Origin of the sequence: Janthinobacterium sp. PSRC1-1, from assembly GCF_049897525.1 — a bacterium.
In the GTDB taxonomy this organism is placed as follows: Bacteria; Pseudomonadota; Gammaproteobacteria; order Burkholderiales; family Burkholderiaceae_D; genus Janthinobacterium; species Janthinobacterium tructae.
The window spans coordinates 1-57,671 of the sequence record NZ_JAFCWK010000010.1 but is presented as its reverse complement, the minus strand read 5'-3'; the positions used below and the strand labels follow the sequence as shown (position 1 = coordinate 57,671).

The 57,671-nt window shown below is 63.8% G+C and carries 36 protein-coding genes and 1 rRNA gene (1 of these 37 running past the window's edge); 13 read left to right on the top strand and 24 right to left on the bottom strand.

Features of this window, described 5'->3' with window-relative positions; translation table 11 throughout:
- From ACP7DW_RS20620 to ACP7DW_RS20535, 18 genes are all read right to left on the bottom strand, one after another.
- Positions 1-4,470, bottom strand: the 5' portion of a protein-coding gene (locus ACP7DW_RS20620; RefSeq protein WP_426056492.1) for a glutamate synthase-related protein. 231 nt of this gene lie to the left of the window's left edge; the window shows 4,470 of its 4,701 coding nt (coding positions 1-4,470); its start codon is at positions 4,468-4,470; its stop codon lies beyond the left edge, outside the window.
- A gap of 177 nt (positions 4,471-4,647) precedes the next feature.
- Positions 4,648-5,370 (bottom strand): transposase, encoded by a 723-nt coding sequence (locus ACP7DW_RS20615; RefSeq protein WP_426056493.1) that lies wholly within the window; start codon positions 5,368-5,370, stop codon positions 4,648-4,650.
- 155 nt (positions 5,371-5,525) lie between these two features.
- Complete coding sequence (locus ACP7DW_RS20610; protein ID WP_034753797.1) at positions 5,526-6,206, bottom strand: response regulator transcription factor; 681 nt, start codon at positions 6,204-6,206, stop codon at positions 5,526-5,528.
- A gap of 137 nt (positions 6,207-6,343) precedes the next feature.
- Positions 6,344-7,480 (bottom strand): ATP-binding protein, encoded by a 1,137-nt coding sequence (locus ACP7DW_RS20605; protein ID WP_426056495.1) that lies wholly within the window; start codon positions 7,478-7,480, stop codon positions 6,344-6,346.
- 50 nt (positions 7,481-7,530) lie between these two features.
- Positions 7,531-10,635, bottom strand: coding sequence for a DEAD/DEAH box helicase (locus ACP7DW_RS20600; RefSeq protein WP_426056496.1), 3,105 nt, complete (start codon positions 10,633-10,635; stop codon positions 7,531-7,533).
- 210 nt (positions 10,636-10,845) lie between these two features.
- Positions 10,846-11,124: a hypothetical protein gene (locus ACP7DW_RS20595; RefSeq protein ID WP_426056497.1), complete on the bottom strand. Its 279-nt coding sequence runs from the start codon at positions 11,122-11,124 to the stop codon at positions 10,846-10,848.
- A 14-nt stretch (positions 11,125-11,138) separates the two neighbouring features.
- Positions 11,139-11,336: a hypothetical protein gene (locus tag ACP7DW_RS20590; protein ID WP_426056498.1), complete on the bottom strand. Its 198-nt coding sequence runs from the start codon at positions 11,334-11,336 to the stop codon at positions 11,139-11,141.
- A 26-nt stretch (positions 11,337-11,362) separates the two neighbouring features.
- Entirely contained in the window at positions 11,363-12,055 is a 693-nt protein-coding gene (locus ACP7DW_RS20585; RefSeq protein ID WP_426056499.1) for a hypothetical protein, read from the bottom strand.
- A 9-nt stretch (positions 12,056-12,064) separates the two neighbouring features.
- Complete coding sequence (locus ACP7DW_RS20580) at positions 12,065-13,798, bottom strand: putative porin (RefSeq protein WP_426056500.1); 1,734 nt, start codon at positions 13,796-13,798, stop codon at positions 12,065-12,067.
- A 37-nt stretch (positions 13,799-13,835) separates the two neighbouring features.
- On the bottom strand, positions 13,836-14,552 hold the full coding sequence (locus ACP7DW_RS20575; RefSeq protein ID WP_426056501.1) for an energy transducer TonB family protein: 717 nt from the start codon (positions 14,550-14,552) through the stop codon (positions 13,836-13,838).
- A gap of 10 nt (positions 14,553-14,562) precedes the next feature.
- A complete protein-coding gene (locus tag ACP7DW_RS20570; protein WP_034753784.1) occupies positions 14,563-14,973 on the bottom strand; it encodes an ExbD/TolR family protein in 411 nt (136 codons plus the stop codon).
- 13 nt (positions 14,974-14,986) lie between these two features.
- Positions 14,987-16,768, bottom strand: a complete 1,782-nt coding sequence (locus ACP7DW_RS20565; RefSeq protein WP_426056502.1) for a DUF2341 domain-containing protein — start codon at positions 16,766-16,768, stop codon at positions 14,987-14,989.
- Positions 16,769-16,824: 56 nt separating this feature from the next.
- Entirely contained in the window at positions 16,825-18,132 is a 1,308-nt protein-coding gene (locus tag ACP7DW_RS20560) for a ShlB/FhaC/HecB family hemolysin secretion/activation protein (protein WP_426056503.1), read from the bottom strand.
- A gap of 30 nt (positions 18,133-18,162) precedes the next feature.
- A complete protein-coding gene (locus tag ACP7DW_RS20555) occupies positions 18,163-18,447 on the bottom strand; it encodes a hypothetical protein (protein WP_426056504.1) in 285 nt (94 codons plus the stop codon).
- 155 nt (positions 18,448-18,602) lie between these two features.
- The gene (locus tag ACP7DW_RS20550) at positions 18,603-32,249 is read right to left on the bottom strand and encodes a filamentous haemagglutinin family protein (protein ID WP_426056505.1); all 13,647 of its coding nucleotides are present in this window, start codon (positions 32,247-32,249) and stop codon (positions 18,603-18,605) included.
- 180 nt (positions 32,250-32,429) lie between these two features.
- Positions 32,430-33,377 carry a FecR family protein gene (locus tag ACP7DW_RS20545; RefSeq protein WP_426085228.1) on the bottom strand — a complete coding sequence of 316 codons (948 nt, stop codon included), beginning with the start codon at positions 33,375-33,377 and terminating at the stop codon, positions 32,430-32,432.
- On the bottom strand, positions 33,370-33,927 hold the full coding sequence (locus ACP7DW_RS20540; RefSeq protein ID WP_426056507.1) for an RNA polymerase sigma factor: 558 nt from the start codon (positions 33,925-33,927) through the stop codon (positions 33,370-33,372). The genes ACP7DW_RS20545 and ACP7DW_RS20540 overlap by 8 nt, the downstream gene beginning before the upstream one ends.
- A gap of 2 nt (positions 33,928-33,929) precedes the next feature.
- Positions 33,930-34,658: a secretin and TonB N-terminal domain-containing protein gene (locus ACP7DW_RS20535; RefSeq protein ID WP_426056508.1), complete on the bottom strand. Its 729-nt coding sequence runs from the start codon at positions 34,656-34,658 to the stop codon at positions 33,930-33,932.
- A 192-nt stretch (positions 34,659-34,850) separates the two neighbouring features.
- Between ACP7DW_RS20535 and ACP7DW_RS20530 the strand changes: the two genes are divergently transcribed.
- The 5 genes from ACP7DW_RS20530 (at position 34,851) to ACP7DW_RS20510 (ending at position 39,135) form a co-directional block, all read left to right on the top strand.
- Entirely contained in the window at positions 34,851-35,216 is a 366-nt protein-coding gene (locus ACP7DW_RS20530; RefSeq protein ID WP_426056509.1) for a hypothetical protein, read from the top strand.
- A gap of 94 nt (positions 35,217-35,310) precedes the next feature.
- Positions 35,311-37,659, top strand: coding sequence for a Tex family protein (locus ACP7DW_RS20525; RefSeq protein ID WP_426056510.1), 2,349 nt, complete (start codon positions 35,311-35,313; stop codon positions 37,657-37,659).
- Positions 37,660-37,777: 118 nt separating this feature from the next.
- On the top strand, positions 37,778-38,089 hold the full coding sequence (grxD, locus tag ACP7DW_RS20520) for a Grx4 family monothiol glutaredoxin (protein ID WP_116742780.1): 312 nt from the start codon (positions 37,778-37,780) through the stop codon (positions 38,087-38,089).
- A complete protein-coding gene (locus ACP7DW_RS20515) occupies positions 38,082-38,696 on the top strand; it encodes a UbiX family flavin prenyltransferase (protein ID WP_426056511.1) in 615 nt (204 codons plus the stop codon). The genes grxD and ACP7DW_RS20515 overlap by 8 nt, the downstream gene beginning before the upstream one ends.
- Positions 38,697-38,742: 46 nt before the next feature.
- On the top strand, positions 38,743-39,135 hold the full coding sequence (locus ACP7DW_RS20510; RefSeq protein WP_426056524.1) for a hypothetical protein: 393 nt from the start codon (positions 38,743-38,745) through the stop codon (positions 39,133-39,135).
- 71 nt (positions 39,136-39,206) lie between these two features.
- Here ACP7DW_RS20510 and ACP7DW_RS20505 read toward each other — a convergent pair whose 3' ends face one another.
- A complete protein-coding gene (locus tag ACP7DW_RS20505; RefSeq protein ID WP_034753756.1) occupies positions 39,207-39,614 on the bottom strand; it encodes a hypothetical protein in 408 nt (135 codons plus the stop codon).
- A 701-nt stretch (positions 39,615-40,315) separates the two neighbouring features.
- Between ACP7DW_RS20505 and ACP7DW_RS20500 the strand changes: the two genes are divergently transcribed.
- From ACP7DW_RS20500 to ACP7DW_RS20475, 6 genes are all read left to right on the top strand, one after another.
- Positions 40,316-40,720 (top strand): MerR family transcriptional regulator, encoded by a 405-nt coding sequence (locus ACP7DW_RS20500; RefSeq protein WP_071074963.1) that lies wholly within the window; start codon positions 40,316-40,318, stop codon positions 40,718-40,720.
- A 122-nt stretch (positions 40,721-40,842) separates the two neighbouring features.
- The gene (locus tag ACP7DW_RS20495; RefSeq protein ID WP_298414128.1) at positions 40,843-42,027 is read left to right on the top strand and encodes an isovaleryl-CoA dehydrogenase; all 1,185 of its coding nucleotides are present in this window, start codon (positions 40,843-40,845) and stop codon (positions 42,025-42,027) included.
- Between the two features lie 53 nt (positions 42,028-42,080).
- Positions 42,081-43,883 (top strand): bifunctional isocitrate dehydrogenase kinase/phosphatase, encoded by a 1,803-nt coding sequence (gene aceK, locus ACP7DW_RS20490; RefSeq protein ID WP_426056512.1) that lies wholly within the window; start codon positions 42,081-42,083, stop codon positions 43,881-43,883.
- Entirely contained in the window at positions 43,876-45,072 is a 1,197-nt protein-coding gene (locus ACP7DW_RS20485) for an acetyl-CoA C-acyltransferase (RefSeq protein ID WP_298414132.1), read from the top strand. Before aceK ends, ACP7DW_RS20485 begins: the two co-directional genes overlap by 8 nt.
- A gap of 75 nt (positions 45,073-45,147) precedes the next feature.
- Positions 45,148-45,816: an SDR family oxidoreductase gene (locus ACP7DW_RS20480; RefSeq protein WP_426056513.1), complete on the top strand. Its 669-nt coding sequence runs from the start codon at positions 45,148-45,150 to the stop codon at positions 45,814-45,816.
- 38 nt (positions 45,817-45,854) lie between these two features.
- Positions 45,855-46,982 (top strand): acyl-CoA dehydrogenase family protein, encoded by a 1,128-nt coding sequence (locus tag ACP7DW_RS20475; protein ID WP_141171135.1) that lies wholly within the window; start codon positions 45,855-45,857, stop codon positions 46,980-46,982.
- A gap of 457 nt (positions 46,983-47,439) precedes the next feature.
- Here the strand turns inward: ACP7DW_RS20475 and ACP7DW_RS20470 are convergent, their stop codons facing one another.
- The 4 genes from ACP7DW_RS20470 to ACP7DW_RS20455 form a co-directional block, all read right to left on the bottom strand.
- The gene (locus ACP7DW_RS20470) at positions 47,440-48,333 is read right to left on the bottom strand and encodes a YihY/virulence factor BrkB family protein (RefSeq protein WP_071074951.1); all 894 of its coding nucleotides are present in this window, start codon (positions 48,331-48,333) and stop codon (positions 47,440-47,442) included.
- Positions 48,334-48,418: 85 nt separating this feature from the next.
- Positions 48,419-49,498: a S66 peptidase family protein gene (locus tag ACP7DW_RS20465; RefSeq protein WP_426056514.1), complete on the bottom strand. Its 1,080-nt coding sequence runs from the start codon at positions 49,496-49,498 to the stop codon at positions 48,419-48,421.
- Positions 49,499-49,586: 88 nt separating this feature from the next.
- The gene (locus tag ACP7DW_RS20460; protein ID WP_426056515.1) at positions 49,587-52,337 is read right to left on the bottom strand and encodes a TonB-dependent receptor; all 2,751 of its coding nucleotides are present in this window, start codon (positions 52,335-52,337) and stop codon (positions 49,587-49,589) included.
- Positions 52,338-52,555: 218 nt separating this feature from the next.
- A complete protein-coding gene (locus ACP7DW_RS20455) occupies positions 52,556-54,358 on the bottom strand; it encodes an ABC transporter substrate-binding protein (protein ID WP_426056521.1) in 1,803 nt (600 codons plus the stop codon).
- A gap of 217 nt (positions 54,359-54,575) precedes the next feature.
- On the opposite strand from ACP7DW_RS20455, the gene ACP7DW_RS20450 reads away from it, so the two are divergent.
- Complete coding sequence (locus ACP7DW_RS20450; RefSeq protein ID WP_298414144.1) at positions 54,576-55,814, top strand: nucleoside recognition domain-containing protein; 1,239 nt, start codon at positions 54,576-54,578, stop codon at positions 55,812-55,814.
- 8 nt (positions 55,815-55,822) lie between these two features.
- Positions 55,823-57,325 (top strand): D-alanyl-D-alanine carboxypeptidase/D-alanyl-D-alanine endopeptidase, encoded by a 1,503-nt coding sequence (gene dacB, locus ACP7DW_RS20445; RefSeq protein WP_426056516.1) that lies wholly within the window; start codon positions 55,823-55,825, stop codon positions 57,323-57,325.
- A 237-nt stretch (positions 57,326-57,562) separates the two neighbouring features.
- Here the strand turns inward: dacB and rrf are convergent.
- Positions 57,563-57,671 (bottom strand): 5S ribosomal RNA (gene rrf, locus ACP7DW_RS20440); the annotation flags it as partial.

Below are 57,671 nucleotides of genomic sequence, written 5' to 3'. Positions count from 1 at the left end.
GTCGCGGTCGAGATGCTGTTCCGCTGCCGACACGACCTTGTCCAGGCTGACCATGGCCGTGTTGCATTTGCTGGCAAAGTCACCCAGCGGGTCATAGACATAGGCGATGCCGCCCGACATGCCGGCCGCGAAGTTGCGTCCCGTGTTGCCCAGCACCACGACCGTGCCGCCCGTCATGTATTCGCAGCCATGGTCGCCCAGGCCCTCGACCACCGTGGTGGCGCCCGAGTTGCGCACGGCAAAGCGTTCGCCGGCCACGCCATTGAAGAACGCTTCGCCGGCAATGGCGCCGTACAGCACCGTGTTGCCGATGATGATGTTGTCCACGGCCCAGCCACGGAATTCCGTATTCGGCCGCACGATGATGCGCCCGCCGGACAAGCCCTTGCCGACGTAATCGTTGCCCTCGCCCACCAGGTCGATCGTGATGCCGTGCGCCAGGAAGGCGCAGGCCGACTGGCCCGCCGTGCCTTGCAGCTGGATATGGATGGTGTCGTCCGGCAAGCCGGCGTGGCCATATTTCTTCGCCACTTCGCCGGACAGCATGGTGCCCACCGTGCGGTTGACGTTGCGCACGGGCGAGATGAAGGAGACGCGTTCGCCCTTCTCCAGCGCCGCGCGCGCTTGCGCGATCAGCTTGTGGTCGAGCGCCTTTTCCAGCGCATGGTCCTGGAATTCCACATGGCGGCAGGCTTGGCCGCTTGGTGTTTCCGGCTTGTAGAAGATGGCCGAGAAGTCCAGGCCTTGCGCCTTCCAGTGCGAAATCGCCTTCGATTTATCGAGCAAATCGACGCGGCCGATCAATTCGTCATACGTGCGGATACCCAGTTGCGCCATCAATTGACGGGCCTCTTCGGCAACGAAGAAGAAGTAATTGACGACATACTCGGGCTTGCCGGAGAACTTGGCGCGCAGCACCGGGTCTTGCGTGGCCACGCCCACCGGGCAGGTGTTCAAATGGCATTTGCGCATCATGATGCAACCTTCGACCACCAGCGGCGCCGTGGCGAAACCGATTTCGTCGGCGCCCAGCAGGGCGGCGATGACCACGTCGCGGCCCGTCTTCATCTGGCCGTCGGCCTGCACGCGGATGCGGCTGCGCAAGCCATTCAAGACCAGCGTTTGTTGTGTTTCGGCCAGACCCAGCTCCCATGGCGTCCCCGCATGCTTCACGGACGACAATGGCGAGGCGCCCGTGCCGCCGTCGTGGCCGGCGACGACCACATGGTCGGCTTTGGCCTTGGTGACGCCGGCGGCGACCGTGCCGATGCCGACTTCCGACACCAGTTTCACGGAAATCGAGGCACGCGGATTGGCGTTCTTCAAGTCATGGATCAGCTGCGCCAGATCTTCGATCGAATAGATGTCGTGATGCGGCGGCGGCGAAATCAGGCCCACGCCCGGCACGGAAAAGCGCAGGCTGGCGATGTATTCGGACACTTTATGGCCTGGCAACTGGCCGCCTTCGCCCGGTTTCGCGCCTTGCGCCATCTTGATCTGGATCTGGTCGGCCGAGTTCAGGTAGGCGGCCGTGACGCCGAAACGTCCCGACGCCACCTGCTTGATGCGCGAGCGCATGGAATCGCCTTCCTGCAGCGGAATATCGACGACGATCTGCTCGGCGCCCACGATGGATGCCATCGTGTCGCCCTGGCGGATCGGGATGCCCTTCAATTCCTGCGTGTAGCGGTTCGGATCTTCGCCGCCCTCGCCCGTGTTCGACTTGCCGCCGATGCGGTTCATGGCCACTGCCAGGGTCGCGTGCGCTTCCGTGCTGATCGAGCCGAGCGACATGGCGCCGGTAGCGAAACGCTTGACGATTTCCTTGGCCGGTTCCACTTCATCGAGCGGGATCGCCTTGGTCGGGTCGAGCTTGAACTCGAACAAGCCGCGCAGGGTCAGGTGGCGACGGCTCTGGTCGTTGATGATTTGCGCGTACTCTTTATAGCTGGAGAAATTGTTGCTGCGCGTGGAATGCTGCAACTTGGCAATCGCATCCGGCGTCCACATGTGGTCTTCGCCACGCACGCGGAACGCGTATTCGCCGCCCGCGTCGAGCTTGTCCGCCAGCACGGGATCGTTGCCGAAGGCCAGCGCGTGCAGGCGCAGCGCTTCTTCCGCCACTTCAAACACGCCGATACCTTCCACGTTCGAGGCCGTGCCCTTGAAGTATTTATCGACCAGCGACTTGTTCAGGCCGATGGCTTCGAAGATTTGCGCGCCGCAGTACGACATGTACGTCGAAATGCCCATCTTCGACATGACCTTCATCAAGCCTTTGCCGACCGCCTTGGTGTAGTTATAGATGGCTTTCTCGGCCGACAGGTCGCCCGGCAAGCCGTGCGCCATCTCGGCCAGGGTTTCCATGGCCAGATACGGGTGGACGGCTTCCGCGCCATAGCCGGCCAGCAAGGCGAAGTGGTGCGTTTCGCGGGCCGAGCCCGTTTCCACGACGAGGCCGGTGGACGCGCGCAAGCCCTTGCTCACCAGGTGCTGGTGCACGGTGGACGTGGCCAGCAGCGCGGGGATCGCCACCTGGTCGGCGCAGATGGCGCGGTCCGACACGATCAGGATGTTGTGGCCGGACTTGACGGCATCGACGGCTTCCGCGCACAGCGAGGCCAGGCATGCTTCCACGCCTTCCTTGCCCCAGGCCAGCGGGTAGCAGATGTCCAGTTCGTACGACTTGAACTTGCCGCCCGTGTGGGCGCTGATGTTGCGCAGACGCGCCATGTCGTCAAAGCCCAGCACGGGCTGCGCCACTTCCAGGCGCATCGGCGGGTTGACGTTGTTGGTATCTAACAAGTTCGGTTTCGGGCCGATGAACGACACCAGCGACATCACCATCGCTTCGCGGATCGGGTCGATCGGCGGGTTCGTCACTTGCGCGAACAGTTGCTTGAAGTAGTTATACAGCGGTTTCAATTTGTTCGACATGACGGCCAGCGGCGAGTCATTGCCCATCGAGCCCGTCGCCTCTTCGCCGGCCACGGCCATCGGCGCCATGAGGAATTTCAAGTCTTCCTGCGTGTAGCCGAACGCCTGCTGGCGGTCGAGCAGCGATGGCTGCTCTTTTTCGCCCTGGGCACGGTCTTGCTTGGCTTGGCCTTCGGCCAGCTTGATCTCGTCGAGCTTGATGCGCACCGAGTTGATCCACGCTTTATACGGCTTGGCGTTGGCGTAGGTGTTTTTCAGTTCCTGGTCGTCGATGATGCGGCCCGCTTCCAGGTCGATCAGGAACATTTTGCCAGGCTGCAAGCGCCATTTCTGGATGATTTTCGATTCCGGGATCGGCAGCACGCCCGATTCCGACGCCATCACCACCAGGTCGTCGTCCGTGACGATATAACGGGCCGGACGCAAGCCATTGCGGTCCAGGGTGCCGCCGATATGGCGGCCATCCGTAAACGCCATGGCGGCGGGGCCGTCCCACGGTTCCATCATGGCCGCGTGGTATTCATAGAAGGCGCGGCGGTTGTCGTCCATCGTCGTGTGGTTTTCCCACGCTTCCGGGATCATCATCATCATCGCCTGGGCGATCGGATAGCCGGCCATCAACAGCAGTTCCAGCGCATTGTCGAAACACGCCGTGTCGGACTGGCCTTCATAGATCAACGGGAACAGCTTTTGCAGGTCGTCGCCCAGCACGGCCGACTTCATCACGCCTTCGCGCGCGCGCATCCAGTTGAAGTTGCCTTTGACGGTATTGATCTCGCCATTGTGCGCGATCAAACGGTAAGGGTGGGCCAGCGGCCATTCGGGGAAAGTATTCGTCGAGAAACGCTGGTGCACCAGGGCCAGGGCCGAGATGCAGCGCGCGTCCTGCAAGTCCTTGTAGTACACGCCCACCTGGTCGGCCAGCAGCAAGCCTTTATACACAATCGTGCGCGCCGACATCGACGGCACGAAGAATTCCTTGCCGTGCAGCAGCTTCAAGGCCTGGATGGCGTGGCCCGACGATTTGCGGATCACATACAGTTTGCGCTCGAGCGCATCGGTGACCATGATGTCCGGGCCGCGGCCGATGAAAATCTGGCGGATGACCGGTTCCTTGGCGCGCACGGTGGGCGACATCGGCATGTCCGTATCGATGGGCACGTTGCGCCAGCCCAGTACGACTTGTCCCTCGATGCGCACGGCGCGTTCGATTTCCTGTTCGCAGGCGATGCGCGACGCGTGTTCCTTCGGCAGGAAGACCATGCCCACGCCGTATTCGCCAGGCGGCGGCAATTCCACGCCCTGCTTGGCCATTTCTTCGCGGTAGTACTGGTCGGGAATCTGGATCAGGATGCCGGCGCCATCGCCCATCAGCGCATCGGCGCCCACGGCGCCCCGGTGATCGAGGTTTTTCAGAATCAGCAAACCCTGTTCGACGATCGAATGGGTCTTGTTGCCCTTGATATGGGCGACGAAACCGACGCCGCAGGCATCGTGTTCATTGGCTGGGTCGTACAGGCCTTGCGCTTTCATGGGCTTCTCCGCTGCATATGAGTATCGAAAACCTAGAGTAGTGCAACGCAACAAAAAACTCAACTAGAACAATTAGGGTCGGAGTCGAATTGAATTTGATTCTGTCTCTCTAAAAATTTAATAGGGACATAGTCGAAGCAATGTCAATAAAACGTCAGAAAGAAACCATTTTTTGTTTTAAATGCGAATCTCTTTCACGGCATCCGTTGCGGCCGCGATTTTGCGGGGACGGCCCCGCTTGGCAGGCAGCACTTGCCGCTGCATTTTCTGCTCCAGCGCCTGCTTGAAAGCGTCGGAGCCCAGCGGCCAGCCCTTCAATACAGCCGCTTCCACCACTTTCACCTGGCTGCTGCCCAGTCCCTGCTCGAACAGGCGCAGATACGCGGCCTCGCGGTCGAACGGCGTATTGCCCAGCGCCCAGTACAGCGCATGGTCGGTGATGAGGGGATCGGGGCGCACACCGGCATGGTGGGCATAGCTGGACCACGCATGGTCCAACGCCTGAGCCGCCAGGCCCGTTTGCACGGGCGCGCATTCCAGGTAGCGGCAGCAAGTCAGGAAGAAATTGTCGGCATCGATGACGGCCGTTTTGTAGCGTCCCTGCCACAAAGCACCTTCGCGGCCGTATTTTTGGTTGAAATACGGCACGTAATAGCGTCCCAGCCACTGCATCAGCTGTCCCAGCCCCGTCGCATCGCTGGGCGTGGCCAACAAATGTAGCTGATCAGGCAATAAAACGTAGGCGTGGATGGCCACCTTGAACATTTTCGCGCCCGTTTTCAGCCAGGACAGGCATTGCGCGTAGTCGGACGCGTCCTGGAACACCGGCTGGCGGTTGCTGCCGCGCTGGATCACGTAATGGGGCAGTGCGGGAATGATGAGACGGGGCAAACGGGCCATGGCAAAGTCATAAAATGAAGGCTAAGGCCTTGATTTTACACACTCTGGCGCACCGGACGCGACTCTGACCCTGTTTGATTGAAAATATCGGGAAAAACGCTGGACTCTGTCCCTTTTATGCTGCAACCCGCTTGCGGGCGGTGCAATAGGGACGATCAGGACAGATTAAAGCTGGCCGACAGGCTGTAGCCCTCGCCATACGCACTGCGCAGCGGCAAGTCCTGGCCCAGGCCCGTCTTGGCTTTCTTGCGCAGGCGGTACACGAGCATGTCGACCCTGCGGCCCGCATCGGGGTCTTCGCCGCCCATACCGGCCACGATGACGTCGCGCGGCACGGGGCGGGTGTTGATGGTGAGCAAGTGCAGGAAGTTGAACTCCTTTTCCGTCAGGGCGATGACGGCGCCCATCAGCTCAAGTTGGCGCGCGCTCACTTTCAAGGTCCACTTGCCCGGCTCGGGCACGGGGTCTTGCGGGCCGACGCGGCGGTCGAGCGCCTCGATGTGGGCGGCCAGTTCGGGAAACTTGATCGGCTTGGTCAGATAGTGGTCGGCGCCCAGGCGCAAGCCCAGGATGCGGCTGTCGAAAGCGACACGCCCCGTCAGCACCAGCACGCCAATTTGCGGATACAGCTGGCGCATGCGGGGGATGACGTTGAAGCCGTCCTCGTCAGGCAAGCCCAGGTCCAGCACCACCACGCCGACATTGCCATGGCTCAACGCCGTCCACATCCCGCCAGCGGAGCTGGTGATATGGACTTCATGTTCGAGCTCAACGAGAAACTCCGCCATGTCTTCGGCGTAGTCCAGATTGTCTTCGACGATCAGTATTTTCGTCATTGCAACGCCATTCTTCCGTTAGTGAGCTACCGTGGGCAAACCATGCCATTCACTTCTGCACCATGATGGACGGCACAATAGGTTTACGTCAAGGAATTATCACGGTTGCCTTCAGCGGAAGCAAGGCTTTTCCTTGTCTAGACAGGAAGCGGCAGCCAAATGCGGAAAAGCGCCCCGCCTTCGGGCAGATTATGCCCTTGCAAACTCCCCCCATGCACGTCCACTACGGCGCGTGCCATGTACAGGCCCAGGCCCGCACCGGGATGCGTGGCATGAGTTCCACGGCTGCCTTTTTCGAACAATTGCGCCAGTTCGTCTTCCCGCAAGCCGGGCCCCGCATCGCGCACGCACAGGGCCACACCGCCCTCGGGCACCAGCCTGGCCGACACGGTGATACTGCTCCCAGGCGGGCTGAACTTGACGGCATTGTCCAGCAGGATTTTCAGGCACAGAGCCATGCCGGGCACGTCGCAGCGCAGTCTGGCCGGCAAGTCCTCGTCCAGTTCCAGCTGCACGCGGTGGCTGGCGGGCACGGTGGCGGCCGCCTGCTGCAGCAAGGCCAGCGGCGCGATGCCGTCGGCGGCCCGCTCGCGGCCGATGGCCGCCATGCGTTCGGGCGACAAATAGTCGTCGATCATGGCCAGCAGGCGGTCGACGGCCGTCTGGATTTTCACATAGCGCTTGCGCGTAGCCTCGTCGGCGTCTTTCGACGTCGAGACGAGGCGCTGGATGGCGCCGTCGATGGTGGCCAGCGGCGTGCGGAACTCATGCGACAGCATCGAGGCGAAGCGCTTCTGCTCCTTTTCCCGCTCGGCTTCCTGCGCCTGGATGGCGCTGACATCGCGCAGCGTGCCCACGACGGTTTCGCCCCGCCCCGGTGCGGCGGGCACGATGGTCGAGCTGATTTCCAGCGCCAGCAGATGCCCGTCGGCATGCGGCAGTTCCACTTCGCGCAGCAGGGACAAACGGCTGGTGTCGCCAGCGCGCCAGCGCTGCAAGCGGGCTGGCAGATCTTGCGCCAGGCGCGCCGCGTGGCTCTGCAAGGCGGGCAAGTCATGGCCCGTCAGGCGCTGCGCGGCGGGGCTGATGTAGAGTAATTCGAGGGTAGTGGCGTCGAGCAGGAAGGCCGCGTCGCGGCCGTGTTCGGCCAGCAGGCGGAACTGCGCTTCGCCCGCCCGCGCGCGCAGCAGGGCGCGGCGCAACTGGACGAAACGCAGCGCCATGAGGATGGCGCCGGCAAGCAGCAGGAGAAGAAAGGGCAGGAAGGGCAGCATGCTTTATACCTGGCAAGAAAGAAGCGCCAAGTATAGGGCCAGCGGCCCCCTTAATCTTCCAGTGGAGCGAAAATCTGCTGCAAGTCTTCCTGCGTGAGCGCCATCTTCTGCGCTTCGCCTTCGGCCAGGATCGATTGCGCCAGCTCCGATTTCTTTTGCTGCAGCAGCTGGATTTTTTCTTCCAGCGTGCCCTTCGCGATCAATTTGTAGACGAACACGGGCTTGTCCTGGCCGATGCGCCAGGCGCGGTCCGTGGCCTGGTTTTCCGCCGCCGGATTCCACCACGGATCGTAGTGGATGACCGTGTCGGCCGCCGTCAGGTTCAGGCCCACGCCGCCCGCCTTCAGGCTGATCAGGAAGATGGGCACGGCACCCTGCTGGAAGGCCGCCACTTGCGCGCCCCGGTCCTTCGTCTCGCCCGTCAGCAAGGCGTAGGGAATGTCGCGCGATTCGAGCTCTTCCTCGATCAATTCCAGCATGCTGGTAAATTGCGAGAAAACGAGGATCTTGCGCCCTTCGTCGAGCAAGTCTTCCACCATCTGCATCAGGTCGAGCAGCTTGGCCGAACCGGCCGATTGCTTCTTCGCCGGCAAGGATTTGACGAGGCGCGGGTCACAGCAGACTTGCCGCAGTTTCAGCAGCGCTTCGAGGATGACGATCTGGCTGCGCGCCACGCCCTTCTTGTCGATTTCTTCGCGCACTTTTTGATCCATCGCCAGACGCACGGTTTCATACAGGTCGCGTTGCGGCCCCGTCAATTCCACCTTGCGCACCATTTCCGTCTTCGGCGGCAGTTCCTTGGCCACATTGTCCTTCGTGCGGCGCAGCAGGAACGGTTTGATGCGGCGGTTCAGCAGCATGCGGCGCAGCGGATCATCCTGGCGCTCGATCGGGTGGCGGAACTGGGTGTTGAACGTCTTCTCGTCGCCCAGCAAGCCCGGCAGCAGGAAGTGGAATTGCGACCACAGTTCGCCCAAATGATTTTCCAGCGGCGTGCCGGACAGGCACAGGCGGTGGCGCGCGCGCAGCAGGCCCGCGCTTTGCGCCGCCTTGCTGCGCGTATTCTTGATGTAGTGCGATTCGTCGAGGATGACCAGGTGGAAATCGTGCTCGCGCAAGGTTTCCTCGTCGCGCGGCAACAGCGCGTACGTCGTCAGCACCAGGTCGCACTGGTCGATCTGGTCGAATTGCTGCGCGCGGTCCTTGCCTTGCAGCAGCAACACTTTCAGGCTGGGCGCGAACTTGGCCGCCTCGTCCTGCCAGTTGCCCATCAAACTCGTCGGTGCAATCACGAGCGCCGGATGCGTCAAACGGCCCGCTTCCTTTTCCACCAGGATATGCGCCAGCGTTTGCACGGTCTTACCGAGACCCATGTCATCGGCCAAAATCCCCGCCAGGTCATGGTCGCGCAGGAATTGCATCCACGCCAGGCCGTCGGCCTGGTAATCGCGCAGGGTTGCCTGCAGGCCAGCTGGTGCCGCCACTTTTTGCACGGAACCGAACTGGCTCAGCTTGCGGCCCATGGCGCGCAATTGCTCGCCGCCCGTCCAGCGCAGTTCCAGGCCGCGCGCCAGCTCTTCCAGGCGCGCCGCATCGAGGGTCGACATGCGCACCGCATGTTTGATCTTGTCGCTGAAGTACAGTTCCCCCAGGGTGTTGAGGATGGGGCGCACACGGCCCCACGGCAGCGCGACGCGCGTGCCGTCCGGCAAGGTCGCCAGCATCTGGTCATCGTCGGCATGCGCCTCGATGACTTTCGGGTTGAAATCGTTGGGCGCGTTGCGGATCAGCTGCACCAGCACGGGCAGCAGCGGCACTCTTTCGTGATTCACGACGATGCCCAGTTCCAGCTCGAACCAGGCGTTGCCGCTGTCCGGGTCCTGGTCGTCGATCTCCGCGTACCAGTCGCCCACGTCGCTCACGTCGTAGCGGTACTTGGCCGTCTTTTCCACGATCCAGCCCTGCTTACGCAAGGCGTCGATGCCGGACTCGGCAAAACGCAGCCATTCCGCCTGGGAAGGCAGTTGCAAGGCGCCCTTCAAGCCGCTCAAGGGGGCCGAGCCCGGCTTCTTGAATTGCAGCTCGGCAAGGGTGGCCAGCGCGCGCGCTTCATCGAGCGTATTTCTCTGGATAATTTCCGTCACCTCGCCCACTTGCCGCACCACGCGCTGCGACGGGTCGAACGCGACGCGCTCGCCATCGTAGTCGTAGGACAGCACGGCGAAATCGCTCCAGCGCTGCGCGCTGCCATCGGCCAGCAGGGCGCTGTCAAGCAGCAAGACCGGTTGCGCCGGCACGTCCTTGCGCAAGCGCTGCGGCAACGGTTGCGGCAGCGGCATCAAATGCTGCAAACCCTGCGCCAGCAGCAGTTGCGACACGCGCACCTTGTCGTTCGCGTTCAACGGCGGCGCCTGTGCCACCAGCGCTTGCAGGTCGGCCAGGGAAATGTCGGAGCCGCCCTGGTTCAGTTCCAGCACGCCGCACGACAGATTGTCGATGTACCACGGCGGATCGGTGGGCAGCATGTAGTCGATCTGGTCGGCGCCATGGTGCTTCGCGCCTTCCGGCGGGTCCACTTGCCAGCCCAGGCGCATGGTCTTGCCTTCGTCGCGCCAGAACAGGCGCGCGGGACGCACGGGACCTTCCTTCAACGGGTACACGAGGCCATTGCCGACATCGGCCCAGGAATTGGCCCACAATAATTTATCCTGCTCGGCCAGCATTTTCAGCAGGGCCGCGCCCACCTTGCCCTTCGGCTCCGTGGCGCTGCCCGTCTGCGAGTTCTGCCCGCTGCGCATGGCCACGAAGAAACGCACGAGGTCTTCGTCGGCCGGCGTCAAGAACGTGGGCGGCGCCGACAGCAGCGAAAAGATTTCGCTGATGGGAGAAGCGGCCGCCACGTCGCCATTCGGCCGCAGCCGCGCCTTGTACAGGCACAGGGCCACGTGGCGGCCACCGCTGGTGGGCGCCAGCACGTAGATCAAGCGATGCTGGTTGAGTTTGGGGTCCGGTTCGGCAATGCTCAGCACGGCCTTCGGATGGGCGGCAGCCTCCACCCGCTGCAGCCAGGTGGCCACGGCATACGGCAAAGGCGCTCCCGGCGCGCTGGCCGGGGCAACTGGGGTTTCACTGGTTTCGTCGCGGGTAAAATCCATGGGGCGCATGTTTGTGTAAAGGTCGTATCCAAATCGGCAACAGGCAATATTATCCGCCATACAGGCGTTGCTGGCTTGATTCACACACGCTCTTTGAACAGTTTTAATGCGCGATGCCTAAAAAATAAGTATTTAATACGACACTTGGGGCCCGCAAGCGGCAAAAGTGGCCCGTCACTGGCCATCTTCGCCGCCCGTGGGCGGCTCTTGTCAGGCCGGCACAGTTTCTTCTTCCGCCACACTGGCGGCCTCGACTACCGGCGCCGTGCTCGTATCGGCTGGCGTAAAGTTGCGCAAAAACAAGAAGAACTGCCCCATCATCTGCGTCCACAGTTGCAGATTGATATTCAGGTATTCGCTGCTGACGCCGCCGGCGACCAGCACATCCATTTCCAGCACGACGAAATCGCCATGCTGGGCCACGCGGGCAAAACGCTTGCTGCGGTGCCATTCGGCCAGCAAGCCGGCCGGCAAGTCGCCGCCCTGCACGCGCAGCGGGCAGCTCAGGGCAGGTCCGCGTACTGGCCGGGCGCCGTTTCATTGCCCCACAACACTTGAAAGCCGATGCCATGGCTGGCACTGTGCAGACGCACGACGCCGTCGTGTTCGATGCTCGTCACGGCGCAGCCGGCCGCCTTGATGGCCTCGGCCGTTTGTTCCGCATTCAGGGTGGTCAGCAAGTTGGTGTTGGTGTGTTCCATCGTCATTCCATTCATTTCAAAGAAAATTATTGGGGGGCTGCTGCGGGCGCGGCCTGCGTTTCCGTCTGACGCGCATCGAAGCGGCCCTGGTACAACTGGTCGCCATATTGCTGGGCGATTTGCTCGAGTTTCACGCGGCTTTGCGCGGCGAACGGCTGGCGCGCTTGCATGACGCCCAGCACGTCAAGCCCCTCATACGCTTGCAGGATGTCCTGCCCGGCCGCATACAGCTGGGCATTCTTGCTTTCGCAGCGCGCCAGGGCGCCGCGCTGCGACGCCACTTCGCCGTCGAGGCGCGCACGCTCCGCTTCGATCTGCTTGCCCGTGGCGGCCAGCTGCTCGCTGGCCTGGCGCAATTGCGCCAGGTGGGCCGTTGCCTCTTGCGCGGCGGCGGCGCTGCGCTGTTGCTCGGCAGCCAGTTTTTCCTTCTGCGCGCGCTCCTGCGCCAGTTGCGACTGGCTGCGGGCCAGCTCCTTTTTCAAGCCGTCGCTGGCGGGCGCTGCGGCAGCAGCGGGCGCGGCCTTGGCGGCGGGCGTACCCTTGGCTTTGAGCACGTCCAGCTCGCCGCGCGTCTGCTGCAATTGCGCCGTGACATTACGCAATTCGGCACGCAGGCGCTCTTCCATGCTTTGCCCCTTCTGTCCCTGCGCCTGGGCGGCGCCACCGGCCAGCAGCATCAGCAGCAAAACCGGCAAACGCGTTTTGTTGAATATCAACATCATGGCTCCTTAAAAACGCGCGTTCAATTCGAGCTGCAGGGTGTCGATCGACAGCGCCGAACCGAACACTTCGCGGCTCGACGTCCAGCGGCCATTGAGCCAGGTATTCTTGTCGAGCGCATACGCGCCGCCCAAGTAATACCCGCGCGCATTCGTGCCGCCCAGGTGGAAGGTGGAATCGTTGTAGGCGTCAGGCAAGGCGTCCGGTTCGATGCGCTTGTAGCCAAGCAGCACGTTCCAGTCGCCGCGCGCCGCCGGGCTGGCCTTGCCCAGCGTCGCCTGCAGCATGTAGGCATTGCCGCCGCTCCTGAAATCGGCTTGCGAGACGCCGCCCGTGCCGCCGAAGTTGTTCATGATGCCGCCCTTGGCGCGCGCCCACATGGCACTCTTGTCGTAGGCCATGTTGCGCACATAATCGCCTTCGATGCGCAAGTCCTTGCCACCGGCCACCTTGCTATCCCAGCGCGCATTGATATTGGCCAGGCGGAACTTCGACGCCAGGCCGACGAATTGCGGCTGCGGCGTATTCGCCGGATCGAGCGGGTTCAGGGCGATATTGCGCAACAGCATCAAGCTATTGCCCTTTTGCATGCTCGACGGACGCGACCAGTCCGTGCTGCAGCCATCGGCGCCCGCGTACAGCGCGCACGGCTGCGAATATTCGCCGCTGATGTTGCGGAAGTTGTAGTAGGCCAGCGCGCCGCGCAATTGGTGGTCGCTATTGATCTTCCACGAGGCGCCCACCTGCGCACCGAGCAGCCATTTGTTTTCGCTCGACATTTTTGCCTGGCTGCGGTTCGGCGCATTGTCGGACGAATACTCGAGCGGAATCAGGCCCAGGGTACCGAACACGGTGACGTCCTTGCTCTCGCCCACCGGTTGCTGCAGCTTGGCGGCGATGCCGTCGAAATTGAGTTCGCTGGAAAACAGTTCGTCGCCCGACACGAAGGGGTTATCGAAGCGGCCCGCCGTCAGTTTCAACCAGGAAGCGGGCTGGTACGACAGCCAGGCCTGGTCCAGCCAGATGTTTTTCTTGCCCAGGCCGCCGCCCAGGGTTTGCGTGGTCGACACGGGGCTGTCGTCGTTGCCGCTGGCCAGGCGGATGCCCGCTTGCGTGTTGTCGGAAATGTCGGCCAGGATGCCCAGGCGGGCACGCGCGCGCAGCAAGTGCTTGCGGTCTTGGCGCGTGTTGAGCAGCGCCGGCAGGGCCAGGTTGGTGTTCGCATTGACGTCATAGCCGCTGCCGCTGTTGAGGGAGCGCCAGTCGATCTCGATATTGCTGTTGGCCATGTCGTAGTAGCGCGATTCGTAGCGCGCGCGCACGTCGCCTTCGACGCGGATGCGCTTGGTCCAGGCCGGCGTTTCATTCGGCGCCGCCCAGCCGCCCGCTTTTGCCTCGGCCAGCACTTGTCTCTTGATCTCGTCGCGGATCTGTTCGCGCACGGTGTGCGAAATGTAGGGCACGCGCACGTCGCCTGGCTGTACCTGCGCCAGGGCGGCCGGTGCCGCGGCAGGGCGCTGTGCTTGCGCCAGCGCCTCGCTCTGCGCCTGCGCCAGCAAGGCTTCGCCGGCATCCTTGTTGAGGGCGCCGCTCTGGATCAGGCCACGGATCAGTTTGACCATGGTGCTGTCGGCCGGGACGGCCTGCGCTTGCACCGCGCCGGCCGCCACGCTCAGGGCGAAGGCGGCCAGCGCCAGCGGAAGGCGGCGCAGGCGCTGTGGGGAAGAAAATATGAGGTTCATCGCTTCTTTCGGTAAAAATGAATATGAATTAAGGACGCTATGGGCGGCGGCCTTTAATGGATACGCGCGCCGGGAAACGCAGGGACGCCGGCGGACGCTCGTCGGCGCGGAAGTCGCGCACCATGGCCAGCACTTGTTCGTCCGTCTGCGCATTGCCCGTGCCTTGCACAAGCTGCACTTTCGTCGTCTTGCCTTCCGTATCGAGCCACAGATCGACGCGGATGTCGGCGAATGCCAGCTGGCGCGTGCGCGGGTCGCGGGCGAACGCCATCTGCAAGGCATTGGCCACATAGCGGCCATACGATCCCGCACCGAGGCCACCGCCACCGCCGCTGCCGCTCATGCCGCCACCGCGTCCGGCCTGGATGCCGAAGGCGTCGCTGCCGGCCTGCGCCGCACCGTCGATGGTGACGGGGTCGCCCTTGTCCGGCGACGGGCTTTCCGGCGCGTCATCCATGGGCTTGTCGGCCGGCGTCGGTTCCGGCTCCGACACTTCCGGCACCACCTTGTCGGGCGTCGGTTCCGGCAGTTTTTCCGGTTCCGGCGGCGGCGGTGGCGGCGGGGGCAGCATCAGCATCGGCGGGGCCGCCACTTCGCGCTTCGTGGCCGCCGTGTCGGACAGCAAATACCAGACCAGCGCGGCCAGCGCACCGGCCAGCAGCGCGCCGCCGGCCACGCCGCCCCAGCGGCGCCACCACTGCGCCGCGCCCGACGGTTCCGAGGCGGCCATCTTCATCATGTCGTCACGCTTCACCTTGCGCTCCTCATGCCGGCTTGCCGGTCACCAGACCCACCTGGTTCAGGTCTATGCGGCGCAGCAAGTCGAGCACTTCGACCACTTTCGCGTATTGCACGGCGGCATCGCCGCGCACAATCACGGGAAAGTCGGGCGTCAGGGCCTTTTCCGTGCGCAAGCGCTCTTCCAGCTCGGGCAGGGTGACGGGATAGGCATCGAGGAAGACCTGGCCCGCGTTGTCGATGGTGATGGCCTTGGTCTTCGGTTTTTCCAGCGCCATGGCCGAACTGGCCTTGGGCAGGTCGACCTTGATGCCGGGAATGCTGGCGTTGCTGGTCAAAATAAAGATCACCAGCACCACCAGCAGCACGTCGACGAAGGGCGTGATGTTGATGCCGCCGCTACGCTTGCGGGGGGTAAACTTGGCGGAGGTGGCCATGGTTATGTGCCCCTCACGCCTGGTGCAGCACGGGACGCATCTGGCGTCCGTCGCCCTGCTCTTCAGCCAGGCGCGTGGCGAATTCGTCGACGAAGACCGCCATATCGGCGACGATGGCGTCGGAACGCGAGGACAGCCAGTTGTAGCCAAACAGCGCGGGAATCGCCACGCCCAGGCCGGCAGCCGTACACAGCAATGCTGCGGCCATGCCCGGCGCCACCGAGTTGATGTCCACGGCGCCGGCCATGGCCGCCACGACAAACACCAGCATGATGCCGATCACGGTGCCGAACAGGCCGACATACGGCGCGCCTTCGATGGTGGTCGAGAGCCAGATCATGCGTTTCGACATGCGCTCGCTTTCGCGCACCATCACGCCATCCATGGCGGCGCGGATGGCGCCGATCGTCGCGTTCGAGACGGCGTTCAAATCGTAGCCACGGTCGTGGCGGCGGCGCATCTCGTCGATGGCCACGTCATACAGACGCCACAGCGAGGAATCGGTCTTCACGGAGGCGCTCAGCTTGCCGTTGCGCGCCAGGTGATCGAGCGGCGCGCCGGCCGCTTCGTGGAACGACTGCATGAATTGCGCATTGGCGCGCGCGATGGCGCCATAGCTGCGGCCCTTGCCGATCATGATGATCCACGACAAGGCCATCATCAGGCCCAGCAAGCCGACGACGATCCAGGCGTCGAGCGGCATGGCGGCGATGATGAAACCAAAATGGCTTTTGCCGGCCTGCTGTTCATCGGCGCCAAACACGGCCAGGCGCGATTCGGAACCTTGCGAGACGGCATCGGCCAGCAGCAGCGCATCGGGACGGGCCGTGCGCGACAGGCGCAGCTCGTCGATGGCGCCCGTGAAGTTGGCCAGGGTGGCGGCACCAGAAGCGACCGGCGGCGCATCGGCGCCCACCGAGGCGGCAGTCGTCAACGCTGGCAGGGCGGTAGCCAGCGAGACGGCTGGGCGGCCGCCCACATACAGGGCCACGTTGGCTTTGTCGGCCTTCACGGCCAGGTGCGACCATTGCGCGGCCTGGATCGGTTGGCCCGGCTTGCTGCGCTGGCCATTCACCTGCACGAACGGCACGCCCTGGTCTATACCGATCAGCAATTCATTGGCGCCGTCGCGGCGCGCATACAGCACTTGCTGCGCGCCCAGGCTGTCCGGGCGGACCCAGGCCGAGAAGGTAAATGGCGCAGCGGCGGCCAGCGCCAGCGATGGCGAGGCGGGCAGCATCAGGGGCGCCGTGCCCAGGCGGGCACCGGCACCGATGACGGAACCGTCGAGCGCCGGCACGGCCGTCTGGGCATGGTTGCCGTAGGCGGTGCTGTCGCGCGAGGGCACGCCAGGTTCGGCGAAGTGGTACACCAGGCTGTAGTCGGGATCAAAAGTGCGCTGGCCGTTGCCGGACGCGGGCGCCTTCGGATTGCCGTAGTACATCCACAATTTTTGCGGCGTACCGGCCGTCAGGGCCGGCACGTCGACCCAGATCAGGGCGATGCCCAGGAGCGGGTTGAATTGCTCGATCTGGTGGTTCAGCACCGTCTTGTCGTCGCCCGCCACGAAGCGCAGGTCGGCGCCACTGTCGCTGACGCCTTCGAAGTTGAAATTACCCGAATGCAAGCGCAGCAGCACGGGAATGCGGCCGGGATCGCCGCCCACGGCGCCCGCCTTCGGGCCGGCATCGACGGTGACGGGTTTGCGGTAAGCCCAGTCGGGCTGCCACCAGGCGTGCGCCAGGCCGGGAACGAGCGTGCCCAGGATCGTGAGCAAGAAAAGAAGACGTTGCATGACAGTAATTCTCCGAAGAAAAGTCTAAAAAAGTGCAGTGCTGGTGAGCTGGCCCGTCAGTAGCTGGCCGACAGGTTGAAATTGATGCGGCGCACGTGTTTGTGCGTGCGCGGGCCATCGCGCAGCGGATACGCAAAGTCGATGCGGCCATTCAGGTAGCGCAGGAACTGGAAGCTGCTGCCCAGGCCCACGGACGCCAGGCCGAACAGGTCTTTCTGCTCGATCATCGGATCGCGCAGGCGCAGGCGCGCGCCATCGGCAAAGGCAAACAGGCGCCAGTTTTCCAGGCGGCTGAAATACGTCAGCTGCGGCGTGCGCCATTCGAGCGTGCCCGACACGCCGTAGTCGCCCGTCGCCTCGGCCGACAGATAGCCGCGCACGGAATTGGCGCCGCCGGCGGCCATCTGTTCGCCCGACACCAGCGCCGCGTCGGCCAGCTGGCCCGCCAGCTTGCCGTACAGCTGCGCACCGCTGCCCAGCGTATAGGTGGCGTTGGCGTCGCCCTTCAGCACGAGGAAGCTGGGCGAGGCCTTGTAGCGCTTGTTGTCATAGGCCGCGCTGTCGCTGCCATAGCCGAACGAGGCGCGCGTGCCGGCCACCAGCGACAGGCCCAGGGCATACGTCGCCGCCTCCGTCTGCGCAAAGCCGTTATACGACACGCTCAGGGGCACGTATTTCAATGGAATGCTCGAGCCGGTGCCATTGAGCGTCAAGGCTTCCTGGTTATCCTTGAAATCGATGCCGCCGCTAAAGCTGTGCCACCAGATGCCGCTGTTGGGCACCGTGTAGTTGACTTTCATGCCCAGCGCGTGGCCCTTGCCCAGCACGCTGGTGCCACCCGTGCTGGCGACGTTGCTGTTCGACTGGTAGCCGGTCGCTTCCACGCTCCAGCCCTGCGTGCCGATGGGCGCCACGTACGAGGCGGACCACACCTTGGTCTGGTTCAGGTCGCCCGGCGTGCCGAAAAAGCTGATGGTGGCGCTATGCCCCAGTTGCCACAGGTTGTCGTGACCGAGCGACATGCTGGTACGCAATTTCTTCGTATCGGCGCTGTAATCGTTGTTCAGGCCGACGCTGGCGCGCCATGGGCTGCTGTCATCCACTTTCAAGTCCACGTCCATGGTGCCGGGCAGGCTGCCCTGCTTGACCAGCGGCATCACCTGTCGCTTGGGGCTGCGGTTCAGGGCCGTCAGTTCCACTTGCGCCTGGGTAAAGTCAGGCACCTTGCCCTCCGTCAGCGCCGGCACTTGCTGGCGCACGTCGAGCGGCGAGTTGTACTGCGCACCGACGACGCGCAAGCGGCCCACCTTGGTTTCGCTCACCTGCAGCACCACCACGCCCTGCTCCACCTGCTGTTCCGGCAAGTCGACGTAGACGGACTGGTAGCCGCGCGCCTAGTAGGCGGCGACCAAGGCGTCGCGCGCCCCTTCCACATCCTTCAGGGTGCGGCCCGGCCCCAGGAACGGCGTGACCGCCTCTTCGATGGCACGCGCATCGAGCACGGTATTGCCGCGCACCAGGTATTCCTCGATCGTCACCTGCCGTTCCGGCGCGGCGGCAGCGGCGGCCGAAGCGGCATCCTGGGCGCGCGCCATGCCGGGCAGCGCCAGCATGGCCAGGCACAGCAGGCTCAAGGCGGTCGCGGGCGCCTGCGGCGCGCCGTTACCTCGTTTCTTCATCTCACGCATCTTCCATTCACCTTAAAATCAAACGGTTGCCCTGTGTTGCGGCGCTGGGCCGGCGTTTTTTTGTTGCTAATGCTGATCTACTGATGCCTAGACAGCCGCCGCGCGCGGCGACTGCCGAATGTCATCAAATGTTCATAAAACTCCGCTCAAGGCTGTAAACCGCGACGCTCGTTTGGCGTGAGCGCCTGCAACTGCGGCGCCGTCAACGGCCCCGCGCCCAGCACCTGCACCACGCCGGCCGGCTGGTAGTTCGACGCCTGCGGTTCGCCGCCCTGGTGCTTGCCAACACCGGCTTCGTCCGCCTGCTCGTTGCCAAAGCCCAGCACCTTCACGGTGAACAGCGAAGGCAGCGCCTGACGCGTGGCGGCCCGTTCGCGCTGCAACACGTCCTGCGCCGCCGTCACGGCTTGCGAGGCGGCCGCGCTGGCATTGCTGAGCGCACCCACGTTCACCGCGGCAATGACCGGCATGCCCGTCGACTTACCCTGTACCTGGATGTTTTCCGCGTTGACCACCTGCAAGGCCGCCAGGTTGACGTTGCCCGAGACGCGGATGCCAGCCTCGCCCGCGTCGATGGTGCCCAGCGGGGCGATCAGGTCGATGTCGCCAGGCGGCACCTCCGGGATCGGGTTCAGGGTGGCGATGCCGGCGCCCGTCGTCGGCGTGCTCGGCGACAGGCTGACCAGGCCGATGCTGTCGTAGGTGCGGCGCTGCGGCGTGTAGACGACGGTGGACTTGGTGCCGCGGCCCGCATTGATGTCACCGGTGGCCGACCAGGCCAGGATGTTGCCGCCGAAGGTGGTGAAGATGCGGCTCTGGCCCAGCAGGATGCTGTCCCGGGCGTAGATCTGGATTTCACCGGCGCCCTGCGTCAGCACGCCCGAACCTTCGCCCGGCGCATAGCCGCCGTCGACGCCGATCAGCGCGCGCCCGCCCGGCACCGTGATGCCGATGTCGCCGCCGACATCCGTGTGGATGCCGGCATCGTTGACGATCACGTGCGGCACGTTGACGGTCGGACGCCCCGCCTCGGACCACTCCTGCGGGCTCAGGTAGCGCACGCCCGCCAGCGGCCGCTTGGTATAGATGCCGTCGTAGTCGTTGACGGTGTACAGCGCGCTGCTGAACATCGTCAGGTCGCCCTGGTAGGCGATCTTCTTGCCCGCCTTGTCCTGCGCCGGGAAGAGGGTGGCGATGGCTTCCCGGCCGCGCAGGTAGCTGCCGCGGCGCACGCCGTCCGGATCGTTGTATTCGCGCCCGGCCGCCTTCAGCTCGGCAAAGTAGATATTGCTCAGGTACACCTGCTGCTGTTCCTTCGGCAAGGCGGCAAAGAAGCTGCGCGCATCGGTGGCCGGGTCGTAGCGGATGCCCAGGCCGCTGTCGCCGCCAAAGCGCGTCGTCAGCCAGTTCACCAGGTGCAACTGGCTGACCTGCGCGTAGTCGCGCGCCAGGTCGCGCCGCACGCCGCCCGTCTGCTGGCCGGCCTTTTCCAGTTCAGCCTGCTTCGTGCCGAGGAAGGCGGCAGCGCCCGCCTCGTCGCCTTTGTAGCCGAACTGGCCGCGCAGCCAGTCGGCCAGGGTCAGCTTGCCGCCGTAGACATACACGGCGCTGCCGGCCTGGTTGGCCAGCGGCCGGCCCGGATCGGCCAGCTTGGCCGGGTCCAGGTAGCGCGCCGCGAAGGCCGCATAGTCGGGACCGTTGCGCCCCACGCCGGCGGCCACGGCGATGCCGGCGCCATTGCCCCGTTCGGCAGCGCCGACATTCACGATGGAACCGAGGCTGCGCAGCTCGCCCTTGTCGGCCATGTACAGGTCGCGTCCGGCGCTCACATTGAGCTGGCCGGGCCCCGCCACATAGAAGGTGCTGTAGCGGATATCGCGCCCGGCGCTGACGACGGAAACGTCATCGGCATGGCGGTGCACGAACAGGTTGCCGCGCGCGGAAGAGCCGCCCGAGACGACCGGCTTGTCCGGAAAATCGGGCCGGCCGACAAAGGTCTGGCTGGTCCATCCCGCCGCGCCTTCCGGCACACCCTCGACGCTGCCGAGCGGCGTACCCGAGTTGACGATATCGCGTCCGGCGCGCACGGCCACGGCGCCGCCGCCCTCGTACCACAGGCCCAGGGCGCCGCTGACGCCCTTCAGGTTGCCCCGGTACACGATACCGCCCGTGCGCAGACCGACGATGTCACCGCTGTTGGCATAGAAACGCGCGGGCAGCTGGCCTGCCGGCACATAGTCGGACACCGTCGGCGGCGTCATGCTGAACAGCGGATACAGTTGTTGCCCGGCATCGCTGGCACCGTTCGAGTTCGAGCCGAACCATTTCAGCGCACCGGGCGCCAGCGCATTCGCGCTGACGTTATGCAAGGGCAGCAGGCCGTACCAGACTTTATCCAGGGCGCCGACGAAGCCGGGATTGAACGGGTTCGGCAGCAGGCGCGGGTCGGCGCCCGATGGGGTGATCGGATAGCCGGCCGCATGGATGGAATCGGCGGCCAGCATTTCCAGCTGGCCCGTGCCCGTCTTGACAAATTGCGGCGCCACCGGCGACGGCGCCAGGATCACGCCGTTTTGCGGCATGTCAACCCTGCCGCCCTCGCCCAACCGGCCCAGGCTGGCATTGCCGTAGTACAAGCTGCCGCTGGCGGCCACGGCGCGCAGCACGGACGGCATGACGAAGCGTGCATCCGTCGGCGCGTGGTTGTCGCCGAGCGTCGAATTGATCCAGGACGAGGTGGGCGTCAAGTTGCCGCCCGCGCTGAACAGGTCGATGGCGGTGGCCGGCGTCCACAGCGAGAACCAGCTCCAGCCTTCGCCGGTGCGCTCCACGCCCTGGTAGTTGAACGGTGAACCGTTGCCCAGCTGCTTCACGCGGCCCGCATCGGCCACGCCGCCCAGCACCACGTCGCCGCGCGCGTCGATGCGCACGCCGCTGTCGCCCGGCACCAGGACAGGCCCGCCGCTGGCGATGGACGTGCCCGCCGTGTAGGTTTCGTACGGCCGCGATTCCGTCGGATCGGCGCGGTCGAAACGCAGTTCGACGCCGCCCACGGCGCCCGCCTCCATGCGCAGCGCGCCACGCAGGTTGGTGAAGGTGCTGTTGAGCGTGGGGTACTGGCGCTCGAAGCGCGTATCGACATTCGCGAAGTCGCCGTTGCGGTCGAAACTGCGCACCGCGGCGACCGGATTGAGGCCGCCGCCGATGCGGATGTCGAGGTCGCCCCCGCCCGTCAGCAGCAACTTGCCGTCCGGCGTCACCCTGCCCGTGCTGCCCACGGCCACGTTCAGGCCCTGGCTGCGCGGCGCGAATTCGCCGGCCGGATCGGCGCGCGAGGTCAGCATGCCGGCGTCGCCGCCCGCCTGCAGCAGCAGATTGCCGCCGCCCAGGGTGCCGATGCCCGTAAAGCCCGACAGCACCGGCAAACCGGCAAACAGGTCGGGACCTTCCGGGCGCGCGACGTAGGTGCCGAAATTGATCCACCACGCCGTCGGCACGCCCGCGCCCGTGCTGCCGCTGCCCTGGCGCCACAGCCAGCTGCCGATATCGCTGGTGTCCTGCTGCGCGTTGAGGAAGCCGATGGCATCCTCGCGGCGTTGCGTGGAGGTACCCAGGGTATCGCCCTTGACGTCACCCTGGGCGCGCAGCAGCAGATTGCCGCCGTGCTCGGGATACCAGGCGCGGTACAGGCTCTGACTGCCGCCATCGACAAACGCCGTCAAGTCCTTGCCCAGCGCGCCGAGCAACTGGCCCTTGGCGTTCAGGCCGCGCGGCAAGTTGAACAGATCCTTGCCATCGACCAGCGGCGAGGCCGATTGCGTGCCCGCCGTGTAGACGCCATACAGCGAACGCATGTCGAAGTCGCCCGCGGCCAGCAAGTCGAGGTCGCCCGTGCCCGTGCGCAGCACGCTGAACAGGGGCTGGCGCGCAGGCTCCACCGTGGTCACCATCTCGGGTGGCGTGCCGTCCGCCACCTTGATCACATACTGGGCAAAGTACTCCAGCATGAATTCCTCGCCGCCCCAGTCATCGACATTGACATCGCCTGGTCCGTAGCCGTCGGCGATGGCCGCTTCGCTGTAGATATATTTGGCCGGCAAGCCCGTCCCCGGCTTGACCGACGTCTTTTCCCCCATGCCGTAATGCGTATCGGCCAGCATCAGATGCGCGTCCTGCGCATGCGGCCGCAAGGCGCGCGTGTCGGCCGCCGCCGTATCGGCGCCGCCCACCAGGCGCAGCGACCACGCTTGCGAACCCTGGGCCAGCATGGGCGCCAGCGCCAGGTTGCGGCCCTGGCTGCCGCTGCCATCCTCGCTGCGCAGCGCCACCATGGTCGCGTCGCCAGGCAGCTTGACCAGCGTGCCGGCTGGCAGCACGCTGCCCTTGTCCAGCGCCAGCGCGGAGGCCAGCACCACGCCATTGATGGAATTGACGCTATCGCCCGTGTCGCGCGGTTGGCCTTCCGGGAAAGGCAAGGCCACATTCGCCGGCCACACCATGGCCGCCACCTTGGCCGCGCCAGGCAGGCGCAGGCCGGCATCGAGCTGCATGCCGCTCGACAAGGTCAGTGCCTTGGGCAAGACGGTGCCGGCCGCGTACAGCACGCTGCCATCGGCATTGCGCACGGCGCCGCCCAGCACGCTGCCGGCAGGCAAGTTCAACTCGTCCGTCAAGGTGGCGCGCGCCGCCAGCAAGGTGCCGTTGCGCAACTCCATGGCTTTCATCGGCACGGCGAAATTGACGCTCGTGCCCGATTTGAAATACGTGTCCTCGGCCAGGGTCACCAGGTTCGCGGCGGGCACGACGACCTCGCCGCCCCACGGCAGCCGGCCTTTCACCAGCTGCCAGCCCTTGTCATCCGACGTGACCGGCAGGGTGCGGGTATCGAAACCATCGGTGATGCTGCCAAAGACGCTGAGCTTGCCACCGGCGCGCAGCACCAGCGCACCGGCCTCGCCCGAGCCGTACACGCCGCTCAGGCGCGCCAGCGGATTGACGCCGTCGTAGCGGTGGCCGGACAGGTCGATGTCGCCATCGACATGCAGGTCGCCGCCCGGCGTGGCGCTGACGATCTCGACGCCGGGACGCAGGTGGAAGGCGTTCGCATCGCCGCGCAAGCCGCGCAATTTGTTGCCCATCAAGTTGCCGTTCGCCAGCGCATTGACCATGAAGGCCTGGCTGTCCCCGTGCTTCTCGTCCAGGTAAGCCTGGTTGATGCTCTGGTAGCTGCGGCCATCCGCATCCTTGCCCGTGCCAGCCGGGGCATCCTTGTATTGCCAGAAGGCGTTGACGTTGACGGTGCGCGCGCCGGCGATGTTCAGCGCGCCGGCCGCGTCGATGTCGATGTCGTCGCCCGTGGCGCCACCCAGGCGGCGTGCGTTCAGGTCGATGCTGCCGTAGTTGCCGCCGCCTTTGCCTGCCTCGCCGCTGCGCAGGTCGAAGCGCGCGCCGTTTTCCAGGGTCAGGCGGCCGCCAGGCGCAGCCAGTTCGATCACGGCGCGGTTCGGCGCCTCGATCACCTGGCCATAGCTGTCCGTGCGCAGCAGCGTGCCGTGCGCATCGAGCACGGCGCCGGACCGGATGGTGACGCCGTCGCGGCCGGCCAGGCGGATGCTGCCCACCTGTTCGCCGCTGGCATCGATGCGGCCGTTCACCGTCAGCGCGCCGCCATCGACGGACACGCTCACTTCGCGCGCCTTGAGCTCGTCGCCGATGGTCAAATTGCCCTGCTTGAGCTGGAAGCTGCGGCTGCCGTACACCTTGCCCGTGTTCAGGCGCTGGTTCAGGCCGGCGAAGTCGCCGAGATGCTGGGCGCGGATGTCCACGCCGCCGGCCGCGTAGGCTACCTGAGTGCCGCCCGCGTCATAGCTGCCGCTGGCGCCGCCCAGCAAGGTGCCGCGCAAATCGACGCTGCCGGCAGCGTCACCGGTGGCTGTCGCGCTCAGCTTGCCGGCGCGGTTGTTCACGGCCGACACATCGATCACGGAAGCGGCCGCCTGGCGCACATCGCCTTCGCGGCTGTCGAGGATCACGTCGCCGCCCCAGCTGTACTTGCTCGTGTCGTAGAAATCGATCTTGCGCCCCGCCAGGTCCAGCTTGGCCTTGTCGCCCAGCAAGACATCGCGCTCGGCCGACAGGGTCAATTTTCCGCTTGGCAAGACCACCGACGTATCCACGCTGACGCTGTTGCCGCTCAGCGCCACTTCGGCGCCCAAGGCGCCTGCCAGCGCCGCATTCGTCGGCGTGGTGGCGGCCGCGCCTGCCGGTGCGCTCACCTTCAGCTCGCCGCCCGCCGTGATGCGGTTGACGGAGCCGGCCGCGCCCGTCAGCAGCGGCGTATTGATCAGCAAATCGCCGCCGCTGTAGTGGTAGCCATGGGTGGCCGTGTCCCACGCGCTTTGCGACTGGTAGACGGACAGGCTGCCCTTGTTGTTGGCCGTCAGCTGTTCAGTGGCGTTCAGCGCCACCTGGCCAAAGCCCAGCACCAGGCGATCCAGCTTGTGGATGGTGTCGGGACGGCTGTCCGGCGTGAAGCCGAACTCGATGCGCCTGGCATCGACCTGCAGGCGGCCGCTGCCCGTGCCGGGGCCATGGGCAACCACGGCGCCGGGCGCGTTCGTCGCGCCCTGCCACACGAGGGTGTCCGTGTGGATGCGCGCCAGCGCGTCCACGCCGCCATAGCCGTAGATGGCCGGTGTATTGAGCACCAGGCGCGACAGCGACGACTTGCCCGTGGCCGCATCGATGGTCGACAGCTGCGACGAATCATAGAAGTTGAAGGAGTTGCGCGCCGTCAAGCCCAGGCTTTCCAGCGCCGGTGCGCCCGTGCCGGTGTCGCCGCGCAGCAGGCGGTCGAGCACGCCCTGGTTCAGCGCCAGGCCGTCCGGCAGGGCGCCGCGGGCACTGGCATCCGCCAGCGACGCCTCGCTGCCGACATTGATCGCCCCCATCGCCAGCACCAGGTTGCGCGTGCCGTAGCGCACGTTGTCGCGCAGGGTGAATGCGCGCTCCGTCACGGCGGCGATGGTACCCTCGGAATACAGCGAGGTGCTGCCGCCGCAGGCGCCGCCCACCTTCGCGCAGGCGCCGATATCGATGATGCCGGGGCCATACGATTCGGACGATGGCGCCGCGGCCGGCAGCATGTCCAGCCAGCCGTTCGAGACGGCCAGCACGCTGCCCATGGGCAGGTACACATAGCCGTCGCGCGAGTCCCAGGCCGCCTTGCCACGGCCCAGCGTATTGATGCCGGAACCCTGCTCGAGGATGATGCCGTCGTCTTTTCTCGCCGTCACCAGGAACACTTCGGCCGCCTTCAGCACGGCGCCGTCGCGCAGCACGATGCCGCCCGCCGATTCGTTGATGGCGGCGATATTGGCGCGCTGGTTGCTGCCCGTGGCGAAATCGCTGTAGGTCACGCGCGGCAAGCCGCCGATGCCCACGCGCTGGGCGCCGAAGGCATTGATCTGCGACGCATGCACGGACACGCCATCGAAGTCCGCCAGCGGCGCCGTGCCGTCGGCCAGCACTTCGTAGCGCGTCGATGCATGGGTTCCCGTGCCCAGCAGCAGGGAGCCGCCGAAGCCGCCCTCGGCCGGCGTGTACAGGGCGCTGCCATCCATCATCAATGGCGTATGGTTGTTCTCGACGCTGTGCAGGGATGGAGCGATCAGTTGCAGCCGCACGCCCTTGGCGTCGCGTTCCAGCATGGCGCGCGGCACGCCGTCGCGCGTGGCTTGCGCCACGGCGAAGGCGGCATAGCCCGTTTCATTGTATTGCGAATAGCTGCGCAGCACGTCGGCCGGCGTCAGGATGGCTTGTTGCGCCACCACGTCGCGGAACGCCGTGCCCGCCACGCCCGTCTGCGCCGCCGTGGCAAACGAGCCATTGCGCATGGCCACCGTGCCGCCCGCCTCGACGGCGCCGGCCAGGCCATTCAATTCCACGCGGAATGCACCGGGCAGCAGGGCGAAAGTCGATGGCAGCAGGGTGTAGGTGCCGGCCGCCAGGCCGGGCACGCCCGCGCCGATGGTGATCTGGCGTCCCACGGCGGGCTTGCCCGCGCCCTGCTCGGCCGTCAAAGGCGCCACGTCCGGCTGCACGCCGGGAATGATGGCGTACACGGGATTGGTGTTCAAGCCGGGCAAGGTAAAACCGCCGTTCGGCTTCATCTGCACCAGCGGATTGAGGCGCGCGTCGGTGGAGCCGCCGCGTCCGGCAAGGAAGGCCGCGCCCGTCAAGGTGCCGCCGCCCGACAGGTCGAGCACGGCGCCGGCCTGCACGTCGACGGCGGCGCCCGTCAAGGCGATCTCGGGTCCGTTGCCCACGCCCTTGAAGACGACATCGTTGCCGTCATACAGGTAGCTGAGGCCATCGAGCGTGCCGCCGTACGGCATCGTCAAGCCTTTCGCGCTGACGGACGTCAGGCTGCCTGGCAACAGATTGACATGGCCCGTATTGGCTTCATAGCCTTCGGCGCCCAGATTGATCTGGCCCAGCGGCGCGCGCAGCACGCCGTGCTGCTTGATGGTGGGCGCGACCAGGCTCAGGGTGCCGAACACGGAAAACGGCTGGTTCGGCGTGGCGCTGCCGGCGCTGCGCTCGATATTCAGGGTGCGCAGCGGATCGAGCGTGACGCGGATATTGCCGTATTCGTCGATGGCGCTTCTCTGGCCCACCGTGACCATGCCGCTGTCGCCCGTGGCAGGATAAATCTGCGCGGCGGCCAGGCTGGCATTGCCGGGCTGATACAGGGCGGCGCTGTTCGACAGGCGCATGTCGCCGCGGCTGTTGAGGGTCAGCTGCTCGAAGGCATCGCGCTCGACCACCAGGTCGGCGCCGCTGCTCTGCGCAATAGTGCCGCGCGTACCCATGTTGACCTCGCCCGCGATATCGAGCATGCCCGCATCGATCTGCAGCAGCGAACCGTCGGCCACCAGCGGCACGCCCAGCATGCCGCGTCCCTTGCCCAGATTCTTCGAGCCTTTCACGGCATTGGGCACGATGTAATCGTCCTTCTGCGCACGCACGGCCGTGCCCAGGCGCACGTAAGGCGCCGCCAGATGCACCTGGTTGGCAAGGCTGCTCGCCTTGTCCTGGCCATCGAGCAAAGGCTGCTGCGCCAGCCCCAGCGAGGTGGCGCTCAGGCGCAGGCTCTGGCCCAGCGACAGCTTGACGTCGCCGTCAAAACCGAGCATGCCGTTCACATGCAGGGCCAGGTTGTCGAAGCCGCCCGCCTGCACGCGGTCGGCGCCCAGGCGCGCGCTGCCGTAGCGCAGCGCCGCATCCTGCTGGCCGGCGCGCAAGTCGTCGGGCAAGGCGCTCTCGCCCTGCACCTGCGCCAGCTGCATTTCGCGCGGCACGCGCACCGCGTTGTCCACGTTGCCGCCTTGCAAGTTGTGGCGGTCGACCTTGCCATAATTGGGCGTGTCCAGCGCCAGCGCCAGGGTGCCGCCCGCCGCGCCGGCGCCACCGGCCGCCGCGCGCAGGGTGCCGTCGGCAAAGATGCCGTTGTACGAACTGAGCGAAATCAAACCGCCGTTGCCCGCCACGTTGACGGCGCCCTGATTCGGCAAGTCCAGCGTGGCTTGCGCGCCGCTGGCGTCGAGCAGTGCGCCCGGGCGCACCACGACAAAGGCATCGGCCGCATCGACGCTGGCGGCGTCAGCCTTGTAGCGGGCACCGATTTCGATGCTGCCGCCCTGGTCGGCACGGCCATAGCGCCCGCCCCGCATGTCGGTGGCCACCGTGGCGCGCCCCGCCACGTCCAGCACGGCCTTGTCGCCGATCCAGATCGACGTCGCTTGTCCCTTGCCGTTCGGCACATCGGCATCGCTGCCCGTGCCAAACGTGCCCGGCAGGATGGCGATCTTGCCGCCCCAGGCGTCGAGCCGGCCATCGACGGTGATCTGGTCATTGCCCGTCAGGCTGATCTGGCGGCCCGGGTCGACCTGGATGACGGCGCCCTGGGCCACCGCCAGGGCGCCCTTCACGTGCGGGCTGCCGGCCGTCAGCGACAGGTTGGCGCCGGCGCGCTGCGTCAGGCGGGCCTTGCGCGCATCTTCCTGATACAGCGGCGGCGTCCACGGTTCCAGCGCGGCGCCCGGATCGGTGCCGCCCGCTACCGTGTGGCCCATGGCGGGATTGAAGCGCAGCACGGGCATGGTGACATCGATCTGCGCATCCTTGACCACCACGACGCCGTCGCGGCCCGTGATGGCGTAATCGGCAAAGCCGCTCTGGAACAGGCTGGCGTCCAGCGCCAGCAGCGGCTTGACGGCCGCGTCGCGCCCCAGCACGATGCCGGCCGGCAGCACCAGACCAGGCGGCGCGCGCAATTCTTCGGTGGCGATGCTGCCCGCCGCGTACTGCGTCGTCACCGGTACGATAGGCAAGCCCTGCGGAAAGGCCGCCGCCGACACCACGAAGCCGGCATTCAGGCCATTGATGACCGTCAGCACGCTGCCAGCTGGCACGATGGAACCCTCCCTGACATACGTCGCGTTGTTGATGACGACGTGCGCGCCAGGCGGCAACAGCAGGTCGGCTCCCAGCACCAGCGGTTTTTGCACCGACACATCCACCACCACGGGTTTGCTCAAGGCCTGGCCCGGCTTGATCACGCTGGTGGTCAAGGTGAAAGCCAGGGGGATCGTCTCGCCCTTGGCGATCAGCAATTCATCGGCCAGGCGCAGGCTCACGGGGGCGCTGCTTCCCCCTGGCAGCACGTCGCCACCCTGCAGCGTGCCGCCGATGCTGACGGCCGCGCCGCTGTCGACCACCAGGCGTCCGCCGCCTTTCACGCCATGGCCGCGCAACTCGCCGTCGAGCTTGAGCATGGCGCCCGTCGGCGCCTTCTCCGTCGGCAGATCGACCGCCAGGGTGATGTCGCCGCCGCGCCCGCCCTGCAGGCTGCCATTGCCCATCAGAGCCGCGCCGGACGAGACGTCGATGACGCTGCCGCGCGTCACGTCGATGCCACCCGAGCTCTTCAAGGTGACCTTGCCGCCATTCACATACGGCAAGCCGGCGACGGCGCCCGGATCGAGTTCCAGGTTGCTCCACAGGCCGCGCGCGTCGAGGCGAACGCCAGGCGCCACGCGCACGCCGGCCGTTCCCGTGGGACGGATGTCCGGCACCAGCTTGCCATCAGCCCATATCGCGCCCGCATTCGCCAGGTAGCGCGAGACGATGTCGCCGGCGGCGATGCTGCCGCCGCGCGCGCTCACGTTCGCTTTCAGCGCCACGTCGGTGGCGTGCAGGGCGATGTCGCCGCCATCGGCCACGCGCACATCCGCATTGACGTCGAGCTTGTCATAAGCGTAGATATTCAGCGCGCCCAGCTCCAGTCCGTTGAGCCAGTCGGCGTCGAGCTGCAGGGTCTGGCTGCGCGCGGCCGGCAAAGCGTCGCCCAGCAGCTGGCCATCGGCGATGCCGGCCACCTTGCCGATTTGCACGTTCTCCAGCACGGCTTGCGGGCTGTCGCGCAACTGGCCCGCCTTCGTATCGAAGACGGGCGTCATTTTGCCGACGATCAATTGACCGGCGCGCGCCGCCGACGTCTGCCCCTGCTTGTAGCTATCGATGCCTTCATCGCGCTTGCGCTGCTGGCGCTCGCCCTGGAACACGGACGTGTCGATATCGCCTTCCAGCACGGCCGCGCCCGTGGAAACGATCAGGCGGCCCGCATCGCGACCCACCGTATAGCCATTTTCCAGGCGTTCGCGCGGACCGATCAAGGCATTAGCATGGGTTTCCGTCGTGTTCGCGCCCCAGCGCGCATGCGTGCTTTCATAGCCGCGATACAAGCCCGTGTACAGGTTGTCGCCGGGCGCCGTGCTCAGTTTATACATCGCGCCATCGGCACCCTTCAGCCACGTCTGCTTGACCATGCCCGTCTGCACGTCGAGCGAGCCGCCGGCGATATTGATGCGCGAACCGGCCTGCGTCACCACTTCGCCGCCGCCAAAGCCGACGGTGCCGCCCTGGGCCGCCCATTCACCGATGCCATGGCCGCTGGTGTTGAGGTAGCCGCTCACTTCCAGCAAGCCGCCTGCCGTGTACCAGCGGTCCGTGGCGTAGCCATTCGTGCCGGCCGGCACCAGCACCAGGTCGCGGCGGTCGACCCACACGTCGCTGTTGTTCAGGTATTTGGCGTCGCGGCTGCCGGGCGCGTCGCGCTGCTCGTTGCCCTGCACGTTGATCAGCACATTGTTGCTGCTCATGTCGACCTTCACGCCGACGGCGCCGGAAACGTCGATGGCGGCATCGCGCGCCACGTGGCTGCGGCGGGCCGCGTCGACCAGCACCTGGCCGCCCGTGGCCAGGGTCAGCGAATCGCCTTCGAACTCCACGTTGCCGGCCGAAACGATGCGCACCAGCGACTGGTCGCGCCGGTCCAGCGGCGTGTCCGTTCCCTTGCCCGTGTCTTTCAGCAAGGTATCGCGCTGCACGTCAAGCGCCGTGGCGCCGTTATCGTCGATCAAAATGGCGCTGACGCTGCCGCGCGCCAGTGTGACATTCGCGTCCGCACCTGCCGCCGCCAGGTGGATGCTGCCGCGGCCATTGACGGTCGTGCTCGACAACAGCATGCCATCCTGGCGCACGCTATTGCCGCTCAGCGTGATGTCGCCGCCGGTCGACTGGATCACGCCGCGGTTGATGACGGCACCGGCGCCGCTGCCGGCCGTGCGCAGCATCCCGACTTCATTGCCGCGCGTGCTCGCATACTGGTTCTTGTCCGTGCCCTGGCCCGGACGCACGACGATGGCGTCGCCGGCGGCCAGGGTCGTCTGGCCATTCGGCGTGGTGATGGCGCCCGCATTGTCGACGCCGCGGCCGGCCAGCAGCACATAGCCGCCGCCTTCCGTCACCGTCTGCGGCTTGCGCGTGTCGATGCGCGCGCCGGCGGCGACGACGACATCGGCCTCGGCCTTGCCATGTTTGAAGGTATTCTGGTCCAGCAACAAGTCATTCGCAAAGGTCGGCACGGCGCCCGTGCCCTGCGCCTTGCCGTACAGGCCGCTCTTGAACTGGCTGTCGCTCATGCCCATGGCGGCGGCCGCCAGATTGCGCGTATCGACCTGGCTGCTGCCCGTAAACACGATGCCGTTGCGGTTGACGATCATCACCGTGCCGTCGGCCTTGATCTGGCCCTGGATCTGGCTGGGGCGCGCCAGCGGATCATTGACGCGGTTCAACACGGACCAGTTCGATTTCTGGTCGAACTGCAGGGTGGTGTTCTTGCCGACGTTAAAACTTTCCCAGTTCAGTATCGCCTTGTCGTCCGTCTGCACGACCTTCACGATGGTCTTGCCGTCGGCCTGGGTCTGCACCGGTCCCTGGGCATTGAGCCAGCCGGCCGTCAGGCTGTTAGTGTCGACCTGCAAGCCACCCTTGGCCAGGCCATCGGGGGCGCCGCCCGCCGCCAGCGCGGCCTGGCGCGCGGCCGCCTGCACCGCCTGCTCGGCGGCGATGCCGCGCGCGGCCAGCAACAGGTTATTCAGCGATTGCTGCAGCTTGCCTTCCGCCTTCTGCTGCTGCAGCAAAGGATTGTTCAGCGATGTGGCCGGCTGGCCATTCGGCAAGCGTCCCGTGGCCGCGGCCGTGCCCTGCTGCGCACCCTTGCCGGCGAACCAGGCGCCGCTGAACGGCTGCTGCGCCTGTGCGCCACCGGCCTGCAGCAGCAGGGCGATGGCCAGCGCCAGCGGTTTCAGGCGCACCGGGTGACCGGTCCGGTTGCCCGCCATGGCGGAGGAGGATGCGTGTTTCGTGACCGACTTGCTTCGCTGCATGGCGACATTCCCTTTTCATGTTCCGTTGCTGACCGATATCGCGAGGCGGCGCGCGGCACGCACGGGGCGGGCGGCAGGCACTGATTCGCGGCTTCCAGCAGCATTGACAGGGAACAAGGTCCGGGACTGCAAAAGGTCATGAAAATGTCATAATTGGCGAGATGCCATCGGCGTGCATCGCTAGCCAAACAGCACGATGCCGCCCGGCAGCCGCGTCACGCGCGCGCCATACGCATCCTGGATCAAGGCGATCACGTCGTCGAGGCGGTCGAGCGAAAAGCTCGCCTGTACGCGCGTGTGTTTCAAGGCGTCGCCATTGAGGATCAGCTTGCCGGGACGGTAGCGGTTCACTTCGTCCACCACCTCGGCCAGGGTGCTTTGCTTGAACACCAGCAAGCGCTGGCGCCACGCGCTGACGTCGCTTTTTGCCACCGCGCGCGCGATGCCGAAATGCTCGGGCCGGTAGCGCAGCTGCTGGCCGGCCGCCAGTTCCGCATCGTTGCCGGCCTGCGCCACGCGCAGGCGGCCCGCCAGACACGTCACGCACACTTCCTGGCCGAACAGGCGGATATTGAAGCGCGCGCTGCCGGCCGACACCGTGCCGTCGCCGGCCTGCACGCGTACGCGCGCCGCGCCGCGCAGGCCGGCCTGGAATTCCGCCTCGCCCGCCAGCAGCACCAGCGCCGCGGCGCCGTCTTGCACGGGCGCCGCGTCGAGGCGCGTCTGCGTATTCATCTGCACCAGCACGCCGCCGTCGAGCGCCACTTCGCGCTGCTCGCCCGTGCCCGTGGCGTAATCGGCGCCCAGGCCCGCCACGGCCGGCCACAGGTCCGTGGGCGGGCGCAGCACCAGCAAACCCAGCGAGGCCGCCACGGCGCCACCGATCCAGGCGCGCCGCGCCGTGTTCACGGGCCGCTGCGCCCGCTTGACGGCGCGCGCGGCCGGCGCCATCGCGCCCCACACGGCGCGCGCCTCGGCAAACGCATTGGCATGCTTGCGGCTGCGCGCGCACCAGTGGCGAAACACTTGCGCGTCGCGCTCGCTGACCTGGCCCGAGGCCAGGCGCACGACCCACGCCTGCGCTTCCTTCTGGATGACACTCATGTCGTCTTCCGCTTGTTCAATCATGATGTTTAGACGTTTTTCCCGCGCCGGGACCGAAGCGCTGAATGAAATCGCGTCCCATGCGCTCACAACAATGTTCCAGGCCGGCGCGCAATTCTTTCTCTACCGTGCGGGCGGAAATGCCGAAGCGCTCGGCGATATCGCGGTGCGGCAACTGGTCGACGCGGGCGGCGATGACGATGGCGCGCCGGCGTTTCGGCAACGCCTGCAAGGCCCGTTCCAGTTCTTCCAGTTCGGCGCGCGCGCTGTAAGTGCGGGCCGGGTCGGCCAGTTCATCGGCCATCTCGTACAAGTCGTCGATATCTGGCAGGCTGAGCAGGCGCGCATTGTCGCGGCGTTGATCTTCCGCAATGTTGATGGCGATGCGCATCAGATACGCGGACGGGTAGCTGATCGCCTCGGGCGCATTCATCCGTTCCACCCGCAGATACGTTTCATGCAGCGCGTCATTGGCCAGGTCTTCCGAGCCCAGGCGGCGCTGCAGGTGGCGGCGAAACTGTCCGTAGCGTTCCAGGAACAGCTTGCGCAAGGTGGTTTTGAGTAATTCCGACATGCTCAGGGCACCCCGGCCAGGTGCAGATACGGCGCGCAATCGGCGTCCGGATCGGGCCGCGGCGTCAACAGGATCGTCAGCGGCTGCGGCAATCCCGCTGGCGGGGCGCCATCCATCAGCAGACTGCGCAGGCGCTGCAGCACGGCGCGGTCGCGCTGTTCCACACCACTCGGTTCCAGCACATGCACGGCGCGCACCCTGCCCCGCTCGTCGAGCCACAGCTGGAAGGCCAGGCGATAGCGGCCGAAGGCGTCCGGATGCAAGCGGCACAGGGCGCGCGTGAGCGAGCGCTGCACGATGGCCGCATAGCCCTGCAACGGTGGCGTGGCGGGGGCCGCTTCGGCCGGCGCGGGTGCCGGTGCCACGGGAGCGTCGGCCAGCGCCAGCAAGGTGAAGGCATTGCTGCCGCTGAAGCGCGCGCCCAGCTGCGTACCTGCCAGCAAGCGCCGCAGCGCCTCGGCCGGCGTGTAGTCGCCGCGCACGGGCGCGGCCACTCTGCCCGCCGCCAGCTGGCTGCTGACGAGCACGGAATACCCGGTCATTTCGCCAAACGCCACCAGCGCCGCATCGAGCGGCTGGGCGGGCAAGTCGAAGCGCACGATGGCCTGCCTGCCGGCGTCATTGCCGTCCGCACTGGCAGCCGGTGGCACGAATGTCATCAATGTCATCAACAAGCAGGCGGACAGGGCCAGGGCGTTGCCTGTTGCGGTGCGGCGGTGGATGCGTGTCATTGTCCAGGGAAATCAACGAGAGCCTGCTCATGAAGTGTCTTGACTGCAATGTTGTCTGCAGAATGGCAGGATGGTAGCGTCATAAAATGACAACTGCATGACACTGGTCACAAAGCGACCGGGCTGGCGTGTCATCGCTGCGACATATGACCTTGCTATGCTGGCAGCCTGTTCACCGCTCCGGGAGCCGCCATGGCACGCCTGTTCTTGCTATTGCTGTTGACCTGCGCCACCCTGGCCGCGCAGGCGGACGAGCACACCGTCGTCGTGAAAGCCGCCGCGCCGCAGAAGGGCTGCGTGGAGGTGGAACTGAACGGCCAGCGCGCGCCATCGATGTCTTGCTTGAGTGAAAAATTATTACCCAACAGCAACACCGTGAACCGGCCGCCGCCTGCCCTGTCCGGCGCGGAAGCGACCGTGCAGCGCCCGTCGAACCAGCTGGGCCTGTACAACCGCGCCGCCCTCGAACACCGCATGGGCAATGCCTTTGGCAAATCCGTCACGCCGCAGAGACCGGCGCCGCCGCCGCCCGCCAGCCCGCTGCTGCCGCCCCGTTGACGCTGTTGTCAACGCACAGTCCATTTGCGCTGTCAAGATTGCGCAATCGCGCCGATTGCGTATCATTCCAGGCTTGATCGCTCTGGAAACAACCATGCTGCCCACTATCGAACAACGCCTTGCCCTTGAACTTGCCGCCAAACCGGTGCAGGTTGCCGCCGCCATCGAACTGCTCGACGAAGGCGCCACCGTGCCCTTCATCGCCCGTTACCGCAAAGAAGCGACCGGCGGCCTCGACGATATCCAGCTGCGCCTGCTCGAAGAGCGCCTGCGCTACCTGCGCGAGCTGGAAGAGCGGCGCGCCGCCATCGTGGCCTCGATCACGGAACAGAACAAGATGACGCCCGAGCTGCTCGACGCCGTCATGCACGCGGAAGACAAGACGCGCCTGGAAGATTTGTACCTGCCCTACAAGCAGAAGCGCCGCACGAAGGCGCAGATCGCCATCGAAGCGGGCTTGATGCCGCTGGCCGACTGTTTGCTGGACAATCCCGAACTGACGCCGGAAATGGAAGCGGGCAAGTTCCTGCGCGACGCGTTTACCAGTGCCGACGGCAATAATCCTGGCGTGGCCGACACCAAGGCAGCCCTCGACGGCGCGCGCCAGATTCTGATGGAACGCTTCGCCGAAGACGCAACCTTGCTGCAAACCTTGCGCGAATACGTGCAGGAACACGGCATCGTCGAATCGAAAGTGGTGGAAGGCAAGCAGGACGAAGGCGAAAAATTCGCCGATTATTTCGACTACTCGGAAACCATTTCCACCGTCCCCTCGCACCGCGCGCTGGCGCTGCTGCGCGGCCGCCGCGAAGGTATTCTCGACGTCACCCTGCGCCTGGACACGGAAGCGGAAAAACCGAAATGGGATGCGCCGCACAATCCGTGCGAAGGCCGCATCGCCGTCCGCTTCGGCATCAAGAGCCTGGGCCGTCCGGCCGACAAATGGCTGGCGGACACGGCGCGCTGGACCTGGCGCGTGAAAAGCTTCATGCACCTGGAAACAGAACTGATGGGCGCGCTGCGTGAACGCTCGGAACTGGACGCCATCAATGTCTTCGCCACCAATCTGAAAGCGCTGCTGCTGGCCGCGCCGGCTGGCCAGCGCGCCACCATGGGCCTCGATCCTGGCCTGCGCACGGGCGTCAAGGTCGCCGTGGTCGACGCCACCGGTAAAGTGGTCGACACGGCCGTGATCTACCCGCACCAGCCGAAGAACGACTGGGATGGTTCCTTGCACACCTTGGGCCGCCTGGCCGCCAAGCACAATGTGTCGCTGATCTCGATTGGCAACGGCACCGCCTCGCGCGAGACGGACAAGTTGGCGCAAGACCTGATCAAGCAGCACCCGGAAGCGAAGATGACGAAGATCGTCGTCTCGGAAGCGGGCGCGTCGGTGTATTCGGCGTCCGAATTTGCCTCCAAGGAATTGCCGGACATGGATGTGTCCTTGCGCGGCGCCGTCTCGATCGCGCGCCGCCTGCAAGATCCGCTGGCCGAACTGGTCAAGATTGACCCGAAATCGATCGGCGTGGGCCAGTACCAGCACGACGTGAGCCAAAGCCAGCTGGCCCGCTCGCTCGACGCCGTGGTGGAAGATTGCGTGAATGCCGTCGGCGTGGACGTCAATACCGCGTCCGCTCCCCTGCTGGCACGCGTCTCCGGCCTGTCGGCCAGCGTAGCGCAAAGCATCGTCAGCTACCGCGACATGAAGGGCGCGTTCACCTCGCGCGCGGCCTTGAAAGCCGTGCCGCGCCTGGGCGATAAAACGTTCGAACAGGCAGCCGGCTTCTTGCGCGTGATGGGCGGCGACAATCCGCTGGACGCTTCGGCCGTCCACCCGGAATCGTACCCGCTGGTGGAAAAGATCCTGGCCGACATCAAGAAGGATATCCAGGCCGTCATCGGCGAGACCGCCTTGCTGAAAACCCTCAGCCCGGCAAAATACGCCGATGAAACGTTTGGCGTGCCGACCATTACCGATATTTTGAAGGAACTGGAGAAGCCGGGCCGCGACCCGCGTCCGGAATTCACGACGGCCACCTTCAAGGAAGGCGTGGAAGAAATCCGCGACTTGCGTCCCGACATGATTTTAGAAGGCGTGGTCACCAACGTGGCCGCCTTTGGCGCCTTCGTCGACATCGGCGTGCACCAGGATGGCCTGGTGCACATCTCGGCCCTGTCGAACACGTTTGTGAAAGATCCGCACACGGTGGTGAAAGCGGGACAAGTCGTGCGCGTAAAAGTGCTGGAAGTCGATGAAAAGCGCAAGCGCATCGCGCTGACCATGCGCCTGACGGACAGCGCGCCGCAGGCGGGCAGCAAGCCAGAGCAAAAGGGCGACCGCAACGACCGTCGCGGCCTGGCGCAGCACCAGTCGCAGTCGCGCAACGCGCCCGAGCCGGCCGGCAGCATGGCCGCCGCGTTCGCCAAGCTGCGCGGTTAAGCGCCATGCCGGCTTGCCGGCGTGGCTGACTTGCCCGATTTATGACTTGAGCGCATACCCGTGCCGTCGTTTTCTTATAAAATGACGGCATCTATTTATTTCCCCATCAGAGGCAGCTATGAGCGACGTACAAACCTGGATCAAAGAAACCGTGACGAGCACGCCGGTCGTGCTGTTCATGAAAGGCACCGCCCAATTTCCACAGTGCGGCTTTTCCGGCCGCGCCATCCAGATCCTGAAGGCCTGCGGCGTGGAAAACATCGCCACCGTCAACGTGCTGGATGACCCGGAAGTGCGCCAGGGCATCAAGGATTACTCGAACTGGCCGACCATTCCGCAGTTGTATGTGAAAGGCGAGTTCATCGGTGGTTCCGATATCATGAATGAAATGTTTGAATCGGGCGAATTGAAATCCCTGATCGATGCCTGATAGCCAGCTTGCGCGGCCGCGCCGTATCGTCGTGGCCATCACGGGCGCCACGGGCGCCGTGTATGGCTTGCGGCTGCTGCAATTACTCGGCGCCATCCCCGGCGTCGAGACGCATCTGGTCTTGTCGGATGCGGCCGTACTGACCTTGCACCAGGAAACGGGCGTGGGGCGCAAGGACATCGAAGCGCAGGCGCACGTGGTGCACAAGCTGCGCGATATCGGCGCGTCGATCGCCAGCGGTTCGTTTCAATCGGATGGCATGGTTGTCGCGCCGTGCTCGATGAAGACGCTGGCGGCCGTGGCGCATGGCTTGTCGGATAACTTGATTACGCGGGCCGCCGATGTGGTGCTCAAGGAGCGTCGGCGCCTGATCCTGATGGTGCGCGAAACGCCATTCAACCTGGCGCACCTGCGCAATATGACGGCCGTGACCGAAATGGGCGGCATCATCTTCCCGCCCTTACCGAGTTTTTATCACCACCCGCACGGCATTGCGGAAATGGTCGACCATACGGTGGCGCGCGTCATCGACCTGCTCGGCATCGAGCACAGCCTGGCACCACGGTGGAATGGTCTCAAGTCCGCAAGCGACACCCCTATCGTCTAGTTGGCGTCACGATGCCTGACAAAAGCGTAGCGAGCGGAAGGAAGAGGTGGCTGAGAAGCGCAACGCGCAGCAGCTTTGCTCAGGCATCCACCACTCAACGCTTCTCAAACTGAACAGCACTGGCCTGCTTCAAATCCCTGGCTTCTTCAACCATCCTGCGGTGGGCGATCCGTTTGCGCATCACTTCCGCATGTTGCGCGGCAGTCATGGGAGGCACGGTCATCAAGTCCTTCAGCTGCGCGGTATTGCTGTAGTTACTTTTCATAAGACGGCTCAAATGCTCGGCTCCGTAGTGGATGAACTGGCTGCTTCTGCAGTGATTATGCGCTGGTATTGGCCGCCGCGCCGCTGCGTACGGGATTATTGTCAAATAATTCCGCTGCAGCGCAACATGCGAGGTCTTATTGTGCGGCAAAATCATGTCTCCAGTATGACCTAGCGCAAATAAAAGGACAGGGAAAGCACCGCCTGCGAAAAGCGGACGGCGCCGGCCGGGGAGGGCCTGAATGCTTACTTTTGGTAGTTGACTCTGACCAGCATGCGAATAAATTCACGCGCGATTTGACGATGATGTTCATCTAATCTTTGCAAATCGGCAATTAATTTCACATCGGCGGACTCAAAACGCGATAAAGCGCTGCCCGCTTCGCCATTCGGCGTGGCGCTTTCCGGGCCGCCAAACCGCAACCATTCCGCCGGAACGCCCAACCATTGGGCAATCATGCGCAATTTCTCTTGCGTGGGAATTGCTTCACCTACTAACCATTTCCTAGCTGCATGCACGGTAATCGGCCGTCCGTCGAAACGGATGTTGAATTCCCGGGCCAGTCTGGTCGGGCTGTCTGGAGAGTAATGGGCGTTTTTGAGAGCCAACTGAAGTCGTTGGCTGAAGCTTTCGCGTTCGTTAGAAGAATTCATAGGTGTACTATTTCATGTTGTAACATGAAAGTCAGTTTCTTGAATGACCATACAGATTGTTACATTTGAAAAGAGTATAAATTAACAATTAACACTCCGGCCAGGCTTTTCAGGTGCAAAAGTAGCCCAAATTTTCTCTTGTGATTCTGTGTGGCTTCGGTTCCAATTGGCGGCTGGCCTTGATTTTCGCACTGCAGCACGATTCAAAGCCTCGGTTTGGCATTACAACGTACGGTATCGGATAATGCCTTCCTCTACCGATACATGCAATGCCCATGTCATACAATTTCTTGTAGACAAAGTTTTCAGAAGGGCCATTTTGTTTTCAATATGGAAACAGTCAGCACAACGTGCTCATAGTGAAACGTTGTTTTTTGATCGTTCCTGCTGCCTCAAAAATTTTACTGCCATCGCAGCGAAAAGAATGTCGCCGTTATGCCAGGAAAGCTCTTTTTGGTGTCATCTTGGCCACCAACTCTCGATCTTAAGCGTGTTTGCGCAAGAAGAATCAATTTATTTTCAGTAACTGTTGTCTTATTCGCCAAACTCGCTGTCCACAGGCGTTTTTTTTCTTTGTTGCAGCACGGGTAAGGCACGCTACAATAGTATTGACGTTGACGTAAACGGCACTTTGCCACCATCTGCCCCGCAGCACCCCATCTATCGACCGATCACCCATGCAACCGACACCGCCCGCAGCAATGACGACCTATACCATTACCGAACTGGCGCGGGAATTCGACATCACGGCACGCGCCATCCGTTTCTATGAAGACCAGGGCCTGCTCAGCCCGAAGCGCGAAGGCGCAGGCGGACGCAGCCGCGTCTACACGCCGCGCGACCGCACCCGCTTGAAGCTGACCCTGCGCGGCAAGCGCCTGGGCCTGGCCCTGTCGGAAATCAAGAGCCTGGTCGACATGTACGAGTCGCCGAAGGACACGCGCGCGCAGATGGACCGCTTCCTGGGCGTGCTGGCGCAGCACCGGCAGACCCTGGAACAGCAGCGCATCGATATCGAAATGGCGCTGGCGGAAATCAGTGCGCATGAAGACGCTTGCGCGCGCATGCTGGCGGACTTGAACCTTGATCAGGCGCAAACCAACTAGGCATCGATACGGCGGCGCTTGCCGCGCGCATCACTTGACGTTTACGTAAACGTCACAACTGAGTATCATAGCTTCACTGACCCGGCACCCATGACCGCCACACTTATAACGACGAGGACGACATGCTCCATCTCCCAGGCTTGACCTTTGACCACGGCGACGACATCGCCTCGCTGCGCGAAGCGATCCAACAATTTGCCGCCGCCGAAATCGCGCCGCGCGCGGCCGACATCGACCGCACCGACCAGTTCCCCATGGACCTGTGGCGCAAGATGGGCGACATGGGCTTGCTCGGCATCACCGTCAGCGAAGAATACGGCGGCGCCGGCATGGGCTATCTGGCGCACATCATCGCCATGGAAGAGATCTCGCGTGCCTCGGCCTCCGTCGGCCTGTCCTACGGTGCCCACTCGAACCTGTGCGTGAATCAGATCAAGCGCAACGGCACGGCCGAGCAAAAAGCGAAATACCTGCCAAAACTGATCACGGGCGAGCATATCGGCGCCCTGGCCATGTCCGAGCCGAATGCGGGCTCGGACGTCGTCAGCATGAAGCTGCGCGCCGACTTCAAGGGCGACCGCTGGGTCTTGAACGGCACCAAGATGTGGATCACCAACGGCCCCGACGCCGACGTGCTGGTGGTGTACGCGAAAAACGACCTGGAAGCGGGCGCGCGCGGCATGACGGCGTTCCTGATCGAAAAGAATTTCAAAGGCTTTTCCATCGCGCAAAAGCTCGACAAGCTGGGCATGCGCGGCTCGCACACGGGCGAACTGGTATTCCAGGATTGCGAAGTGCCGGCCGAAAACGTGCTGGGCGGCCTGGGCAAGGGCGTCAATGTGCTGATGTCGGGCCTCGATTTCGAGCGCACCGTGCTGTCCGGCGGACCGCTGGGCATCATGCAGGCCTGCATGGACCTGGTCGTGCCTTACGTGCATGACCGCAAGCAATTCGGCCAGGCCATCGGCGAATTCCAATTGATGCAAGGCAAACTGGCCGATATGTATTCAACCATGATGGCGTGCAAGGCCTATGTGTATGCCGTGGGCCAGGCTTGCGACCGCGCCACCACGCCGGAAGCCGTGCGCCAGTTGCGCAAGGATGCGGCCGGCGCCATTCTGTATAGTGCGGAGAAGGCGACCTGGATGGCGGGCGAAGCGATCCAGGCCCTGGGCGGCAACGGCTACATCAACGAGTATCCGGCCGGCCGCCTGTGGCGCGATGCCAAGCTGTACGAAATCGGCGCCGGGACCAGCGAAATCCGCCGCATGCTGATCGGCCGCGAATTGTTTGCGGAAACCAAGTAAGCACGGGCGCGCGGTTATCGACTGGGTGAGGAGCCATACATGCGAGCACAACTATGACGCAAATTGCCTTCCCCAAATTGCTTTCTTCCCAGATTGCATTCGATATCGCGCGCACCATCCGCGACGGCTTTGACAAGCATTACCGTCTGTTCCGTGAAACGAGCCAGCACGCCAAGCGGTATTTCGAGCAAGGCGCCTGGAGCGCGGCCCAGACGGCGGCCCGCGAACGCATCGACTTTTATGACAAGCGCGTGCAGGAATGCGTGCAGATGCTCGAAGATGAGTACGAAGAGTCGGAGTTGAGCGACGAAGTGTGGCGCGAACTCAAGCTGCACTACATCGGCATGCTGACGGAACACAAGCAGCCGGAACTGGCGGAAACCTTCTTCAATTCCGTCTGCTGCAACATCCTGCACCGCACCTATTTTAATAACGACTATATTTTCGTGCGTCCCGTCGTTTCCACGGAATACATCGAGACGCAAGAGCCGGTGCCCACCTATCGCGTGTACTACCCGGGCAAGGATGGCTTGCGCCACACCCTGACGCGCATGCTGGGCAACTTCCAGCTGGACTGCGCATTTGCCGACCTGGAGCGTGACGTGGCCCAGGTGGAAGCGCGCCTGCAGCAACTGTTCGGCGGCGACCGGATCGAGCCGAACCACCAGCTCCAGGTCTTGACCAGTCTGTTCTACCGCAACAAGGGCGCCTACCTGGTCGGCAAGGGCATCAACGGCAACCGCGAATATCCGTTTGTCGTGCCGATCCTGCACAACCGCCACGGCAAGCTGGTGCTCGATACGGTGCTGTTCGAGCAGCAACAAATTGCCGTGCTGTTTTCATTTACGCGCGCCTATTTCCTGGTCGATATGGAAGTGCCGTCGGCCTATGTGCAATTCTTGCGCAGCTTGCTGCCGCGCAAACCACGCAGCGAAATTTATACGATACTGGGCCTGCAAAAACAGGGCAAGACGCTGTTTTACCGCGACTACCTGCAGCACTTGAAACACTCATCGGACCACTTTGAAAGCGCGCCTGGCATCCGCGGCCTGGTGATGCTGGTGTTTGCCCTGCCGTCGTTTCCATATGTCTTCAAGGTGATCAAGGATTTTTTCCCGCCGCCCAAGGAAACCACGCGCGCGCAAGTCCAGCAAAAGTATTTGCTGGTGAAACACCACGACCGCGTGGGCCGCATGGCCGACACGCTCGAGTATTCCAACGTGGCCTTTCCGCGCGCCCGCTTTTCTGCGGAACTGCTGGCCGAACTGAAACAATTCGCCCCCTCGCTGGTCGAAGAAGACCAGGAGCAGATCATCATCCGCCACCTGTACATCGAGCGGCGCATGGTGCCGCTGAACATGTGGCTGAGCAATGCCGAGAAGGAAGGCCGCGATGACCTGGTGGAACACGCCATCATCGAGTATGGCAACGCCATCAAGGAACTGGTCGCGGCGAATATTTTCCCCGGCGACATGCTGTATAAAAACTTTGGCGTGACACGTCATCAACGTGTCGTTTTTTACGATTACGATGAAATCGAGTACATCACCGATTGCCAGTTCCGCGTCATTCCCCAGGCGCGCACGGAGGAGGAAGAAATGTCGGCCGAACCGTGGTATCCCATCGGCAAGCACGATGTGTTTCCCGAACAATTCGGCACTTTCCTGCTGGGCAATCCGCGCATCCGCCACTATTTCATGCAGCACCATGCCGACCTGCTGACGGCGCAATACTGGCAGGCGCGCAAGCAGCGCATCGAAGATGGCCATATCGAGGACGTCTTCCCGTATCCGCAACACCTGCGTTTTTGCAAGCAGTCATCATCCTCAACCCAACCGGAGATCCAACATGCATGATCCAGTCGTAATCGTCGGTGCCGCGCGCACCCCCATGGGCGCCTTCCAGGGCGATTTTGCCAACGTCACCGCCAGCGACCTGGGCGCCGTGGCCATCCGCGCCGCCGTCGAACGGTCGGGCGTGGCGCCGGATGCCGTTGAACACGTGTTTTTCGGCAATTGCCTGATGGCTGGCCAGGGCCAGGCGCCCGCGCGCCAAGCCTTGCGCAAGGCGGGCCTGCCCGATTCCACCGGCGCCGTGACGCTGTCGAAAATGTGCGGCTCGGCCATGCAGACGACCATGTTCGCGCATGACACCTTGCTCGCCGGCAGCGCCGATGTGGTGGTGGCGGGCGGCATGGAATCGATGACCAACGCCCCCTACCTGGTGCCAAAGGCGCGCGGCGGCTACCGCATCGGCCACGGCATGATCTATGACCACATGATGATGGATGGCCTGGAAGACGCCTACGGCCGCGATGAAAAGGGCAATGCCCGCTCGATGGGCACGTTTGCCGAAGAGTGCGCCAGCCAGTACAGCTTCACGCGCGAAGCGCAGGATGCGTTTGCCATCGAATCGGTGAAACGCGCGCAAGCGGCCACCAAGGATGGCAGTTTCGAATGGGAAATCGTGCCCGTGACGGTCTCCGGCCGCGGCGGCGACACCATCGTCAGCATCGATGAAGGCCCGCAAAAGGCCCGCCTGGAAAAAATCCCCACCTTGAAAGCGGCGTTCAAGAAGGACGGCACCATCACGGCCGCTTCGTCCTCGTCGATCAACGACGGCGCGGCGGCCCTGGTGCTGATGCGCGAATCGACGGCGAAAAAACTCGGCTGCACCGTCATCGCCAAGATCCACGGCCATGCCACGCACGCGCAGGCACCGAACGAATTCACCACGGCCCCCATCGGCGCGGTGAAAAAACTGTACGCAAAAACGGGCTGGAGCAGCAGCAATGTCGACTTGTTCGAGATCAATGAAGCGTTCGCCGCCGTGCCGATGGCCGCCATGCACGACCTCGACATTCCACACAGCAAGATCAACATCCACGGCGGCGCGTGCGCGCTGGGCCACCCGATCGGCGCTTCGGGCGCGCGCATCATCGTCACCCTGCTGGGCGCCTTGAAGAAAACCGGCGGCAAGCGCGGCGTGGCGGCCCTGTGCATCGGCGGCGGCGAAGCGACGGCGATGGCGATCGAACTGGTATAAGCGGCTCTGTTGACGACAGGCGCGCATGCTTGTTGGTTGCGCGCCTTTTCATTTGACTTTCCAGGGAGAAAACACATGCCTACCGCATTGATCATCGGCGCCTCGCGCGGCATCGGCCACGAGCTCGTCCGTCAATACCGCCACGCTGGCTGGAGAGTCATCGCCACGGCACGCACGCCGGATGCTTGCGACGCCCTCAGGCAACTGGGCGCCGAAGCGCATCAGCTCGACGTGACGGATGTGGACGGCTGCGCCGCGCTGGGCTGGAAGCTCGACGATGAACAGCTCGACGTGGCCATCCTCAACGCGGGCGTGTATGGCCCCCGCCACGACGGTTCCCCCACGCAAGAAGATTTCGATGCCGTCATGCACACGAACGTGCTGGCGGCCATGCGCCTGCTGCCGATGCTGGCGCCGCTGGTGGCCAACGCCAAAGGCAAGCTGGCCGTGCTGTCCTCGCACATGGGCTCCCTGAGCGAGCGCGGCAACCCCAGCGGTTCGCTGTACCGCGCCAGCAAGGCGGCCTTGAATTCCGTGCTGATCGACACGGCCCTCGTGCATGGCCCGCAAGGCGTCAGCTGCGTGGCCTTCCACCCGGGCTGGGTGCGCACGGACATGGGCGGCGCCGGCGCCGATATTTCCCCGGAAGAAAGCGCAGCCGGCATTCGCGCCACGCTGGCCAGCCTGCCGGCTACGGACAAGGCCGTGTTTCGCAATTACGATGGCAAGCCCATCGCCTGGTAATTCCCGCATCCACTATAAAAATAACCGAGACGACGTCCATGATACTCAATGAAGAACAATCGATGATCCAGGAAGCGCTGCGCAGTTTTTCGCGCGAGCGCCTGGCGCCCAATGCGGCCCGCTGGGACAAGGAACATCATTTCCCCAAGGAAGAATTGCAGGAACTGGCCGCGCTGGGCGCCTTTGGCGTGGCCGTGCCGGAAGCGCTCGGTGGCGCCGGCCTCGACTACGTGTCGCTGGCCCTGGTGTTGGAAGAAATCGCTGCAGGTGATGGCGGCACGTCGACCATCATTTCCGTGAATAATTGCCCCGTGTGCAGCATCGCCATGATGTACGCGAATGACGCGCAAAAGGAACAGTGGCTGCGGCCGCTGGCGCAAGGCGCCATGCTGGGGGCGTTTTGCCTGACGGAACCGCACACGGGCAGCGATGCCTCGGCCCTGCGCACCACGGCCACGCGCGATGGCAGCGAGTACGTCATCAACGGCACGAAACAATTCATTACCAGCGGCAAGTATGCGGACGTGGCCATCGTCATGGCCGTCACCGACAAGGCGGCCGGCAAGCGCGGCATCAGCGCCTTCTGGGTGCCGACGAACACGCCCGGCTACATCGTGGCGGGACTGGAACAGAAGATGGGCCAGCATTCATCGGACACGGCGCAGATCCTGTTCGACAACTGCCGCATCCCGGCGGAAAATTTGATTGGCGAAGAAGGACAAGGCTACAAGATCGCCCTGTCCGGCCTGGAAGGCGGCCGCATCGGCATCGCTTCGCAAGCCGTGGGCATGGCGCGCGCCGCGTATGAAGCGGCCCTGCAGTACGCACGCGAGCGTGAAAGTTTCGGCAAACCCATTTATGAACACCAGGCCGTGCAATTCCGCCTGGCCGACATGGCCACGCAAATCGAAGCGGCGCGGCAACTGATCCGCCACGCGGCGGCCATGAAGGATGCGGGCCTGCCCTGCCTGAAGGAAGCGGCCATGGCCAAGCTGTTTGCGTCGGAAATGGCGGAAAAAGTATGCTCGGACGCCATCCAGGTGCACGGCGGCTACGGTTATGTGTCGGACTTCCCCGTCGAACGCATCTACCGCGACGTGCGCGTGTGCCAGATTTATGAGGGCACCAGCGATATTCAGAAAATCCTGATCGCCAGAGCTTTATAAAAGCAGTAGAAGTCTCGCGCCTTGAGCAACCGTAGCGAGCAAGCCCGATATCGGCTTGAGTAACGCAGCCGTACTGAAGTACGGCGAGTAACGCCGAGTCGAGAGCGGGCTGCGCAGTAGGTTGCTCAACGCGCCAGCCACAGACGAAAAAAAAGCCCGCTAGCGCGGGCTTCGTTCCAATGTATTACCAATGCTTTAATCGTGTCATGGACGCCAGTGCTATCTGCAAAGTGCCTCCTGATTTTCGGACTCCCATGCTATCTGCATGGTGACTCCAAGGTGTAAATCGACCATCGTATCCGGAATTACAAAATCCACTCTTCGCTCTGTCACGCCATCGACATTACACCTGTCGGTCGCCGCGCTGAAACTGGATGGTGAGATGATTTGCTGCCAAATCTCAATCACTGAACGGAGTATAGCACAGCCTTTTGTGCGACGCAACAACCTTTTTAAATCAAGTCCTTAGCGCCAGCGGCTTGTCCTCTTCGCCGCCACGCGCCACTCTTTCGTATTCGGAGATCACTTGCGCGCCCAGCAGCAACAGGGTGGCGCCGATTTCCAGGCTGAACATCACGACGATGGCCGTCGTCATCGAGCCATACACGACATTCACCTGCGACAAGGTGGAAAAATACCAGACCAGTACATGGCGGGCAATTTCCCACAGCAGGGCCGCCGTCACGCCGCCGATCAGCGCATGCGTGATCGATAATCTTCCGACCGGCATGACCAGATAGATCGAGCTGAGCACGAGGATTTCGCCCCCCAGCCCCAGCAAATACAGCAGCACGCCGGATACGCCTTCCAGGCCCCAGTCGTGGCGCAGGAAGCGCACGCTTTCCTCGCCCATCACCTGCAGGCCGCCCGCCACCAGGGTGATCAGCAAAATACCGATGCCCAGGCACAGGATGTAGCAGTACGGCAGCACGGCGGAAATGAGGAAATGGCGGCGGCGGATGGCCACGCGGTGAATGAAAATCACGCTCATGGCGTTTTCCAGCACGGTAAACGCCAGCGAGCTGAAAAACAGCATGGTCAGCAGCAGCAGCCAGCCGATCACGCCCCGGTTGTCGAGAAAATGCGCGATCTCGCCCACGATGGCCTTCGATTGTCCCGGCACCAGCCATTCCAGGTAATGGCCGATTGTTTGCAGCAATTCGTCCTGCGCGATCACGTGCGACAGGGCCACCACCACCAGCATCAGCAGGGGCACGATGGAGAGCAGCGAGTAATATGCGACGGCGCCCGCCAGCAGCAAGCCCTGGTTGGCGCGGAAACCCTTCAGCACCTGCAGCACGAAGGCCAGCGGATGGCTGAGGATGTAGGTACTGGCGTGGCGGTTGATCATGTCGGGTGCGCTGAGGAAGACGGCGCGGCCTCGTGCCACGCCTTATCACACTAGCATACTGACAATCGCCCCGCTGCACCGTGCGCTAGCAGACGGCCGGCTCCAACAAGGTCAAGGTTTGCCGGTCCGCATCCAGGGTCGCCAATATGCCCATCGGTAGCGTGAACTGGTGGCGGATGTGGCCAAACGAGTAGCCGCTGACGGCCGGTACGCGTAAAGGCTGCAAATGCTGGTCCAGGGTGTCATTCAGGGTCAGCGCCGTGTCGCCCTCGGCCGCCTCGCAATGCTCGAAGATGCCCAGCATCAAGGCCGCAGCCTGGTTGAAGCCCACGGACAGGTCGAGCTGGCACAGCATCCTGTCGATGCGATACGGCACTTCATTGATTTCTTCGAGGAAAAGGATGTGTTCGCGGAAATCGGCCGCATACGGCGTGCCGGCCAGCGCGCTGACCATGCACAGGTTGCCGCCCGTCAAGCGTCCCGTCGCCTGGCCGCCATGCACGGTGCGGATGGCGAAATTCGGTTGCGTCTGCGCGCGGCGGTGATTCTCCAGCGCCATCGGGATCGTGTAGCTGTCTTGCGGCGTCATCAGCACATTGCGCAGCTGCGTCACCGTGTACTCGGAAAACGTGGACGAGGCCACGGGGCCGTGAAACGTCACCAGGCCCGTCTGGCGGCCGATGGCCAGGTGCAGGGCCGTGATGTCGGAATAGCCGATCAGCACTTTCGGGTTGGCGCGGATCAAGGCGTAGTTGAGCAGCGCCAGCAGCGAAATGCAGCCGGAGCCGCCGCGGATGGCCCACACCGCCTTGACTTCCGGGTCGACGAAAGCCGCATGCAAGTCGTCGAGGCGCTGCTGCACCGTGCCCGCATAGTTGCCGTGCACGGCGCGGATATTCGCGCCCAGGCTGGCGCGCAGTCCCAGCGATTCGATATTGCGCTGGGCCTTGGCGATGGCGTCTTCATCCGTAAAACCGCCCGGTGCGACGATGGCGACCAGGTCGCCCGGCTGCAGGCGCGCCGGCTTGATCACTGCGTGTGGCTGTTGCATGCGTTTGCCCTTCCCTTGCGCGGCCGCCGCCCATGCCGGTGTGCCTGCCGCCCCGAGGGTGGCGGCCAGCAAGCCGCCGAAACGGCGCCGGCTGAGATTGGTCTGACTGGACATGCGGCCCTTTCCTGGAATAAAAACGGCGACGCCAGGCGCCGCCGCACGAGGCTAGCATGCCGGCGGGATCGCCGCCGGCATGGCCGCCTTACATGAACTTGTACTTCAGCTGGAACGACAGCGAACGGCCGCGTGGGTCGGCCACGCGCGGGTCCCAGCCGGCGCCCACCACTTCATCCACGTTGTGCGCGGTGAAAGGCGGATCGCGGTCGAACAGGTTCTGGATGCCCACGGTAATCGTCGTATTTTTGAAGCCCGTGTACGTGCCCGACAAGTTATACGTGGTGTAGCTGGAGACATCCGGCTTGAAGCCCGGCGGCGGCGTGCCTTTACCATTATTCGGTACCTGGTCTTTGTAGCTGGACGAAAAACTCTGGACCAGCAAGCCGCTCCAGTCGCCGCGCGACACGCCGAAGCTGGCATTGTGTTTCCAGCGCAGGTACAGATCGCGCGTATAAAACTTGCCGACCAGTTCCTGGTATTCCTGGCCTTGATATTCCGCAAACTTGAAGCTGTCCATATACGTGCCGTCCAGGGTCGCCGTCCATTTCGCGTCCTGGACCTTGCCTTCGCCGCGCAAGCCCACGTCCAGGCCGCGCACGCGGCTGCCTGCTGCATTGATCCAGCCCGCCTGCACGTACTCGATGGTGCCGTCCGGATTGCGGTGGATGTACTGGTTCAGCGCCTGGTAGTTGGCCAGCACGATTTGCGGCGTGCGGTTCAGGATGCGGTCCTTGGTATTGATGGCCCAGTAGTCGAACGAGGCCGAATATCCTTTGAATGGCTCGATGACAAAACCGACGCTGCCCTGCTTCGACGTTTCCGGTTTCAGGTTCGTATTGCCGCCCGTCTTGTAGTCGAGGCGGTCGATGGCGCAGTATTCGGGCACGCCCGGATGCTTGGCGCAGCCTTCCTGGTCGACCACGCCGTTCGGCAATTCCTGGCTCAGCGAGCCGGAATACAGCTGCTGGAAGCTTGGCGCGAGGAAACCCTTGCTGGCCGAACCGCGGAACAGCAGGAAGTCGGTCGGCTGGTAGCGGAAGGCCACTTTCGGATTCGTCGTCGCGCCCACCAGGCTGTAATCGTCGCGGCGGATGGCCAGCTGCATTTCCAGGTCCTTCGTGACCGGCACCAGCAACTCGGCATACACGGCCTTGACGGTACGGCTGGCATCTTTTAATGCGGCATTGCCCGGCGCCAGCAGGATCTGGGTGGCGTCGACGTCTTGCCCGAAGCTGTAGCCTTCGCGGCGCAAGTCAAAGCCGGCCGCCATGGCCAGCGCACCGGCCGGCAGCTGGAACAGTTCGCCCGAAACGGAACCGTCGATCTGCGTCAGTGTCGTCTTGCCGTGCTGGAAGGCGCCACGGAACTTGGTCGATTCGATCAATTGCTTGGCCGCTTCCGTCTGGCTCTGGCCGGCGCCCACCCACGGATTGATGATGCCCGTGGCCAGGGCCGCGTACAGCTTGTCCGTGTAGGAATAGCCATCCGTCAGCTTGGTCTTGGTGCTGCTCTCGGCGCGCGAAATGCCGGCCTTGTAATCCCACTTGCCGAAGTTGCCTTCAAAGCCCACCAGCACGCGCGCATTGTCGGTGGTGTTTTCCTGGGTGCGGTTGCCCACGTCATTCGCGCGCCATTTGTAGGAAATCGGCTTGGTCTTGTCAAACGTTGGGATGTAGGCCGACAAATCCTGGTAATACGCGCCGCCGACCGGATACAAATTCTTGTTGGCAACCGTCGCCTGCACCTGCATCGGCGTCAAAATCGCCGTGGCCTTGGTGCGCGAACCGAGCACTTCGACAAACATGCGGTGGTCGGGCGCCAGCTGGAAGGTGCCGCGCGACAACAGATTGGCCCGTTCGACGGGGAATTGCAGCACATAGTCGGCGCCATAGTCGTACGCGCACGAATACTTGGTGCGCAGCGGCGAGGTCACATCTTTCCACAGCGCCGTCTGGTACTGCGACATGCCGGCGATGCTGTCGCACTTGCCCTGGAAGCTCAGCGGATTGGCTTGCAGATATTTATTCGCATCGCCTGGCAGCTGGAACGAGGCGCCCAGCGCCGTGCCGGCACCCGCCATCTGGTTGGCAAACGGCGTGCCCGTGGTGTCGGGCGACAGGCCGCGTTCCGGCTGGAAACCGTTGACGAAGGAGCGGTCGCTGCCGTTCAGGCGCTGGGCCTTGTCGACGGTCAGGCTGGCCATGATGTTGTAGCGGTCTGACTCCAGCGAACCCGTGCCGGCCAGCAAGGAAGCGCGGCGCGTGGCGCCGCCACCCGCTTGCGTGTCGTTGGTGGAGACGGACGCTTCCACGCCACTGTAATTGGTTTTCAGAATGAAATTGATCACGCCGCCGATAGCGTCCGTGCCGTAGATGGCCGAGGCGCCATCCTTGAGGATTTCCACGCGCGAGATTGCACCGAGCGGTATCGAGTTCAGGTCGACCGACTTGCCGCTGGCGCCGTGCGTGGCGATGCGGCGGCCGTTCAACAGCACCAGCGTGCTCGACGGTCCAAGGCCGCGCAGCGAGGCGAACGAGGCGCCGCCACTGACGCGGTCAGCATCGGCACCAAACACGTTATTGCCCGAAGTCATGTTATCGGCGCCCGTGCCGTTGGCCGACAGGGTGCGCACCAGTTGCTCGGTCGACGTGATGCCCTGTTTTTCGATCTGGTCAAACGTGATGACTTGCACCGGCAGCGCGCCTTCCTTGGCCACCCGCTTGATGCTGCTGCCCGTCACTTCGACCCGTTGCATCGCTGGCGCCGCTTCCTGTGCCATCACCGGCCCCACCACCCCCATCAATGCCACCAACTGCGCTAGCTTCTTCAATTTCACAGGTCTTCTCCTTGTTGGGCAATCGAAACTTGAGTTATCAAGTCAGGCTGTTTTTTCACGTCGCAGCTGTCTGTCTCGCAGTACATTTTTTTATGACATTTGCGCATGACTTTATTTGTTTTCATTTTCAGAGTAGCGCGATGCATCCGCAGCCAGCCAATGAAAAATGCTTTCCTAACCATAACTTTTTGGAATGAATGCCCTTTTCAGCGACGTGGTCACTTGCCTGCGGGGCGGCCCTTGGCGGGATCGACGTCCAGATAGCGCCAGGACGTGAATTCCACGGGGTGGCGCCTGTAGTTTTTTAGCCACGGTTGCTGCAGGTCGGCAGAGATGGGATGCGTCAGCAACACCCACGGCGTGTAAGCGTGGATCAGCTGAAACAGGTCGAAGTACAGACTGCGTCGGCGCGGCGTATCGGATAGCAGGCGCGCCTCCTCATAGCGTTTATTGTAATCGGGCAAGTTGAAGCGGGCATAGTTGGCGCGGCCAACGTTGCCGCCATACAACAATTGCATAAAGTTATCGCCATCGGGGAAGTCGGCGATCCAGTTGGTCTCGAACATCTGCACCTTGCCCAAGCGCGAGGCCTTGATAATTTCCGTCTTCTTGTCGCTCTTGAACTCCACACGCAGGCCGATGGCATTCAGGTTGCGGCGCCACAATTCATCGCGCAGCCGTCCCACCGTACTCGGCTCCGTATGCATGCTCAAGATCAAGGGCGTGTCATCGGGCTGGGTGCGGAAACCATCGACGCCCACCTTGTAGCCAAAACGGTCCAGCAGGGCGCGCGCCAGCGCCGGATCGTAGCCGACGGGGCTGCGGTAAGCCTTGTCGTAACCGAGCACATTCGGCGGCAGCGGTGACTGCGCCGGCAAGGCCAGCCCTTTTTTTAGCAGCGCGATATCTTCGCGGCTGTTGTAGCTGAGGGCGATGGCGCGCCGCAGGGCCAGCTTGTCTTTCGTATAGCCGCCCAGCACGGGGTCGTCCATGTTCATCCACATGTAATACGTTTGCAGCACGGGAAAGCGCGTCAGTTGCAAGCCCTTGGCGGCCAGCGCCGGTTTCAGCGCGCCGTTTTCCAGCACCATGTCCGTCATCGATTCCGGCACTTGCTCCAGGTAATCGAATTCGCCTTTCAGGAAACCCAGCATGCGCGATTGATATTCCTCGACGATGCGCACTTCGATGCGCTCGACCAGCGGCAAGCGCTTGCCTTCCAGCGCAATGGCGATGGCGCGCGCGTCGACCGGCAAGGCGGCCAGCGCCTTGGCCTCGGTATGGAACACGGTGGCACGGAAAGTCGGATTGGCCTGCAGCACGATCTTGTCGCTGCGTTTCCACTCCTTCACCAGGAACGGCCCCGTGCCCACGGGGTGATTACCGATCTGCCCTGCCGCCGGGTACGCTTCGGCCACTTCGCGCGCCACGACGGCTGTCGCCGGCATGGCCAGGTAAAACAGGAAGTTCGGGTCGATGGCGTTGAGGCGGATGCGCAAGGTGTATTTGTCCAGCGCCTGCAAGCCGGCGATCGGCGTGTCGTAGCTGAATTTTGTTTTCAGAGCCGCATCGCCGACCAGCTTGTCTTCCAGCAAGAACAGCCACGGCGACTTCAGGCTGGGGTCATACAACCGCGTCAGGCTGTACACATAATCCTGCGCCGTCACTTCGCGCGGCTGGCCCTTGAAAGCGGGATCGGGGGTGAAGAGAATGCCGGGCTGCAAATGAAAGATATACGTGCGGCCGCCATCCTCGACTGTCGGCATGCCGCGCGCCGTATTGCCCTGCAGCTGCACCGGACGCGCCAGGTAGTCATAGCGCAGCAGCGGGTCAAAGATGTTTTCCATCAAGTTCAGGCTGGCTAGGTCCGACGCCACGGCCGGGTCCAGACCCGTCTCGCTGGTGCTCAAAAACAAGTGCAAGGTCTTGTTCGCGCGGGCATCGGGGGCGGCGTGGGCCGGTACAGCGAACAGCGTCAACAGGGCCAGGCCGGCGGCGCAGGCGGTTTTGCGGAAAAACATCATCAGTGATCCAGTGCAGACAGGGGTAACGAACAACGATAAGCGACAGGCATCCCCCACACTACGCGGGCAAGCGACGGGGCGCCAATGAAAACAGGCTGCCAGCTTATAACTTTTTGGCATGCGATTGCTGCATTCTTTCATCAACTCGTATCGGGCTGCCCCTATACTTTGTTTGCAGACATTTTTCACTCCCGACACACAGAACTGATCGCATATGGCACTTAATTACATCTGGTCCGGCTTTTTCCTCGTTGGCTTCCTGGCCGCAGTGCTGCAGTGGCTGTTTCTCGGCGATACCGATATCTTCAAGCGCATCATTGATGGCACGTTTGAAACGGCACGCATGGGCGTGATGGATATCGCCCTGCCGCTGGCGGGCGTGATGACCCTGTGGCTGGGCATCATGAACATCGGTGAAAAGGCGGGCATCGTCGGCTGGCTGGCGAAAGTGATCGCGCCCTTCTTTTCGCGCATCTTCCCGGAAATTCCGAAAGACCACCCGGCCACGGGCCACATGGTGATGAATTTCTCGGCCAACCTGCTGGGCCTGGACAATGCGGCCACGCCGTTCGGCTTGAAGGCCATGGAAAGCCTGCAAACCCTGAACCCGAACAAGGAAGAGGCGACGAATGCGCAAATCATGTTTTTGGTGCTGCACACCTCGGGCCTGACCTTAATTCCGCTGGCCATCATGGCGCAGCGCTCGATACTCGGTGCGGCCGACCCGTCCGACATCTTCATCCCGTGCATGATCGCCACCTATGTGGCCACCATGGTCGGCATCATCACGGTGTCCATCAAACAACGCATCAACCTGCTCAACCGCGTCGTGCTGGGCTGGATGGGCGGCATGACGAGCGCCATCGTCGCCATGATCTGGTATTTCACGCAATACCTGACGAAACAGGAAATCGAGCTGGTCTCGAAAGTGGTCAGCAACCTGGTATTGATCAGTGTCATTGCCATCTTCATCATCGGCGCCCTGCGCAAAAAGGTGAACGTGTATGACGCCTTCATCGAGGGGGCGAAGGGCGGTATCCAGACCTCGATTACCGTGATTCCCTACCTGGTCGGCATGCTGGTGGCCATCAGCGTGATCCGCAATGCGGGCGTGTTCAATTTCCTGATGAGCGGCATGAACTGGTTCTTCGGCAACCTGGGCATCAATACGGACTTCGTGCCCGCCCTGCCCACGGCCATGATGAAGCCGCTCAGCGGCTCCGGCTCGAAAGCCATGATGATCGACGCCATGAATACCTACGGCGTCGACTCGTTTGTCGGCCGCCTGGCCTGCGTCTTCCAGGGCTCGGCCGACACCACCTTCTATATCGTGGCCCTGTACTTCGGTTCGGTCGGCATCCGCAAGACGCGCTATGCGATCACGGCCGGCCTCATCGCCGATTTCGCTGGCGTGGTCACGGCCGTCTTTGTTGCCTACGTCTTTTTCCACTAAGGAGCACCATGTTACGTCCTGTTCTGATGGCTGCGCTGTTGGCGGGTCTTGGCCTGTCGACTGCCCACGCGCAATTGCCCGAATCCGTCAGCCTGCTGCTGCGCAGCGCGAATATTCCCGAAGACGCCATGGGCGCCATCGTCTTGCGTGGCAGCACCACCGTGCTGTCGCACGGCGCCGAGCGCAGCATGCAGCCCGCTTCCACCATGAAGCTGGTGACGACGGCCGTCGGCCTGGAGCAATTGGGCCCCATCTTCCGCGGTCGCACGGAATTGCGCACCAGCGCCGACGTCATCAATGGCGTACTGAAAGGTGACTTGATCCTGCGCGGCGGCGCCGACACGGATTTCAACGCGGACGTGCTGGCACACATGCTGCAAACCCTGCGCACCCAGGGCATCCATAAAATCAAGGGTGACCTGATCCTCGACCGCCAGCTGTTCCAGCCAGCCCGGCCCGATATCGGCGCGGCGCCGTTCGATGAGTCGGCCGAGTTCCGCTACAACGTCATCCCCGATGCCTTGTTACTGAACACCAATCTGATCGATATCAACATGAACTCGACGGACCGGCAATTGAGCCTGCAGATGCAGCCGCCGCTGGAGAACGTCAGCATCACCAGCGACATGAAACTCATCAAGGGCAGCTGCGCCCGGTGGGAAGACGGCTGGCGCCCGCCCGAATACCGGCGCGATGCGAGCGGCAAGCTGCAGGTGATCCTGCACGGCACCTTCCCGCAAAATTGTAGCAAGGCCACCAGCATCAATGTACTCGACCGCAACGATTATGCAGACCGCTTGTTCCGTGCAACCTGGAAACGCCTGGGCGGCACGATCACGGGCACGGTGCGCGAAGCGCCATTGACGGGCTTGCCGCCGACGGCCGAGCCGGTCGGCACGCGCATGCTGGCCGACCATGTGGCGCGTGCCTTGCCAGAGGTCTTGCGCGATATCAACAAGACCTCCGACAACACCCTGGCCCGCACCCTGTTCCTGAGTCTGGGCAGCTTGCAAAGCGATGGCTGGCTGGGCAGCCGCCCCGTTGCCATGGCGGCGCCGGAAGATACGGCCAATCGGGCGCGGCAAGTGATCCAGGAATGGTTCCAGCGGCACCATATCGATACCCAGGGCATGCTGGTCGACAACGGCTCCGGCTTGTCGCGCACGGGGCGCATTGCGCCAGCACAACTGGCAGGCGTGCTGCAAGCGATGCAGCAAAGTCCGTGGGCACCCGAGTTCCAGTCCAGCCTGCCCATCGTCGCGCTGGACGGCACCATGCGCAAGCGCCTGCTGAACAGCCCGGCCGCCGCGCGCGCGCGCATCAAGACGGGCACATTAAAGAATGTGGTGGCCATCGCCGGCTATGTGCCTGACGCCAACAACCAGCTATGCGTGGTGGTCGCCATGATCAATAGCGACCTGGTGGGCAATGGCAATGGCCGCGCCGCCGTCGATGCGCTGATCGAGTGGGTCGCCAGGAGCGGCGCCACGCCGGTGGTGGCCGGTCAATAAAAGGAAGATCAAGATGGAAAGGCAGCGCGCAGCGCTGCCTTTTTTTCGTCTGTTGCATTGGCAGCTGATGAACAGCCGGGGTCAGACCCTCAGGGGGGATGCGCCTCAGTGGGGCACATCCCGATCACGAAGTGACTGACCCCAGCACTTTGCGGTTGAGGTGCAAGCATGCCAAACCGCCAGACGAAAAAAAACCCGTCAATTTCTTGACGGGTTTTCTTCTACTACGAATAACAAGCCTGACGATAACCTACTTTCACACTGGTTGCAGCACTATCATCGGCGCAAAGTTGTTTCACGGTCCTGTTCGGGATGGGAAGGGGTGGGACCAACTTGCTATGGTCAT

Bases quoted from the DNA above. Each gene is read 5' to 3' on its own strand.
- ACP7DW_RS20615 (WP_426056493.1), bottom strand. From the start codon at position 5,370: ATGGCCCGTTTGCCCCGTCTCATCATTCCCGCACTGCCCCATTACGTG.
- ACP7DW_RS20610 (WP_034753797.1), bottom strand. From the start codon at position 6,206: ATGACGAAAATACTGATCGTCGAAGACAATCTGGACTACGCCGAAGAC.
- ACP7DW_RS20605 (WP_426056495.1), bottom strand. From the start codon at position 7,480: ATGCTGCCCTTCCTGCCCTTTCTTCTCCTGCTGCTTGCCGGCGCCATC.
- ACP7DW_RS20600 (WP_426056496.1), bottom strand. From the start codon at position 10,635: ATGGATTTTACCCGCGACGAAACCAGTGAAACCCCAGTTGCCCCGGCC.
- ACP7DW_RS20590 (WP_426056498.1), bottom strand. From the start codon at position 11,336: ATGGAACACACCAACACCAACTTGCTGACCACCCTGAATGCGGAACAA.
- ACP7DW_RS20585 (WP_426056499.1), bottom strand. From the start codon at position 12,055: ATGTTGATATTCAACAAAACGCGTTTGCCGGTTTTGCTGCTGATGCTG.
- ACP7DW_RS20580 (WP_426056500.1), bottom strand. From the start codon at position 13,798: ATGAACCTCATATTTTCTTCCCCACAGCGCCTGCGCCGCCTTCCGCTG.
- ACP7DW_RS20570 (WP_034753784.1), bottom strand. From the start codon at position 14,973: ATGGCCACCTCCGCCAAGTTTACCCCCCGCAAGCGTAGCGGCGGCATC.
- ACP7DW_RS20565 (WP_426056502.1), bottom strand. From the start codon at position 16,768: ATGCAACGTCTTCTTTTCTTGCTCACGATCCTGGGCACGCTCGTTCCC.
- ACP7DW_RS20555 (WP_426056504.1), bottom strand. From the start codon at position 18,447: ATGAAGAAACGAGGTAACGGCGCGCCGCAGGCGCCCGCGACCGCCTTG.
- ACP7DW_RS20550 (WP_426056505.1), bottom strand. From the start codon at position 32,249: ATGCAGCGAAGCAAGTCGGTCACGAAACACGCATCCTCCTCCGCCATG.
- ACP7DW_RS20545 (WP_426085228.1), bottom strand. From the start codon at position 33,377: ATGATTGAACAAGCGGAAGACGACATGAGTGTCATCCAGAAGGAAGCG.
- ACP7DW_RS20540 (WP_426056507.1), bottom strand. From the start codon at position 33,927: ATGTCGGAATTACTCAAAACCACCTTGCGCAAGCTGTTCCTGGAACGC.
- ACP7DW_RS20535 (WP_426056508.1), bottom strand. From the start codon at position 34,658: ATGACACGCATCCACCGCCGCACCGCAACAGGCAACGCCCTGGCCCTG.
- ACP7DW_RS20530 (WP_426056509.1), top strand. From the start codon at position 34,851: ATGGCACGCCTGTTCTTGCTATTGCTGTTGACCTGCGCCACCCTGGCC.
- ACP7DW_RS20525 (WP_426056510.1), top strand. From the start codon at position 35,311: ATGCTGCCCACTATCGAACAACGCCTTGCCCTTGAACTTGCCGCCAAA.
- grxD (WP_116742780.1), top strand. From the start codon at position 37,778: ATGAGCGACGTACAAACCTGGATCAAAGAAACCGTGACGAGCACGCCG.
- ACP7DW_RS20515 (WP_426056511.1), top strand. From the start codon at position 38,082: ATGCCTGATAGCCAGCTTGCGCGGCCGCGCCGTATCGTCGTGGCCATC.
- ACP7DW_RS20505 (WP_034753756.1), bottom strand. From the start codon at position 39,614: ATGAATTCTTCTAACGAACGCGAAAGCTTCAGCCAACGACTTCAGTTG.
- ACP7DW_RS20500 (WP_071074963.1), top strand. From the start codon at position 40,316: ATGACGACCTATACCATTACCGAACTGGCGCGGGAATTCGACATCACG.
- ACP7DW_RS20495 (WP_298414128.1), top strand. From the start codon at position 40,843: ATGCTCCATCTCCCAGGCTTGACCTTTGACCACGGCGACGACATCGCC.
- aceK (WP_426056512.1), top strand. From the start codon at position 42,081: ATGACGCAAATTGCCTTCCCCAAATTGCTTTCTTCCCAGATTGCATTC.
- ACP7DW_RS20485 (WP_298414132.1), top strand. From the start codon at position 43,876: ATGCATGATCCAGTCGTAATCGTCGGTGCCGCGCGCACCCCCATGGGC.
- ACP7DW_RS20480 (WP_426056513.1), top strand. From the start codon at position 45,148: ATGCCTACCGCATTGATCATCGGCGCCTCGCGCGGCATCGGCCACGAG.
- ACP7DW_RS20475 (WP_141171135.1), top strand. From the start codon at position 45,855: ATGATACTCAATGAAGAACAATCGATGATCCAGGAAGCGCTGCGCAGT.
- ACP7DW_RS20470 (WP_071074951.1), bottom strand. From the start codon at position 48,333: ATGATCAACCGCCACGCCAGTACCTACATCCTCAGCCATCCGCTGGCC.
- ACP7DW_RS20465 (WP_426056514.1), bottom strand. From the start codon at position 49,498: ATGTCCAGTCAGACCAATCTCAGCCGGCGCCGTTTCGGCGGCTTGCTG.
- ACP7DW_RS20455 (WP_426056521.1), bottom strand. From the start codon at position 54,358: ATGTTTTTCCGCAAAACCGCCTGCGCCGCCGGCCTGGCCCTGTTGACG.
- ACP7DW_RS20450 (WP_298414144.1), top strand. From the start codon at position 54,576: ATGGCACTTAATTACATCTGGTCCGGCTTTTTCCTCGTTGGCTTCCTG.
- dacB (WP_426056516.1), top strand. From the start codon at position 55,823: ATGTTACGTCCTGTTCTGATGGCTGCGCTGTTGGCGGGTCTTGGCCTG.